The sequence below is a fragment of the Streptosporangium subroseum genome (genome assembly GCF_900188345.1).
Classification (GTDB): Bacteria; Actinomycetota; Actinomycetes; order Streptosporangiales; family Streptosporangiaceae; genus Streptosporangium; species Streptosporangium subroseum.
Window position 1 is genome coordinate 227,630 of record NZ_FZOD01000002.1, and the last position, 55,184, is coordinate 282,813.

Consider the following 55,184-nt stretch of genomic DNA (forward strand, 5'->3'; position numbering starts at 1 on the left):
CGTCCCTCATCCGCTTCGCTCCTTCGGTCCTCAGTCCAGTTCACCGGCGCCTCCTCGCGGGCTCAAGGCGTCGCTGCGCGCCGCGGCTCGGTGGCCGGCAACCGGTCTCTCATCCGCTCCGCCCTGCGCTGATGGCGACGCTGCGCGTCGCGGTTCGGACGCTCTTATCCGGCGATCTTCCCTCGTCACGCGTCCGCTCCGCTCCCGCGTTCCTCAGCCCAGTTCACCGGCGCCTCCTCGGGGTTGATCGCGTCGCTGCGCGGGCTCATCGGGGACCCTGGTTCCAGACCACCAGCGGGGGCGGTACGGCGGTCAGGATCTGCCTGATCACGTCCTCGGGCTCCACCCCGTCGGCCAGCGCGTCGAAGGTGAGCATGAGCCGGTGGGACATCACGTCCACGGCCACGTCACGCACGTCGTCGGGAAGCAGGTAGTCGCGGCCCCGCAGCAGGGCCAGGCCGCGTCCGGCGGCGACCAGGCCCAGCGTGGCGCGGGGGCTGACCCCGATCTCGATGTTCTCCTCCAGCTCGGCCAGGCCGTACTCGCCCGGGGCGCGGGTGGCCATCACCAGCCTGACGACGTAGTCGGCGACGAGCTGGTGTACGGAGACCTGGTCGGCCATCTTCTGCAGCTCCGCCAGCCGTACGGGATCGAGCACCTGCCTGGGCGTCGGGGGGGTCACGCTCATCCGGTGGAGGATCTCCAGCTCCTCGTGCGCGCTGGGGTGGACGATGCGGACCTTGAACAGGAACCGGTCGCGCTGGACCTCGGGGAGGGGGTAGACGCCCTCGGACTCGATCGGGTTCTGGGTGGCCAGCACGATGAACGGCTTGGGCAGCGGGTGGGTCTTCCCGGCCAGGGTGACCTGCCGTTCGGCCATGACCTCCAGGAGCGCGGACTGGACCTTGGCCGGGGCCCGGTTGATCTCGTCGGCGAGCAGGAAGTTGACGAACACCGGACCGAGCTCGATGTCGAAGGCCTCGCGGGAGGGGTGGTAGACGCGGGTTCCCACGATGTCGCTGGGGACGAGGTCGGGGGTGAACTGGATGCGGGCGAAGTCGCCGCCGACCACGGTGGCCAGGGTGGAGGCGGCCAGGGTCTTGGCGACGCCGGGCACACCCTCAAGCAGGCAGTGGCCCCGGGCGAGGAGTGCCACGAGCAACCGTTCCACCATGTGCTCTTGACCTACGATGACCCGCCGGACCTCGGCCAGGGCATCGCGCAACAGCGCGGTATCGATCTCGCTGGGCAGTTCTTCGGCGACGGTCATGTTGATATTCCACCAAATGAGATGCCGGGTCACACGGCAGGTCGGCTGCGTATTTCCTGACAGTACCCATGTGGGTTCTCTGTCAGTACCCCACACGGGCGCGATGTGATCGGCGGTGTGCTTTCATGGCAGACGTGGCCAGTCCGCTCCAGTACGACGACCCGCCCCACCTGGGGCCCTTCCTCATGCAGGCGCGTCTGCGGGTGGGGCCCGCGGGGCTGGTCTACCTCGGGCGGGGCGCCGACGGCCGGGCGGTCTCGGTCGCCGTGCTGACCAGGGGCGCCGCGCTCGACCCCGCCGCCCGCGACCGGTTCGTCACCGGGATCCGCGAGGCGCTGGCCAGCCGTTCCGGCGTGCGGGGGTGGATGGCCAGGGCGGCGCGGGGGCGCACCGCGGTGGCCGACGCGACTCCGCAGGTGCTGGCCATGGATGACGGAAGCGCGCCGTGGGTGGCCACGCCGTACGAGTCCGGCAGGGTGGGGGCGGAGTGGTTCCTCGAACCCGTGCTGGTGAGCGGCACCCTGATCGGGGAGGAGCACGGGCCGGATTTCGCGCCGTACTGGGTGAGTGATCGTTCGCCCGCGCTGCCTCCGCCGCCCAAGGGTGCGCCGCCGCCCACGGAGACCCAGCGGTCGGTGATCATCGCCTCGGTCGTGCTGACGGTTCTGCTGGTGTTGCTGACCGTGATGCTCTGGCTGCTGCTGCGCAGGGTCGAAGAGGTCGAGCCGCCGCCGAGGCCGTTGCCGGGGACGGTGTTCGTGCCGACCCCGCCGCCGGTCCCGACGACGACCGGGCCCGGGCGGCCCACTCCGGGCCCAGGCCGGACCGGGACCGGGACCCCCGGGCCCTCGGAGGGCGACGAGGACGAGGGCGAGCCCATTTAGGGTGACCCGCCGGCGGGTTCGGCCTTTCCTCTCATGAAGGTGTCCTCACCGGGTAGACGCGGTGTGTGAGCGAACTCCGACACAGTGACCCGGCGGAGCCGGGCATCCTGAGGCGGCGCAGGGGCAAGGGCTTCAGCTACCACCGTTCCGGCGGGGAGCAGGTCCGCGACCGCCGTACCCTCGCGAGGATCAGGGCGCTGGCGATCCCGCCCGCCTGGACCGACGTCTGGATCTGCCGGTTTCCGGACGGGCACATTCAGGCGGTCGGCACGGACACGGCGGGGCGGCGTCAGTATCGCTATCACGACGTCTGGCGCGTGGAGCAGGACCGGGTGAAGTTCGACCGGGTGCTGGAGGTGGCCGAGCGGCTGCCGGCTTTCCGGAAGCGGGTCGCCGAGGATCTGGGGCAGCGGGGGCTGACACGTGATCGGGTGCTGGCCGCCGCGGCGAGGATGCTCGACATCGGCTTCTTCCGGGTCGGAGGGGAGTCCTACGACTCCTTCGGGCTGGCCACGCTCCGGATGGAACACGTCACCTGTACGGCGGGGCGTGTCGTCTGCGGCTACCCGGCCAAGGGCGGCAAGTTCAGGGAGCTGGAGATCGTCGACGTGGACGTGTGCAAGGTGATCGCCGCCTTGCACAAGGCCGCGGACGAGGGGGAACTGCTGCGCTACAGGGACGGTTCCGGCTGGAGCGACGTGCGCAGCGACGACATCAACGCCTACCTGCGCGAGGCACTCGACGTCGAGGCGTCGGCCAAGGACTTCAGGACCTGGCATGCGACGGTGCTGGCCGCCGTGGGCCTGGCGGTCTCCTCGCGTGCCCGTTCCCGAACCGGCAGGAGGAAGGCGGTCAGCCGGGTGATCGGCGAGGTGGCCGGTTATCTGGGCAACACCCCGGCCGTCGCGCGGGCCTCCTACGTCGATCCGCGCGTCATCGAGGCCTACGAGAAAGGCCGGACCATCACGCGGGCGCTCGGCGGGCTGGGCGCCGACATCGGGTTCGGGCAGCCGGCCACGCATGGTGAGGCGGAGCGGGCGGTCATCTCCCTGCTGCGGCGTTCGTCGGCGACCTGATCTCGGGCGCGGGCGTGGGACCGCCGGGAGGGAGGGCCGCGGCCAAATCCCGGTGACCCCTTTCCGTTGCCCGGCACGCGGGGGTGGCGGTTGTTTCCGGGAATTTCCCGCTTGGGGAGATTCTTTGGCTTCCGCGCTATAAGTCGGATTTTTCCGGATATGGACCCGGCATGCCGACATGGTTTCGGCGCGCCGAAAGCGACCGCCGCAGGGAAGGAACGTCATCATGACGGACGTGTCGAGCATGGGGGCGCAGCCGGGCGACGAGCGCCCGGTGCTGACCAACCGGCAGGGGCGCCAACACCCTCGGGGCGATGGAGGATCACCCGCGGCCCCCGGGGCCGGTGGGAGATTCTCGGCGGCCGGGGTCATTGTTCGCGCCGTCGTTCGCGACACCCGGATTCGCGGGGATTCACGGCATCGGCAATGAGCGCCGTCCCCGTTAATGCGCCGCGGTTGGGGTGATCGGGCGACACCCAGGATCCCCTTTTCTCGTAAAACCCCAGGTCAAGGCCGTACGATTTTTCATCCGAAAAGGTATATATGGGATTATAGTGGGCACCCGATCAAGAAGCTGAGCTGCCAACCGTGAATCGCCGCCACTTCCACTTGGATCGCCATGTATGTCCAGAATAATGTGATTGCATTCGCCCACTGGTCCCGCCGTTCTTCGTGCCTTGGCGAGGATCCCGAACTCTTCTTCCCCGTCTCCTCCGAGGGGCCCGGCCAGGTGCAGTACGAGCGCGCCAAAGCCGTCTGCCGTCGCTGCCCCGTACGCGGGCGCTGCCTGGAGTACGCCCTGAGCACCCAGCAGATGTACGGCGTGTGGGGAGGTACCACCCCGGAGGAGCGCAGAGCGACCATGTCGCAGATGAGGCGTGGGGTCAGGTAGCGGAATCAGGTGACCACGGGATGCGGCTTCCGCGACGACGGCCGAGCTACGTCAGTCCAGGCAGAACTCGTTGCCCTCGGGGTCGGTCATCACGATGAAGCCGGCGCTCAGCGGGGGCTCCGGCTCGTCGCGGCGCACCCGCTTCGCTCCCAGCGCGACGAGCCGGTCGCACTCGGCCTCCAGCGCCGCCATCCGCTCCTCTCCCCGCAGTCCGGGAGCCGCACGGACGTCGAGGTGGACGCGGTTCTTGGCGACCTTGTCCTCCGGCACCCGCTGGAAGAACAGCCGGGGGCCGTGCCCTTCCGGATCCTCGATGGCCGATCTCGTGTTGCGCTGCTCCTCCGGTACGCCGACCCGCGCGAGGAAGTCGTCCCACGCGGCCAGCGGGTCGGCACCCTCGGGCAGGTCGACTCCGGGCGGGCCGGGGTGGACGTAGCCCAGGACGTCGCGCCAGAAGGACGACAGCGCCTTCGGGTCGTGGGCGTCGAAGGTGACCTGAATGTGGCGGCTCATCGGGTTGCTCCGTTCGTCGTGGATCTTGTGTGCAGGTAGAGGTCGCGCAGCAGGCAGACCTCGGACAGATGATGGATCAGCTCACGGTGGATGTGCAGCACCAGATCGGCCATGGACGCCTCGGGGTAGGGCTCCTTCGCGCCGACCGGGACCCGTAGCCCGGCCTCGCCGAGGTCGCGCACCCCGGCCAGCCAGACGTCGAGCTGGGTCTCGAGCTGGTCGAGCGCGGTGGCCGCGCTGCCGGCGTACTCCCAGGTCTCGTACGACGCCGCAGGGGCGCCGAAGTGCGCCGCGTTGCGCGCGGCGAGCACGCCGACGATGACGTGACCGAGCTGCCAGGCGATCGTGGTGAAGGCCGCGGGGACCGGCTCGGGGAAGGCGTAGTCCACCGTGAAGTCCCCGGCGCCGACCTGCACGGGCGCCGTCGAGCTGCCGCGCGGCCGTACGCTCCAGGCGTCCGGCACCGGCGACCAGAAGTATTCGTCGTCGGTGAGGCCGTCGAGCCGGGCTCGGAGCTGATGGTTCCAGTGAAATTCCCACTGCTCGCGCAGCGTCCGGTTCCAGTTGAGTTCGTCTGCGTCCATGGGGCCACCCTGGCACCCCTAGCGGACAGGATCGGTCCGCTATCTCTGGCAGGGTGGGCGACATGGATGTGGCAAGCGGTGAGGAGCGGGGGACGACGGAGCGGGTGCTCACCCTGCTCGGGCTGCTGCAGCAGCGCCGGGTCTGGACCGGGCCCGAGCTCGCCGACCGGCTCGGGGTCACGCCGCGCACGGTACGGCGTGACGTCGAACGGCTGCGCACGCTCGGCTATCCGGTGCATGCCGTCCAGGGCGTCGGCGGCGGCTACCAGCTCGGCCCGGGGCAGGATCTGCCGCCGCTGCTGCTCGACGACGAGGAGGCGATCGCCACCGCGGTCTCGCTGCTCGCCGGAGCGGGGGGTGCGGTCGCCGGCGCCGGCGACGCCGCCCTGCGGGCGCTGACCAAGCTCGACCGGGTGCTGCCCACCCGGCTGCGGCACGAGGTGCGCGCGCTCTCCGCCTCGGTGGAGTCCTTCGGCGGAGGCGGCCGTACGCCGGTCGACCCCAAGGTGCTCATGACGCTGGCCAGGGCCTGCCGCGACGAGGTGGAGGCCGGCTTCGCCTACCCGTCCGGGAGCGAGGTGCGAGGGCGGCGGGTCGAGCCCTACCGCCTGGTCGCCTCCGACCGGCGCTGGTACCTCCTCGCCTACGACCTCGATCGCGACGACTGGCGCAGCTTCCGCGTCGACCGGATGACCGACGTGTCCGCACGGACCAGGCGCTTTCGCCCGCGCGCGGCGCCCGACGCGGCGGCGTACGTGCAGGAGGGGGTGGCGAGCCGGGTCTACCCGCACCGGGCGCGCTTCCTCGTGCACGCGTCGGCCGACACGGTGCGCGCGCAGCTTCCGGCGTCGGCGGCCGTCGTGCGGCGGCGGGGGAGCGAGCTCTGCGAGGTGCTCAGCGGCGCCGGCAGCCTCGACTTCGTGCTCATGCACGTGCTCCTGCTGGGGCACGACTTCGAGGTGCTCGACCCTCCGGAGCTCGCAGGGCGCTGTCGCGCGCTGGCGGAGAGGCTGCTGTCGGCCGGTGCGGGGATCTCACCGGTGCCGGACGCGGAGGAGTCATGAGCCGTGACCACGCCGGCGCGCCGGGCACGAGCTCACGGCCCCCATGAGCCGCGACCGCGCCGGCACCCCGCGTACGAGCCCACGGCCGGACCCGCGTACGAGCCCCCGGCTGAACCCCGGGCCGGGGGCCCCGGGGTTCAGCCGGGATCCCGCTCCCCGTCGAGTTCGTCGACGAGGGTGAGGAACCGGGCGGCGTTGCGCTGGGAGGAGTCCTCGCAGCAGTTGTTGAAGAGCACGTGGACGACCTTGGCGTCCTCCGCGAGCCGGTGGACGGCGACCGCCCACCGTTTGAGCTCCGCCTCCGAGTACAGGTAGGCGAAGCGTTCCTCGATCTTCTTGCTGGTCCACCGGTCGGAGTGCCCGTGGAACCGTACCACGACGAGGTCGGAGGTGGCGGCCAGGATCGGCGGGATCGACGACGGATGCCCCTGCGGCATGTCGACGCAGACGTAGGCGATGTCGTTCGCGGCGAGGAACCCGAGGGTTTCCTCGCGGTTCTCCTCCTCCATCCAGGTGCGGTTGCGGAACTCGACGCTGATGCGCATCGGCCGGCAGCGCCGCGCGCACTCCAGGATGTAACGCCTGCGGCCCTCTCCGATCGGGAACCACGGCGGAAACTGGAAGAGCACGGCTCCCAGCTTTCCCGCCTCGTGCAGCGGCATGAGGGCGCTGAGGAACCGTTGCCAGACCTCCTCGACGATCTCCGGGTCCACGTCGTCGAGGTAGAGGTTCCGCTTCGACGTGCCGAGTTTTTCCCGCAGATCCTTGTAGAGGGACTCGGGCCGGGTGGGGTGGCCGGTCAGCAGGGAGAAGGCCTTGACGTCGAAGGTGAAGTCTGTCGGGGTGCGGTCCCGCCAGGCTTCCGCGGTGCGCTGCGCCGGAGGGTGGTAGTAGGTGGCGTCCACCTCCACGAGTGGAAACCGCGACGCGTAGTAGGCCAGGCGTTTCGCCGGGGTGGAGGCGTCGTCGGGATACCAGCCCGACTCCAGCAGCGACCTGTCCGTCCAGGAGGCCGTACCAACAAGGATCTTCCTCATACGAGGTTGCTTCCCGGTGACACGGCTTCTATCTTCACGGTCGCTTTCCGACCCCGCTCGCTATCTCACGGATCCGCGCGGGACCGCCGGTGTCGGGCGAGAGCGGCGGGGTCTCCATCCCCTCGGCGGTGCGCAGACCTTCGAACAGCTCTTTCATCGCGTCGAGGGAGGAGTGGCGCGGCTGCCAGCCCAGTTCGGTGTGGGCACGGCCGATATCCATGATCGGCATTCTGAGCACCAGGTCGACCAGGTCCGGTGACGCGGGGACCAGGCGCATGCGCCAGGCGGCGGCGACGGTGCTCCTGAGCGTCCAGCCGGAGACGGGCATCAGCCGGGTGTCGAGCAGATCGGCCAGCACGGATGGGGTGATCACCGGGTCGGCGGCGATGTTGAAGGCGCCCGACACCGGCCGGGTGAGCGCCAGCCGGTAGGCCTCGGCGACGTCGTCGGTGTGGACCGCCTGGAACTCGAGACCAGGGGTGTCGGGAACAAAGGGGATCATGCCCGGCCGTATCATCCGCTGGGGCACCAGCGGCCCTCCGAACAGCCGCCGCTGCCCGATCGCCGCCTCCCGCTTGAAGATGAAGCCCGGCCGCAGTCGCACCACCCTGGTGGCCGGGTGGTCCCGCTCGAACACGTCGAGCACACGCTCGACATAGGCCTTCTCCCGGCCGTAGGAGGCACCCGGCCAGCCGTGGGTGGGCCAGTCCTCGGTGACCGGCTGGTCCTTGGGCCCTGAGGAGTAGGCGCCCACCGAGGAGGCGTGGATCAGGACGGAGACCCGTGCCCGCGCCGCGGCCTCGAAGACCCGCGTGCTGCCGATGACATTGCCCCGCCAGGTCGTCACCGGGTTGCGAGTGGGCTGGAACAGCCACGCCAGATGGATGACCGCGTCGGCCCCGTCGAAGTACGGAGCCAGGTCCCCGGTGGCGACCTCCACGGCGTGCCAGGCGGTCTTCTCCGGATGCCAGTCCGGCAGCCTGCGGGCCAGGCCCACGACGGAGGTGACATGTGGGTCGGCCGCGAGGGCGGACACCACGCTCGTGCCCACGTTCCCGGTGGCACCGACGACTACTACGCGCATGTTTATCGGGTGCCCCTCGGGCGGTGGCCGAACCGTGGTCGGCCATGGCTTTGCCCTACGGTGGGACCGGGAAGGCCTGATGGGCCCACGTCGGCCAGGATCGGCCACCGGCCAGGTCCGGGCAGGTCCCCGGCCTCGACCAGGGTGGGCGGCGGTGAGGCCGGACAGGCTCCGACCTCGATTGGGGGCGGGCACCGGGCAGGCCCCCGACCTCGGCCGGAGCGGGCGGCAGGTCAGGCCGGGCAGTGCGTCCGCAGCCAGGCGATGCCGTGGTCGGCGACCTCCTCGATGTGCCCCTCCATGCTGTGATCGGCGCCATGGATGATCAGCAGACGCGACTCGGGGGAGAGGTATCTCATCCCGCAGGCCGCGTGCTCGGCGAGCAGGAGCTCCTCGCGGTCGTGCGGCGCGTCGCCGTACATCAGCAGGACGGGCAGTTTGACCGCGGAGAGGATCTCCCGCGTGTCGACGGTCGCGAAGTCGTCGAGACTCTGCTGGGTGAGCAGGTGGAAGGCGCGGGGGCCGGTGGCCGGGCTGCGCCCGCGGCCGCGGGTGCGGATGCCCGTCAGGACGTCGGCGGGCAGATGCTCGGACCAGTCGTAGTAGACCGGCGCGGTGCGCGCGCCGGTCAGGACCATCGCCGACACCCTCGGGTCGCGGGCGCGCAGGGAGACGGACCCGCCCTTGCTGTGGCCGTGCAGGGCGACGCGCTGGTAGCCCCAGGCCTCCACCTGGTCGAGTACGGCGCGCAGGTCGCCGGTCCTCCGCTCGTCGGTGATCGGCGCGTTGCCGCTGGCGCCGTTGCCGGAGAAGTCGAACCTGAGCGTGGAGTAGCCGGCCTCCACGTAACGGGCGGCGAGCCGGTCGAACCGGCCGAGCGCGTGCTTGTCGGACAGGAACCCGTGGGCGAACACGACGACCGCCTCGGGGTTGGCGCCTTCGCGGATCGCGGCCAGCCGTACTCCGTGGGCGCCGGTCAGCGCGACCTCCTGGACGTTCATCGCAGGCCGTGCGGGGCGGACGACTGCTCGCCGGTGACGGCCGCCGCGGCTGCCGGCTGGTCACGCCGGTCGAGCGCCTGGGCCCATTTCACGGCGACGGCCGCCACCTGGATCAGCTCGGTCCGCAGGGCGCCGGGATCGTCCTCGGCGAAGGCCTCGAGCACCTCTTCGAGCAGGATGTGCCGCCAGGTCAGCAGGCCCTCCCGCGCCGCCTCGGAGACATCCTTCTTGGCCTGGTCCGCGGCTTCCGTACGCTCTGGCCCGGTGCCGTCGGCAATATCCTGGATACCCCACATGGCGTCCTGGGCCGCCCGTTCGGCGGTGACGTCGGCGAGCACCTTCGCCAGCGAGCCGGGGACCCCGTAGTCACCGTTGGACACCATCAGAAGAGATCCTTCCCTCGATCGCACAAGCCTTACGCTAGCTCGAATGACCGGTGGATGGATCAAGGAACTCATATGACCGGCATCATCACGGTGACATGATTTTCCGGCTCGCGCGACCCCCGACACTCGGCCGGGGGCGTCGGACGGGTTGAGATACCAGACCGGATGGTTCGCCGAGCCCCATTGGAGGCCACCAGCGGTTGATCTCCTCTCCGACGTGGACGTCGGAGGTTCTTCCCGTCGCACCAGGCGCGGGGGTTCGCGCTTCACAGCCCGCCTGGGTCAGATCTAGGTCAGGTAGTCGCGCAGCGCCCGGGACCGCGACGGATGGCGCAGCTTGCCCATGGTCTTGGTCTCGATCTGCCGGATGCGCTCGCGGGTCACCCCGTAGACCTTGCCGATCTCGTCGAGCGTCTTGGGCTCGCCGTCGGCCAGGCCGAACCGCAGCGCCATCACCCCCGCCTCGCGCTCCGACAGGGCGTCCAGCACCGAGTGCAGCTGCTCCTGCAGCAGCATGAACGTCACCGCGTCATCGGGGGTGACGGCCTCGGAGTCCTCGATGAGGTCGCCGAACTCGCTGTCGCCCTCGGTGCCGAGCGGGGAGTGCAGGGAGATCGGCTCGCGACCGTACTTCTGGATCTCGGCGACCCTCTGCGGGGTCATCTCCAGCTCGGCGGCCAGCTCGTCCGGGGTGGGGTCGCGGCCGAGGTCGGCCAGCATCTGCCGCTGGACACGGGCCAGCTTGTTGATCACTTCGACCATGTGGACCGGGATGCGGATGGTCCGCGCCTGGTCGGCCATGGCCCGGGTGATCGCCTGCCGGATCCACCAGGTGGCGTAGGTGGAGAACTTGAAACCCTTGGTGTAGTCGAACTTCTCGACCGCGCGGATCAGGCCCAGGTTGCCCTCCTGGATCAGGTCCAAAAAGAGCATGCCGCGGCCGGTGTAGCGCTTGGCCAGCGAGACCACGAGGCGGAGGTTGGCCTCCAGCAGGTGGTTCTTGGCCCGGCGGCCGTCCTCGGCGATCCACTCCAGCTCGGCGCGGACGTCGACCGGAAGCGTCTCACCATCGGTGCCGAGCTGTTCGGTGGCGAACAGACCGGCCTCGATGCGCTTGGCGAGCTCGACCTCCTGATGGGCGGTGAGCAGCGGAACCTTGCCGATCTGCTTGAGGTAGTCCTTGACCGGGTCGGAGGTCGCCCCTACGGCGGCGGCCAGCTTTTCGGGGGCGTCGTCGTCCTCCCCGCCGGCGGCGAGGATCACATCATCGTTCTCAGTGGTCGTGGTCATCGCAGCGCTCACACCTTCCCGGGGCCCGAAGCGGGGTAGACCTGTGCCGATCACACGGTACGTCCCGCGCCGCTGTGCTGCGGCCACAAGCAATCCGGCAACGCTACCTCAAAGAAGCAGGCGAACAGCCGGATCGCCTTCCCCGGGCGCCCTGAAGCGGTCTGCGACATCCCCCGTACCGGGCGCCGAACAGCCTGCGCCATCCTACCCGGCGCTTTCGGGATTCGGAAAAAAAGTGTCATGATATTTGATCTGGCTATTGCCCGGCACCACCTCCGGTGCTTCTTCAGCGCCGGGGCGACGGCCAGGGGTTGGGGCGGCAGCCGTACAGGGACTTGGTCTGCTGGACCATGACGGGGGCCGGTTTGCCGGGCTCAGGGCAGCTCACGTGGCCGTGGCCGAGACCGTGGCCGACCTCGTGGTTGATGACGTACTCGCGGTAGGTGGCCACATCGCGTCCGTAGCCCTTCGCCCCCGCGTTCCAGCGCTCCGCGTTGACGACCGCCCGCTCCCCGTTCCAGCAGGACAGCTCGCCGAAGGTCACCAGCGGCCGGCACTGCCGGTTCGTCATCGTGGGGCTGGACAGCGACACCCGGATCTCCACCGGGCCGTGCGCCACCCGCTGGAATCGGAATCCCCAGCTACGCCGGTCATTGAGGATGCGGTGCACGTCGTCGGCGAACTCGTTCGCGTCGAACGGCAGCCCGCGTTCGACCTCCACCAGGTAACGGATCACCCGGCCCTTGCCCCCCTTGGGGGGCGACGCCTCACCGGGAACGACGGTGTAGCGGCCGTCGGCCGACTTCGGCACCTTCACCTTCAGCGGCTGCCGGCGCCCGTTGGCGAAGAGGGTCGGCTCGGGCTTCTTCGTGCCGGGCGCCGCAGTGGAGTTCGGGGGAGCGGTCGGTTCCGGCGGGGGAGTGGGCGTCACCGAGACCTCGGGCAGGGCGGCGACGGGCGGTGCGGGCTTGTCGGGAACCGGTTCAAAGTGACCGCTCAGTAACGCGCCGCCGCCGACCACGAGTGTGACCGAGATGCTGACGGCGAGAAGCCAAAAAAAAGACTTACGGTCGTAACTTTGTACGTTCCAGAGCATAGGCCGCAAACCTTACTACCCTGTCATTACCCAGTCACCATGGATGGTCAATTTAGGATAAAGATAGAGAAAACCAATCGTATGACAGCGCAGTGGTAGCACGTCACCGGCGGGCCTGCGGGCGGTGACGACACCTCACCGGGTCACCTCTTCGCGTGTGCTGTACGGGAAGGGACGGGTCCGCGTTCGGAGTCATGGCCCTTCACCGATCCCCTGCTCAGGGGTTTCCTCGCGGCCCTCGCGGTTCCGTGCTGAACAGCGACTGAGGGAGGCGTCATGACCACGGAGGAATTCGCGGACCGCCTGCTGAAATCCGCGCTGGGAACCATCGAGATCCTTTCGAGATGAACCGGCCCTGGTTCGAGCGCGCGCTCCCGGACACTCCGCGCCGCTACGCCGTCGAGGCCGGATTCCGCGAGGTCGAGGTGCTGCCCATCGCCGACTTCGGGTTCTGGCGCTTCTACCGGCCGCTGCGGTGAACGCCGATGGCGGCCGCGCGCCGCGGCCGCCATCGGGAGCAGATCCTGACGTCGTCCCCGCCGTGGCGGGGCGACGGACGCAGGTCCTACGCGTGGGGACAGGTGTCCAGGTAGTCGGAGATGGTGGTGCTGTTGGGGGGTGAGGGGCACAGGAACTGGTCGTAGCGGGTGTCGTTGTCGATGAAGCGCTTCAGCCACGAGATGCTGTACTTGGCGATCGTGGTGTTGGACGAGTTGGGCGCGAAGTGGCTGGCGCCGTTGAGCTCGAGGTAGGCCTTCTCCGACGATGCCGGGATGCTGTTGTAGAACGGCTTGGAGTGCGAGGACACCGGGGCGACCGAGTCGTTCTCGGCGCCGACGACCAGCGTCGGGACCCGTATGCCCGACCAGCTCTTCGTGGTGTGCCACCCGGTGAGCGGGATGGCCGCCTGCAGCGACGGCCGGCTGTTCGCCGCCGACAGCGTGCCGCCGCCTCCCATCGAGTGGCCCATCACGCCGAGCCGGGTGGCGTCGATCCGGCTGGCGGCCGAACTGTCCTCGACCAGGTAGTCCAGCGCCGCCAGCAGCTGGCGGCCCCGGCTGGCCGGCTGGTCGGAGGTCGTGTTGGTGTCGATGTTGAAGACGACGAAGCCGTGGGAGGCGACCCGCTCGGCCAGCCAGGCCATGCTGGACTTGGTGGCGGTGAATCCAGGGGCGATGGCGACCGCGCCGAACGTTCCCTGGGCCGTGCTGGTCGGGTAGTAGATCGTCCCTCCGCCGAAGCCGCTCACGAGGAGCGAGGAGACGTTGGTGCTGGAGGTCGCGAACGCGCCCCTGACGGCTTCGACGCTGGAGCTCGTGGGGGCCGGGCCGCGCTCGTAGGGGTTGGCGGCGGCCTGAACCACGGGAGTGGGGTTGGCGACGGCCTGCGCCGCGGGAGCGATGGCGCCGCTGCCACCGATCAGAGCCAGCATGAGGGTCAGCTTGGCTGCGGTCCTCGCACGGTGGGCCGGCCGGGAGGCGATCCTGCTGCGGCCGGACGTCGGGTGGTGCGAGCCGTGGGGGGTGATGTTCTCTGACTGCACGTCGTTGTACTCCCTGTTCGGAGGAGAGGAACCACATCGACAGCCGTCCGGGTCGCCGACCGGCCGATACGGGGGGTGTATGCGGTGGCCGGTGATTTCTCTGACTGTCGGCAGTCGTAATTGTTAGATCACCGGGTCATCGGCGCATCGGTGAAATCACCCGTTTCTCATCATTTGGACCGAAGCTCATGCCTCCGCCGATGCCCGCGCCTCCACGGAGGGGACGCGATCCACCTGCCCCGCACCGCGTCAGACGCTCCGCGAGACGGCGCGTGAGCGACATGGAGAGCCTCCGGCGCCTTAGAGGGGGTCAGGAGAGCAGCCGGACCAGCTCCACCCGGGAGCGGATGTCGAGCTTGGTGAAGATGTTTCTGAGGTGGTGCTCGACGGTGCGCGGGCTCAGGAAGAGCCGGGCCGCCACCTCGCGGTTGGTGGCGCCCTCGGCGACGATCCGGGCGATCTGGAACTGCTGCGCGGTCAGCTTCTCGGCGGCCTTGGGCCGGGGGGACCGTACGGCCTCGCCCGCCCCCCGGAGCTCGGTGCGCGTCTGCTCGACCCAGAGCCGCGCGCCGAACCGCTCGAACGTCTCCAGCGCGCTGTGCAGGTGCTCCCTGGCCGCCCCGGGCCGTCTGTTCCTGCGCAGCGCGCTGCCGAACAGCAGCTGGGTCCGGGCCGTCTCGAACTCGGAGAACCCCTGGTGGTGCAGGTCGAGCGCACTCCTGAAGAGATCCTCGGCGTCGTCCGGAGCGGCCAGGAGCGCGTGGCAGCGCGCCGCCAGCGCCAGGCGGTCGGGACTGCGAGTGCTTCCCACCCAGCGGTCGAGCACCCGCAGGGCTGCCTCGGCCTGCTTGCGGCCGCCCGTCCGCACGGCGGCCTCCACAAAATGAGGGGTCGCTATGACCCGCACCACGAGATGGCCGTTGGTCCCGTCGATCCTGGCCGTCGCCCGCAGCCGCTTCGCCGCGTCGGCGTGGCGTCCCGCGGCGAGGTCGAGGTGGGCCATCGCCCAGTTGCTCAGCGCTCCGGCGATGCCCAGGTCGTGGGCGCCCGCGAGCTCGATGGCGCTTCCGGCCCTGATCCTGCACGTCTCCTCGTCGCCTTCCACGGCCGCGGTCATCGCGAGCCAGGCGAGGTGCTGAGCGGCGCTGTTGAGCTGGCCCGACTCCTGGGCCAGCCGGAGCCCCTCGATCGCGTTGGCGGTGACCGAGCCGTAGCGGCCCATCCAGACCTCGGCCTGGATGACGAAGTCCAGCACCTGCGGCAACATGGAGACGGCGCCCTGGACGCGTGCGGTCTCCACGGCCCGGCTGGACAGCCTCAGTGCCTGGGCGTCGTCGCCGAGCAGCAGGCTGGCCGCGCCCGCCCATGCCAGCACCGACGGGCTGTGCACCGAGTCGGCGAGCTCCACGACCCGGCGCAGCGGATCGGCCGCCTCCCGGTGCCGGCCGCGGAAGGTCGCCGCCGTACCGGCCAGATACTCGAACATCAGCTGGGTGGCCGCGGGGTCGTCCGGGCGGCGCAGCGCGGCGGCCCGCTGGGCCGTGGCCAGGAACCGGTGGTTGTCCCCTGCCAGATAGCTGGCCTCGCTCGCCCGGATGAGCGCGCGGACGGCCTGCCCGCGATCGTGGCCGAGCAGCCACTCGGCCGCGGCCAGCAGCTCGTCCCTGGCGCTGCCGGTCTTGCCGCTGCGCAGCTCCAGGCTGCCGTGGATCAGCTCGGCCTGGCCCCGTACCTCCTCGGAGATCGTCAGGGAGTGCAGGCGGGTGAGCAGCGACCTGGCGCGCTGCGGCAGGCCGGCCTGCCAGGCCCGGTTGGCGGCGGCGGCCAGGCGCGCGGCCTTGACGTCGCCGTGAGCGGTGAGCTCGGCCGCCCGCTCGAAGGCCAGGAAGGGCGCGGGATGGCCGCCGTGGGAGCTCGCCGCCGCGGCGGCCGCGGCCAGCTCGTCGGCCAGCCGCTCGCCGGAGCCGTCCAGCGCCGCGGCCCGGTGCCAGGCCCGCCGGAGCCGCTGGTGGTCGTGTTCGAGGGCGCCGGCGAGCAGGCGGTGTGCCGCACGTCTGCGAGCGGGGGACGCGCCGGCGTAGACCACCGGCCTCATCGCCCGTTCGCGGAACTCGTAGCGGTCACCGGCGATGCGGACGATCACCCCGGCCCGCTCGGCCGGTTCGAGCACGCTCAGCGCGCACTCCGGCTCGGTGGCCCTGACCAGGGTGAGCATGTCCAGGTCCGGGTCGGCCGCCAGCAGCAGGAGCATGTGCGCGGTGTCGCCGGGCAGCAGGGCCAGCCGCCGGGCGTACGCGCGCCACAGCCGCCCGCCCTGCGGCAGCGTCTCCGGCGGGGCGGCGGCGCCGGTCAGCTGCTCCGGGCTCAGCGAGCCGATCAGCTCGGCGATGGCGAGGGGGTTGCCGCAGGCGATCTCCAGCAGCGGCGTCCGCAGGTCCTCGGTGAGCCCCGGCGGCGCCAGGTCGTCGGTCAGCCGGCGGCACGCCTCGTCGTTGAGATTTCTCAGCGAGAGTGCCGGTATGTCGCAGGGAGCGGCGTCGTCGTCGGCGGTGAACAGCAGCGCGATCGACTCCCCGGCCAGTCGCCGGGCCGTGAAGAAGAGCGACTCGCGGCTGGGCGCGTCGAGGTGGTGGACGTCGTCAACGCAGACCAGCACCGGCCGGCCGACGGCCACCAGGAGGTTGAGGACCGCGGCGGGCAACGCCAGCCCGCCGTCGGCCGCGCCCAGCTCGAGCGCCTCCGCGAGCACCGAGGCCTGTGCCGGGGGCAGCGCGGGCAGCCGGTCCATGACCGGCCGGAGCAGTCCGTGCAGTCCGGCGCACGGCAGGCGCGCCTCCCACTCGGTGCCGCGTGTCCTGAGCACGACGAAGTCGTCCGCGTGCTCCATCGCGAAGTCGAGCAGCGCGGTCTTGCCCGTTCCCGGAGCGCCGGAGAGGAGCGTCGCGCCGCCGTGTCCGGTGCGGGCGTCGTCGAGGAGACGTAGCAGTGCGTCCTGCTCCGCGTCACGGCCGTGCAGCGCCGGTGAGCGGGTGACGGGGGAGGCGGAGGGCATGCATTAGTGATACGCGGACATGTCGCGACTGAAAAGAGCAGATTACGGGCCTATCGGCGGCGGTTCCGTCGTCCCGCGCCGATGCCCGGCGGATCACCCGCGGACCGGTGATTTCACCGATGCGCGGCGCCGTCCTCCCGAGAGAGACTGTCCTGCCCGTGTGGGGCGCTGGGCCGGGGCCGGTCGCGGACGCTCGCCGCTTTACGGAGAGTGCCCATGGCCGGCCCCGCGTCCGGACGGCTCACACCCGCCGGCCGGTGATGGTCGCCCGGGGGCCTCGTCAATCGGGCGGGGCCGGCTTCCGCGCCTGTACCGGCGCGTCCTATGGGATGGTCGCCAGGGGCTCTGTCAATCGGGCAGGACCAGCTTTCGCGCCTGTAGCGGGTCGTCGGCGCCCAGAGCCACGCGGGCATTGTCACGGCACCGCGCCAGGGAGTGGGCGGCGAGGCTGTCTCGCACCGGGGCGATGCTCGGCGCGGACATCGACAGGCTGGTCACCCCGAGCCCCACCAGAACGGTGGCCAGGAGAGGATCGGCCGCCGCCTCGCCGCACACGCCGACGGGCTTGCCCGCCGCCTGCCCGGCAGCGGCGCAGTCCGCGATCAGCTGGAGCAGCGCCGCCTGCCAGGGGTCGAGCAGGTCGGCGAGCTCGCCGTGCTGGCGGTCGGAGGCGAAGGTGTACTGGCTGAGGTCGTTGGTGCCGATGCTCAGGAAGTCGAGCTCGTTCAGCAGGCGCCCGGCGCGCAGGGCGGCGGCCGGAACCTCCACCATCGCCCCGACGTGCGTGATCCCCCGGGCGCGGGCCCGGCCGGCGAAGTCCGCAGCCTCGCTCACCGTGGTCACCATGGGCGCCATGACCCACGGCTGGGCGCCGGCCGCGCGAGCCGCCTCGGCGATGGCGTCGAGCTGTGTGTCGAGCACCTCGGGCCGGACCCGGGACACTCGCAGCCCCCGTATGCCGAGGGCCGGATTGGGCTCCTCGGGCAGGCCGAGGAAGGGCAGCGGTTTGTCCGTTCCCGCGTCGAGGGTACGGATCACGACGTGTCCGCCCGGCGCGGCCCGGAAGACGGCCTCGTAGGCGGCGACCTGCTCCTCGTAGCCAGGTGCCTCCCTGCGGTCCAGGAAGAGGAACTCCGTCCGGAAGAGCCCGACCCCCTCCGCGTCCACGCCCGCAGGACCCTCGCCGGACGGTGATCCGGTCACGGCGGGCCCGAGGTCGTCGACGGAGCCGATGTTGAGCAGCAGCTTGACCGGGTGGTCGTCGGAGGTCCGGCCCGGGCCACGGCTCGTGGCGGAACGCCGGCGGTCGGCGGACGCCTGCCGCTGGATCTCCGCCGCGGCCTCCTCGCCGATCCCGGTCTCCACCTCGCCTCTGGCGCCGTCGACCGACACCCACGTCCCGTCGCCGACGCCGATCACTCCCCGGCAGGCGACCACGGCGGGCAGGCCGCGGGCGCGGGCGAGGATCGCGGTGTGGCTGGTCGGGCCGCCCTTCTCGGTGAGAAGGGCCAGGACGACGGAGGGGTCGAGGTTGACGGTGTCGGCGGGGGCGAGATCGTCGGCCACCAGGATGAACGGGTGCCCGGGATCGGGGACGCCCGGCATGGGAAGGCCCAGCACCACGGCGACCGCCCGGTTGCGGATGTCGTCGAGGTCGGCGGCGCGCTCGGCGAAGTAGCCGCCCGCCTCCAGCAGCGCCCGCCGATGATGGGCGCAGGCGGCGTCGATCGCGTGCGCGGCGTCCATCCCCGCCCCGATGTTCTCCTCGACGGACTCGTGCAGGCCGGGGTCGTCGGCGATGAAGGATTGCGCCTCCAGGATCTCCCTGGAAGTGGTGTCGGGTGCCTTCTCCGCCCGCGCCGCCAGCTCGGCGGCCGTCGCCCGCAGGGCGCTCAGCGCCTCGCTCAGCGCCGGCTCGGCGTCGACGGCCTGCGCGGGAGCCGGCAGCAGCGGCGGCCCGGCCATCCGGTAGACCCGCCCGGCGGCGCGGCCCGGGCTGACGCCCAGGCCGCGTAACGTCTCAGCCATCGACGGTTTCCTCGGCGTCCAGGTCGCGGGAGAGCAGCTCGGCGAGGGCGGCCAGCGCCTCGTCGGCGCCCGGCCCCTCCGCGTTGAGCGTGACCTCGGTGCCCCGCACGGCGCCCAGCGCCAGTACGGCGAGCATGCTGTTGGCCGGCACGGACTTGCCGTCCCCGACACGGATGCGGATCGGGATCCCCTGCTTGGCCGCGGCCTGCACGAAGATCTTCGCGGGCCGGGCGTGAAGGCCCGAGCTCGAGGCGATGACCACTGTCCTCTCCGGCATCTCCGGTTCTCCTTCTGAGAGTTCTGGCGAGCATGACGATTTTTCGAAAGGCACAGGGGATCTGTGAGTCTCCGCGGATCCTCCGGAGTCCGTGGGTCCCAGGAGCCCCTGAGGATTCCGTCTGTTCCAGATGTCCAGATGTCCAGATGCCCTGGTGCGTCCGGGGATCCCGGAGGTCCCGCCGGCCCTGCGACCGGCGGGAATCCTCGGGGCGTCTCCGCGAGCGGCTCAGGGTTCGACGGTGACCTTGATCGCCTCGCCCCTGCTGACGATGTCGAGCCCCTCCAGGACCTCCGAGAGCGGGATCCGGTGGGTGATCAGGTCGGAGACCGGGACCGCACCGTCGGCGATGAGCCGCAGGGCCTGGGCGTTGTGCGCCGGGCTCGACCCGTTGGCGCCGACGATGGTCAGCTCCCGGTAGTGGACCAGGTTGGAGTCGCAGTTGATGATCGGGTTGTCCTTGGGCAGACCGCCGAAGAAGCTGATCCGTCCCTGGCGAGCCGCCATCTGCAGCGCCTGCTCCTGGGCGGCGCCGGAGGCGGCGGCCGTGATGACCACGTCGGCGCCCCTGCCCTCGGTCAGCTTGAGGATCTGCTCGACGACGTCCTCACCGTGCACGGCGGCGTCCGGCCTGACCAGTCCGGCGGCCATCTCCAGCCGCTCGGCGTTGATGTCGACCAGGAAGACGCGTGCCGCGCCCCGCGAACGCGCCAGCCGCACGTGAAGGCAGCCGATCGGGCCCGAACCCATGATCACCACATCGTCGCCCTCGCCGACGCGCGCCAGCTCCTGACCGTTGAGCACGCACGCGAGAGGCTCGGCGACCGACGCCTCGGCGAAGCCGACCCCGTCGGGGATGCGGTTGAGCCCGTCCACCGCCAGGACCTTGGCCGGGACGACCATGTACTCGGCGAAACCGCCGTCGTAGTGGTATCCCATCGACTCCTGGTTCGGGCAGACGGTCATCCTGCCCCGCAGGCACTCGGCGCATTTCCCGCAGGGGATGGCCGCGATCACCTGCACCCGGTCGCCCGGCGCCCAGCCGTCGACGTCGACGGCCTCGACCACCTCACCGGCGATCTCGTGTCCCATGACACGGGGCGGCCTGATGTGATGGTGGCCGTGCTTGAGGATCTTGACGTCGGTGCCGCAGGTCGAGCAGTTGCGGACGCGGATCTTGACTTCACCCGGCCCGGCGATGGGTTCGGCCGCCTCCTCGACGCGGATGTCGCCGGGGGCGTGGAAACGGGCCACCTTCACTGTGATTCGTCCTCTTCGTTTATGTTGGATTGCAGCAGCCGGACCACCTCGGCGACCTCTGTCGCCTCGCGAAGGGCCTGCGCCTGGTCGGGTTCCATGAGGATTTCGGCGAGCTGGGCGAGCAGTGCCACGTGGCCGTTGCCCCGGGCGGCGATGCCGATGCACACCGTCACCCGGTCGCCGTCCCAGTCGACGCCGGCGGGGAAGCGCACGACGCTGATGGCGTCGTGCCGTACCGCCTCCTTGGCGGCCAGGGTGCCGTGCGGGATGGCGACGCCCTCGCCCACGTAAGTCGAGATCGAACGCTCGCGTTCGATCATGGTGTCGATGTAGGCCTCCTCCACCGCGCCGACGGCGAGCAGGGCCTCACCGCACTGCCGGATCGCGTCGTCGCGGCCGCCTGCCGAGGCGTTCAGCCGGATGGCACGCGGATCGAGAGGGAGCGGCGCCGTCTCAGGCATCGACGGTCCCGCCGTTTTTGATCGTGTTGACCAGCTTGGTCACCGCCGGATCCCCGATGAAGAGCTGGAAGGAGATCAGCACCTTGTCCGGGGCGGTCACCTTCGCACGGGCGGCCAGTCCGGCGTGGCAGACCACCACGTCGGCGTCGGCCGGGATCGAGTTGACCGGCGTGTGTTCCACCTGGATCTGCTGGCCCTTGAGCTGCTTGCGGAGCTGGCTGGCGAGCATCACGCTGCTGCCCATGCCCGCGTCGCAGGCCACGATGATCTTGTGAATGTCCTTGCTGTCGATGCTGGCCATGATCAGGCCTCCTTGACGACGGATGAGGTTTCCGGTTCGGTGCTGGTCTCGCCAGTCTCCTCGGTCTCGTCGTCGGCGCCCCGGCCGAAGCCCAGGAGCGCGGAGGCGACGGCGAAGGAGACGACCGTGGCGGCGAGGATGCCGGCGAGGACGCCGAACCAGCCGCCCTTGGGGGTCACCGCGATATAGGCGAAGATGCTGCCCGGCGACGGCGTGGCCACCAGTCCGGCGCCGGTCACGATGAAGACGAGGACACCCGCGGCACCGCCTGCGATCACGGCGAGGATCAGCCGGGGCTTCATGAGCACGTACGGGAAGTAGATCTCGTGGATGCCGCCGAGGAAGTGGATGATGATCGCGGCGGGGGTGCTGGGGCGCAGCAGGCGAGGTCCGAAGAACATGAAGGCCAGGAGCAGGCCCAGACCGGGGCCGGGGTTCGACTCCAGCATGAACAGGACCGACTTGCCCTGCTTCACGGCCTCGGCCACACCGAGTGGTCCGAGCACGCCGTGGTTGATGGCGTTGTTGAGGAACAGCACCTTGGCGGGCTCGATCAGGATCGAGGCCAGCGGCAGCAGGTTGTGGCCCACCAGCCAGGCGACCACGTCGCCGGCCCAGTCGGTGACGACCTCGACCACCGGGCCGATGGCCTTGAGTCCCACCAGCGCCATGCCGCCGCCGACGATGCCGGCGGTGAAGTTGTCCACCAGCATCTCGAAGCCGGCCCTGGTGCGGTCCTGGATGAAGCCGTCGACCAGCTTGAGGATGTAGGCCGCGAGCGGCCCGATGATCATCGCGCCGAGGAACATCGGGATGTCGGCCCCGACGACGACGCCCATGGTGGCCACGGCGCCGACCACGGCACCGCGCTGGCCGTGGACCATGCGCCCGCCGGTGTAGCCGATCAGGATGGGCAGCAGCGTTTTGATGATGGGGTCGACCAGCTTGGCGAAGTCCTCGTTGGGCAGCCAGCCGGTGGGGATGAAGAGAGCGGTGATCAGTCCCCAGGCGATGAACGCGCCGATGTTGGGCATGATCATTCCGGCGAGGTGACCGCCGAACCGCTGGATGGTCGCTCGTGCCCCGGTGCCTTGGACTGTGGGGGTGTATTCGGTCATGGATGCTGCTCCTTCCGGGGTGGCCGGCGCAGCGCCGGCCTGGGTGATGAAAGCGCCACTGTCAGCCCCCGGACCGCAGTGACAATGTTGGATCGGCCCTGGTCACACGGACGTGGTTGCGCCGGATGTCACCCGGCGAGGGCATTCGGCTGCCGGGCAGGCCTACTGCCGCGGTGGCCCAGGCCAGCGCCTCGACCAGCGCGGCCTCCCCCCGGGCCCCGGCGGCGAGGAACCCGGCGAGCATGGCGTCACCGGCTCCCACGGTGCTGCGGGGCTCGGCCACCGGGCCCTCGCCGTACCAGATCTGGTCGTCCTGGAGCAGGACGGCGCCGTCGGCGCCGAGACTGGCCAGTACGGTGCTCGCGCCCCGCGCCCGCAGGATCTCCGCGGCCTCGATCGCGTCGCCCAGCGACACGATGGTCAGGCCGGTCGCCTCGCTGAGCTCCTCCCTGTTCGGTTTGACCAGGGCGGGGGTCTCGGCCACCGCGGCCAGCAGGGCGGGCCCGCTGGTGTCGATCGCGACGTTGATCCCCGCGCCGCTGAAGCGGCGGCACAGGCCGGCGTAGACGTCCAGGGGGACCCCGGGCGGGAGGCTGCCCGAGGCGACCACCCAGTCCGCCGAGGTCGCGGCGCTGAGGACGGCCTCGGCGACGGTGTCGAGCTCTTCCGCGGACAGGGCGGTGCCGGGCTCGTTGATTTTGGTGACCGTGCCGTCGGGCTCGGCCAGGGTGACGTTGGACCGGGTGGGTCCGGCGACCGGGACGGTGATCATGTCGATGCCCTCCGCCTGGAGCAGGCTCACCAGCCGCCGCCCCTCGTCGCCGCCGAAGGGGACGACCGCACACGAGCGGACCTGGTTGGCCAGCAGCGCGCGGGAGACGTTCACACCCTTGCCGCCCGGGTCGAGATGGGCGGCCGCGGCGCGGATGACGGCGCCGCGGGTCAGCGATCCGATCTCTATCGTGCGGTCCAGGCTGGGGTTGAGGGTCAGCGTGACGATCATGCGCGCACCACCTCGGGCCCCGCCGCGGCGATCTCGGTCGCGAGCGCGGAGTCGAGGCCCGTGTCGGTGATCACCACGTCGATCTCCGCCACCGTGGCGAAGCGCGCCAGATAGGTGTTGGTGAACTTCGTGTGGTCGGCGAGCAGCACGCTGCGCTCCGCCGCGCCGATCATCGCCCGCTTGATCGCGGCCTCGGCCGGATCCGGCGTTGTCAGCCCCTTGTCCACCGAGCACCCGTTGGCGGCCATGAAGGCGACGTCGACGTGCAGGTCGGAGAGGGGCCGCAGGGCCCAGTCGTCGACCGTGGCCAGCGTCCGCCCGCGCACCCTCCCGCCCAGCATGATCACGTTCAGGTTGGCGCGCGCGGCCAGCACGGTCGCCAGGGGAGGGGAGTTCACGATGACGGTCAGCTCCCGGTCGATCGGCAGCGCCTGCGCCAGCCTGCCGGTCGTCGACCCGGCGTCGATGATGATCGCGCCGTCCTCCGGGAGCTCCGCGAGCGCGGCTTTGGCGATGCGCTCCTTCTCCGCCGTCAGCACCTCGTCGCGGGTGGCCAGTTCGGGCTCGAACCCCAGCCGCTCGACCGGGATCGCCCCGCCGTGCACGCGCCGCAACACCCCCAGGCGCTCCAGCGCGGTCAGGTCGCGGCGGATCGTCTCGGTGGTGACCTCGAACTCCTCCGCCAGCGTCGGCACATCCACTCGCCCGACGGACCGTGCGCGACGCAGGATCTCCTGTTGCCGCTCCTCGGCGTACATGCTGTTGATTCACCGCCGTTTCAGTGTTGTTTCATCTGTATTTACACCCGTATATGTTGGATCGTCAACGGTCCGGTCCCTATCCGTTCGGTCACGGCTGGATACCGGTATCCAGCCGTGACCTGGAAGGATCCGGAGCCGGAGAAACAACCGGAGAGCAAAAGGGGATACGAAGATCACCCCTTATCCCCTCGACGCCGGGCGACGGCTGCCCGATGATGGAGTGTTTCGACCGGAACGGCGGCGCTGCCGCACGTTCCGGGACACCGTGAGAACAGACGGGGGCGGCAAGGATGACTGCGACCACCATCGCGACACAGGGCCAGAACCTGGCCTTTCCCGATGGCTTCGTCTGGGGGGCCGCCACCGCCGCCTACCAGATCGAAGGAGCCGTGCACGAGGACGGCCGCGGCCCGTCGATCTGGGACACGTTCTCCCACGCGCCGGGCATGGTCGCCGACGGCCACACCGGTGACACGGCCTCCGACCACTATCACCGCTACAAGGACGACGTCCGCCTGATGCGCGAGCTCGGCCTGCGCGCCTACCGGTTCTCGGTCGCGTGGCCGCGCATCCAGCCGAGCGGCTCAGGCCCCGCCAACGCGGCCGGCCTGGACTTCTACGAGCGGCTCGTGGACGAACTGCTCGCGGCCGACGTCTCGCCGTACGTGACGCTCTACCACTGGGACCTTCCCCAGGTACTGGAGGACCTCGGCGGCTGGACCAACCGGGACACCGCCTACCGGTTCGCCGACTACGCGCACGCCGTGCACGAGCGGCTCGGCGACCGGGTCGGCACGTGGATGACCGTCAACGAACCCTGGGTGGCGGCCTTCCTCGGATACGGCATCGGCGTGCACGCCCCGGGCCGCGCCTCCCCGGAGGACGCCTTCCGGGCCTCCCACCACCTGCTGCTCGCCCACGGGCTGAGCGCCCGGGCGCTGCGCGAGGCGGGCGCCCGGGAGATCGCCCTCACGCTGAACCTCGCCCCCGTGGTGACACCCGGCCAGCTGAACGACCCCGAGCTCGTACTGTCCGCCGAGGACGCCGAGGCGGTGAACCGGGTCGACTGCCTGCTCAACCGGCAGTTCCTCGACCCCGCCCTGCGCGGGAGCTATCCCGACCCGGTGCTGGCGATCGTGGATCGCATCGCCGGTCTGGGCCACATCCACGACGGCGACCTCGACGCCATCAGCCAGCCGATCGACCTGCTCGGGATCAACTACTACACCCCCTGCGTCGTACAGTCCGGGCCGGGCGAACCGTCCAACCCCGTCTACCCCGGGACCGAGGACATCCTGTTCAGCGGCGCCTATGCCCCGACGACCGCCATGGGCTGGCCGATCGTCCCGACCGGCCTCTCCCAGCTGCTCGAACGGCTCACGCGGGACTACCCCGAGGTCGGCCTGCTCGTCACCGAGAACGGAGCCGCGTTCGACGACGTGGTGACGGGCGAGCGCGTGCACGACGCCGACAGGACCGCCTTCCTCGAAAGCCACCTGCGGGCCGCGCACGCCGCCATCGAAACCGGTACGGACCTCCGCGGATACCTCGTCTGGTCGCTGCTGGACAACTTCGAGTGGGCGGAGGGCTACCACCGGCGCTTCGGGATCGTGCACGTCGACTTCGACACCCAGCGACGACTGCCCAAGGACAGCGCGTTATGGTATCGCGACGTGATCGAGCAGAACGGCCTGCGGAGAGAACGCGCCAAGCGCCCCACCCTCGAGGCCGTCGCCGCCCGTGCCGGAGTGTCGAGGTCGACCGTCTCCCGAGTGATCAACGGAGAGGGCACCGTCAGCGACGAGTTCCGCGCCATCGTCATGAACGCCGTCAACGAGCTCGGCTACGTCCCCAACTCGGCGGCCCGCAGTCTGGTGACCCAGCGCACGGACTCTATCGCACTGATCATCTCCGACCCCGCCGCCAGGGCGTACGGCGACGACCCGCTGTTCTCGACGATGGTCCGGTCGGCGGGCCGCGCGCTGGAGGAAGCGGGCAAACACGTCACCCTCATGCTCACGGGCTCGGCCACAAGCCGGCTCCGGGTGGAGCAGTACGTCGCCGCCGGGCACGTGGACGGCGTCATCCTCGTCTCGGCGCACGGCGCCGACCCCCTGCCGGGCGCGCTGGCCCGGATGGGCGTCCCGGTCGTGTCGCTGGGCAGGTCCTCGGTCTCGGCGGCCCTGCCGTACGTCGACGTCGACAACGTGGGCGGGGCCACGGCGGCGGTCACGCACCTGCTCCACCGGGGGCGGCGGAGGATCGCCACGATCTGCGGACCCGTGGACATGGTCGCCGCGCAGGACCGGCTCACGGGATACCGGGAGGCCCTGCGCGGCACCGGGCACCGCTCGATCGTCGCCATCGGGGATCTCACCCGTGCGTCGGGCGCGGACGCGATGCGCCTGCTGCTGCGGGACGACCCGGCCCTGGACGCGGTCTTCGTGGCGGACGACCTGATGGCGATCGGCGCCCTGCACGCACTGCACGAGGCCGGGCGGCGCGTGCCGGAGGACGTCGCGGTCGTGGGCTTCGACGACCTCGAAGCGGTCTCCTACACCATGCCGCCGCTCACCACCGTGCGCACCCTCCGGGCGGACCAGGCGACGGCGGCGGTGCGCCTGCTCCTACGCCAGATCGCCGGCGGCCCCGCCTCCTCGACGATCCTCCCCACGGAGCTGATCATCCGGAAGTCCACCTAGCGCACCTCCGCACGGGGTCAGTGGAGAGTCGCGGCCACCACGGCGTCGGGCTCCGTGCCTGCCTGGATTACCACGTCCCCACCCGGAGCCCAGACCCCGGAGCCACCGGACGTCTCGCGATACTTCCCACTCGGTCCGGCGGTGGTGGACAGGACGACCCAGACGCCGTGGGTGGCGGCCCGGTCTCGCATGTGCCCGTCTCGCCGGGTCGCCGATTCCGGACCCGCTCCGTACAGGGTGCCGGCCACGTAGGCGTCGATGGTCAACGCTGCGGTGTCGGCCGCGTGCTGCGGCACCGCGGCGTCCGCGCAGATGGCCAGGCCCAGCCGCCAACCGTCGATCTCCAGAACCGTCGGCTTCTCGCCGGGGGTGAAACGGTGGACCTCCTCACCGTGGAGGTGCATCTTCCGATATACAACCGTCGCACCCTCGCCCGTGACGGCGAGCATCGCGATGTACTCACGCCCGTCGTCTTCCCGCACCGGAGCGCCCACCAGCGCGATCGCGCCGGCACTGCCGCACGCGGCCCTGATCGGATCCAACCGTGGGTCGTCCACGGCCACGGCGGGAGCCGCAAGATCGTAACCGGTCAGCGACAGCTCCGGGAAGACCACCAGACGCGCACCCGCACGCCGCACCACCTCGGCCTGGCGACCGGCGTTGAGGGCGACGTCCAGATCGGCACACGCGGGCTGGGCGACAGCGACCATCAAAGATCCACGCATGATGGCATCATTCCAGACGGCCGGCAGGCACCACCCTCGGAGTTCTCGGGAGATGCCCTGTCGCCACCGGTGACGCCACCGTCAGGAGTGGGCCAGAGGCCGCTTCTCTGTCGCCTGGCAGCTGCGCGATGCCACGCCCCGCGTACTGATCCATGCAGCTGCACGCGCCCAGAGCCCGCCCGGCATCTCGTCCGGGCCTGAACACGCATAGAGGGTACGGCTCACGCCTTAATGCAAGAGGTTCTCGTCGCCAAATTGGAACCCCGGCAACCACCTGGCAAAAGCAGTTCTAGCTGCACCGCCTTGGCGTGGGAGAAACACTTGCGCGTCACCGTGAGTTCGACGCCGAAACCGCTGTACGGCGCGTAACGCCGAGGCGCGAAAAAAAGGGGGAATAAGAGGCGGCTGTGGCGCCAAGTACCGGGTGACCGATGCGGCGCATCAGAGGAGAAAAGGGTAGTGGCGATCACAGGGCCTCCGGATATCAGAGGGGTGACCGACGGTGAGACGATCGGCGCGTCCCTCAGCGAGCCGGAGAGGTTCGCTGGGATCTTCCAGCGGCACTGGGACGAGATTTACCGTTACATCGCCCGGCGGTTAGGCCCCGAGATCGCCGAGGACGTCGGCGCGGAGACCTTCGCCGTCGCCTTCCGCGGGCGGCAACGTTACGACGAGACACGGGCGGATGCCCGGCCGTGGCTGTATGGCATCGCGACCAACCTCATCCGGCAGCACTGGCGGATGGAACGCCGCCGTCGCCGACTGCTCGCCCAGGCGGACACCGAATGGTTCAGCGAGCCGTTCGACCAGACCAGCGATGAACGGATGACCGCCCAGCGACTCGCTCCTCGGATCGCGTCGATACTGGCGCGGCTGTCGCCCGCCGAACGCGACCTGCTGCTCCTGATCGCCTGGGCGGATCTGACGTACGAGGAGGCCGCACAGGCGCTCGACGTGCCGGTGGGCACCATCGGGTCGCGACTGCACCGCATTCGCAAGAAGTTCCGCCGGGCGTTCGGCGACATCAATCCCATGCAGTAGTTCCCGGAGGTGGATACATGAATGACCAGCAGGACATCGCTCTCATCCGCCGGTTCCGGCCGGCAGACCCGCCGCACGATTCCGCGGTGAAGGCCCGGGCATGGACCCGCCTGCAGCGCGAGTTCGACTCCGCCCCGGCGTGGCGCCGTTCGCTGCGAGCGCGTATCGGCCGACGTTTGGCGATCACCGGCGTGGTAGCGGCAGGAGCCGCCCTGACGGTCGTCGCGGCGCATATCAGCGGCGTGCTCCCCGACGGCACGCCTCGATCCATCCCGAACGCGACCATCCCGAACGCGACCCTACAGACTCTGGAACTGGCGGCGGTCACCGTTGAGCACCAGACCGCGCCCTCCCGGCCCGGCCCTCATCAATGGGTCTACACCCAGACGCTGAACGCCTTCGCACTCCAGCCCGGCAATGTGGTCGGCCCGGAGGCGATGTTGAAGGGGAAAGTGAAAGTAGAGGAATGGTGGAAGTTCGACGGCAGGGAGATGGCAGAGTCCATCCAGAACGGGAAGCTCTACAGAAAGCGCATTCTGCGCCCAGGGGAGCGGCTCCGGCCCGGCCGCGTTGACCCGCGGTTCAACGGTGGCACCATCGGCGGTCCGGGAACCGTGAACCGTACTCCGAACAAGCTCTACACCTACACGGCCGGATTGCCCACCGACCCGAACGCCCTGCTCGCGCGCATCAGGAAGGACTATCGCGACAGGGGCCAGGACGTGACCACCTTCGGAGTGATCGCCATGATCTTCCGGGACAACCAACTCATCCCGCCCAAGACGAATGCCACGCTGTACCGGGCACTCGCGAAGATCCCCGGCGTGCGGGTGGTCGGGAACGCCACCGATTACGCCGGACGGCGTGGCATCGGGGTGGTCTTCGACCGCGGGAGCAGATCGGGCGGCCAGGTGATCGTCCTGAACCCTCAGACCTATCGCTACATGGGAGACGCCCACCGGGCGATTCTCGGCTTCGCCGTGGTCGACAAGCCGGGGCAGCGCCAGTGACGGTGACCCAACGGCACGGACGCCCCGTGCCGGCCTGGAATTCCTATAGCTAGAGCTAGTGGCGCGTCACCGGACCTTGCTGGGCTATTTGATCTCGGCGGGTGAGCAGGCCAGCCTGGTCCCGGAGTAGTTCTGGGAGGTGGTCGTGGCGCGTAAGCCTGAGGTGTTCGTCCGTGCGTTGACGATGGAAGAGGGACGGCGCCTGCAAAGGATCACCCGCTCAGCCAAGGATCCGGTGAAGCTGCGGCGGGTGATCGTGGTGCTGATGTCCGCGCAAGGACAGTCCGCTTCCGCCATCAAGGCGTTGATGCAGGTCAGTGACGACTACGTGCGCCAGGTGGTGCACGTGTTCAACGAGCGGGGGTTCGATGCCTTGGACCCAAAATGGAGCGGGGGTCGGATGATGTCCCGGACCACACCGGCGGCTGTGTCAACACTCGATCCAAGCGCGTGTTCATTATGTCCAAGTCCAGGGACAAGAAATTCATCGAGGTCATCGAACATATTGAGGAAGCGCTGAACTCTAGCAACTCTCAGACTTTTCCACCGCTTCGGCCGGGCCATAATTGGGGTAATGCACGTTATCCGCCCAGCAGGTTTCTCCCAGTAGGCGGGCAGAACAAGGCAATCCCCGGCAACTGGGGGCTCCTGGTGCCAACAACCCGGCAGGGAAGCCGCTGACCCGTGGCACAACCAAGACCGAGGCCGACGCTGAAGGCACAATCCCGACCTATGACTACAACAGAAGTTATTTCTCTAAGAGAGAAATGCATATGGATGTGGGGACGACAAGGGAAATGCACTGGCTTCTCCCGCCGTCCCTATCGGTCCCGCCGGCGACCGAGGCTGAATACGAGATTCGCGAGAAAGAGCGTGCTCGCCACGCCTGGACCATAAACTACTGCAAATACTATATGTCGGAAAAGTATCGTGCGTCGAACAGGGCAGATAAACTACCCAAGGGAATGGGTAACTCCTGCGACGAGCACCCGTTCGCGTCAACCCTCCAAGGAGCCGGTCATGCTCAAGGGAATTTTTCCTTGAAAGCTGTAAATGCCTGGCAAAACAGCCGGCACGGGACGGAGCTCGAAAAGTTCTATACACAATTTCGAGTAGGACGAGGCACTAAATTCTGGGTGCTCATCGAATCTTAAGATTCGCCAGATGCACCCGTCCTAGGACTCGGGCGAGGAGTGGCATTGCCAAACTTCTCGCCCGCTTTCCTCTCGCCGTCGTCGTACAGAATCTGGATATCTTCTATGAATGCCCTTCCTGCCGAAAATCAACAGAGTCTCCTACGTGAACATGGACTCCATGGCTTCTTTATGGCCCAATGGGTCAGCATCGAAGACATCGGCGAGGTGGCCCGGCGGCTGCACATCGAAGCGGAGACGACAGTCGTGTGCGACTTTCAGGCTGCCATGGAATTCTACGGTTATAAGTCCGGGGGGTCGCATCGGGCTTGGATTACCCGCCTTGCTCCCGGCTGGTCCCTAGTTCTTTATCTCAATGGATTGAGGTCATCTCCGGAGGCCCTCAGCCTAGGCGGCCAGCGCGTTTTCGATGTCTCATGCATCTACGGTATAGGAGAAATCGATGAACTCTCCTACATCCACGATGGTGTATGGGATGGAACCATCTACGATGAGGAAGAATATCGCATTTACTGGGAGGATCTGAGATATGACCTTAATTCACTAGAAGGGCAGCTAGAGGAGTATCTATGTGTCTTGGGAAGAGTCAGTGGGCGGTTTCTCGACCGCGACTGGTTTTCATCGCAGGGGCTGCTGGGCATCATTCCCGAATAAATGCGCATGTCTCATTTGCGAGCAAAGGATGTGTCGATCCCGTTGTGAGGGATGTGAGGCTCTCTGGCCTTGATAGCCCGTGTCACACCGAACTGTTCAGGCGACGCAGCCGTGGCGTGAATCGATCTTGTGGATTTCGGAGGCAACCTGGCCGTAATGCCAGGTCAGAGTAAGCGTTGGTAGGGATCAACAGCGGTCTTGAAAATCGCTAGTGGCGCGTCACGCAATCTTGGTGGGGTAACTGGTCCATGAGCGGATTGGGGAACTGGCCGTGAAGCTGACCTTGGGCTGGGCGTGCCGGTTGTGCCAGCGGACATAAGCGGCGATGGCGGCGTTCTGCTCGAGGTGGCTGCGGTGGTCGGTGCCGTTGAGGGCGAAGTAGCGCAGCACGGCGAATTCGGACTCGATCCAGTTCAGCCAGGAGGCGTAGGTCGGCAGGAACACCAGCTCGACGTCGTTGGCAGCGGCCCAGGCTTTGACCTGGGGATGCTTGTGCGGCGAGTAGTTGTCCACGATCAAGTAGAGGGTGCCGCCGGGCCAGCGGGCCCGCAGGGACTTAACAAACGACAGAAACTCACGCCAGCGCTTGCGCTCACGGATCCGGTAGTAGATCTTCCCGGTGGCCAGGTCCAGGGCGCCGAGCAGCTGCATGACCCCGCCGTAGCGGTTGTAGGTGGCCCGCAGGCGGCGGGGGTTCTTGCCCAGCCGCCAGGCCTTGCCCTTGCGGGGCCGCAGGTTCAAGGGGCCGAACTCATCCACGCACACCACCCGCCCGTCCTTGGGCGGGGCGTCATAAAGGGCCAAGATGCGCTGCATCTTGGCGACGAAGTCGGTGTCATTACTGCTCTTCCATGTCGTGGTGCTCTGCCATGACACCTTGCCGGCCTTGAGGATCCGCGCCAGGTGCTGGCGGCTGATCGAGGTCACCAGCCGTAGCTCGACCAGGTGGGCGGCGAGCTTGGACAGGCTCCAGGTGGAAAAGGCGGTGATGCCCCACTCGGCGGGGGTCGTCCGGGCGATCAGGCAGATGCGCTCGCGCAGCCATTCACTGATCCTGCGCGGACATCAGCACCACGATCGCCCGCCGCAGCTTCACCGGATCCTTGGCTGAGCGGATGATCCTTTGCAGGCACCGTCCCTCTTCCATCGTCAACGCACGGACGAACACCTCAGGCTTACGCGCCACGACCACCTCCCAGAACTACTCCGGGACCAGGCTGGCCTGCTCACCCGCCGAGATCAAATAGCCCAGCAAGGTCCGGTGACGCGCCACTAGCTACGGCCAGGGCAAGCGTTCGTTGAAGCTTGGTGGAACGGCCTGATCACCACTCCGGACGGGTCGTGTGATCCCTGGAGTTCGATGGTGAGGAACTCAAGGCGACGTCGCCGGCCTTGAGTTGTCCGGCCATCGCCGCGAGTTCCAGACCGCAGCCGAGCCGCTTGCGCTCGTGGACGACCAGGGTGACTGCGACGAGGGAGGATCAAAGCTAGCGGGCGGGACCACACCGTGCCCGCGCCGGCGACGCGGTTACGCAGAGAACCATCCCCGCAGGCGCGGGGCCGACGATTGAAAACGGCCCCACGGCCGACATCAAGCCGAACCATCCCCGCAGGCGCCTGCGGGGATGGTCTGGACATCAAGGCTTCACAGACGACTACGAGAAATCGGCCCCCCGCGGGGATGGTCCCCGCTCGCTGTACGGCGCGGCCGGGTTCGGTAGCTGGCTCCGTGCCCGCGGGGATGGTCTCTTTGAGATCCTCGTGCCACCGGTTCGGAGCTATCCGGTGACTTCCACGCGTTCTGCTTGTATTTCTATGAGGCGGCGATCACCGTGGTTGAGGGCAATGAGCTCATTATCCGGCTCTGGCGCTTTGGCCGCCCGGTGGGAGACCTTCCGGCGTAAGTAATCGTAGAGCTCGACGGGAAGCGTGGCCTTTCTACAGGCGCGGGTAATCGATAGCGATCGGATGGAGTCCGGCGGTTACCGCGGGATCAACGCCGCCACCAGTCGTCGAGTGGGGTGACCGGTACGGTCCGCTTGTGCCGGGTCGCGAGGTAGATCGACTCCACCTTCGCCGCCAGGTCCTGCGGGACGTCGAGACCTTCCAGGTAGTCGTCGATCTGGGCGTACGTCAGGCCGAGTGCCACCTCGTCGGGCAGTGCGGGCCGGTCGTCCTCGAGGTCGGCGGTCGGCACCTTCTCCCAGACGCTCGGCGGTGCGCCCAGCTCCTGCAGCAGGGCGGCGCCCTGGCGCTTGGTCAGTCCGGTCAGCGGGGTGATGTCGACACCGCCGTCGCCGTACTTGGTGAAGAAGCCGGTCACGGCCTCGGCCGCGTGGTCGGTGCCCACGACGAGCATGCTCAGCTGCCCGGCGATCGAGAACTGGATCACCATGCGTTCGCGGGCCTTGATGTTGCCGCGCACGAAGTCTCGTAGTTTGGGCTCATCGCCCAGCAGTTCCCGCACACCGAGCGCTGTCTCGGCGGCGACGGCGTCCGCGCCCGGCTTGACGTTCACCGCGATCGACCGGTCGGGCTGGATGAACCCCAGCGCGATCTGCGCGTCGTGCTCGTCGGCCTGCACGCCGTAGGGCAGCCGCACCGCGACGAAGGTGGCCTCGTGTCCCTCGGCGCGCAGCTCCTCGCTGGCGAGCTGGCACAACCTGCCGGTCAGCGTGCTGTCCTGGCCGCCACTGACCCCGAGCACGTAGCCCTTGGCCGGGGTAGACCGCAGGTAGTCCTTGAGAAAGTCGACCCGCTGCCGGATTTCGATTTTGGGGACGATGGTCGGCTTGACGCCCAGCTCAGCGAGGATCTGCTCCCGTAGGTTTGCCATCCAGGTACTGTACTGGCCGAGATCGAACCGCGAGAAGGCGGCTTCGAGCGGAGCCCGTGGAGCGCCCTCCGGCGACAGGGGAGGGCGTCCCATCGAGCTGGGCCGACGGCTCACAGAGGCGTCTATCTGGTGATGGACCAGCCGTGGATGCGCTTCAGGGCGAGGGCGACCTCGACGAACCGCTCGCCGTCCAGGATCGAGCCTTCGCGCCGGATGTCGTCCTCGTCAAGGGTGAAGACCCGGTCCAGACGCAGGTAGGAGACGCGGTTCTCCTTGTCCCAGCGGCCGAGGCCGATCTCCAGCCACTCGTCCGGGTCGTCGTCGTCACCGCGGCTGGACAGCATCATCGCGAGCAGCTGGCGTCCGTGGCGGCCGACGACCAGCAGCGGCCGGTCCTTGCCCCGATTCGGGTCCTCCTCGTAGGGGACCCAGGCCCAGACGATCTCGCCGGGGTCGGCGAGCCCGTCGAGATCGGGGGAGTAGCTGAGGGTTGCCGCCCGGTCTACGCGGTAGACCTCCCGGACTGCACCGCGGGCCGGCCTGGGATCTTCGCCATGATCATTCACGGGGACAGCCTATGGGAGACCGCACATTTCGACCAAAGTCCGATGCTTCAACCGGTCGTGTATTTCGACCGAGAGGTGGCCGTGCGCTTTAACGCGGTTCACCCGGCCCTGTGCTTCAACCAACGGTGCGCTTCGGCCGGCCCTGCGCTTCAACCAACAACGCGGTTCACCCGGCCCTGTGCTTCAACCAACGGTGCGCTTCGGCCGGCCCTGTGCTTCGGTCGGCCGGGCGCTTCGGCCGGGGAGGGTCGCCGCCGGAGAGGGCAAAGGCCTGGCTCAGGTCTGAGCCAGGCCTGATCGATTCTCCCTCAGCCGCCGCTCTTGCGGCGGAAGGAACGCTTGCCCCCAACCGGGCCATGGGCACCGTGGATCTTTGAGGAGTTCTTCCCCTTGCCCCCGGCGCCCGCCTCCGTCTGGGCGAGCTTCTTACGCTCCAGGGCCTCGCGGAACTTGCGCTTCAGCTCATCCTCGGAACTTTCGGGTTCCGGTGTGACCTCAGACATACGGACCTCCTGATCTGGACGGGCAGTCCAACCCCGGCCAACCGGAACATCCTCTCATGCCCTAAATAGAGATCCGGTTTGGTCAGTGCATGCCCGGGGCCATCATCGGCGGCGGGCCGGCGAGGTGGCCGACGGCCCTGCCACGGCGATCACCTCGCGCGATGCCGTCGTGGTCTGACGCCCGTCACCGGAGCCGGCCCGGGCGGCACCGGCGATGATCGCTCTCCGAGGGCGCGCACGGCCGCCGGGCAGGGTGCTGGGCAAGCCACTGAAGCTCGGTCCCGGTACGCTGGTCTCGCTGCTGAAGCGTCTTGAGATGATCGGGTATATCGGGCGGTGGCGCGACGGCCGGGGCGAGCGCGTCCCGGTGGTCTCGCGCTCAGTCCGGAGGGCCGAAAGCCGCGGCCGGGCGGAGAGAACTCCGCCGGCGACCGTCAAAAGCCGTCGTCAAAAGCCTGGGGATGGACCCGGTGGAGCAGTGGGAGCTCCGCCGGTCGCCGATCCGGGTGATCACCGCGGCGAACGATGCGAATTGCTGATCCACACGGAGAGGACAGGAAGCTCATGGCTGGTAGTCACGGAGGAAGCCCCAAGTCTTGGCTTGCGGTGATCATCATTCTGGTGGGGTTCGCCGTCGGGGGCGTGGCCCTGTGCGTCGGCCCCAACTGGATGGTGTTCTGGGCGGGAGCGGTGATCATCGCGATCGGCGGTGTGGTCGCCCTCGTGGTCGACATCTTCTCCGATGTGATCGTGGACGCGCCCCGGGTGCCGATGGACCACGCCAACCGCGGCAACTGAGCGGCGGCGGGCGGCTGGTCAGGTGCCCCGCAGAGCTTCCTCGACCGAGGGGGAAATCTCGAAGGCGGGGCGCAGGCCGGTGATGGTGAGGATCCGCTCCAGGGTGCCGTGAACGCCGACGAGGGACAGATGGATGTCCAGGGCCTGGCTCCGCTGGAGGCTCAGGATGAGCTCCCCGACGCCGGTGGAGTCACAGAAGGTGAGTCCGGTGACGTCGATGACCACGGAGGACGCTCCGGACTCCCAGGCCTTGGCCATCTCGCTGCGGAAGACGGGGGCGTACTGGTAGTCGAGCTCTCCGCAGGCCTGGACGACGAACGCCGTGCCGTGCAGGCTCGATGAGGCCGTGAAAAAGGGCATGCTTCGCTCCTGAGGCCCGCGGGTGGCAGGGCGGGCCCCTATTTCCTACCAGTTCCGCGGTCGTTATGACGTACTGGAGCTCAAGTGAACCGGTAGAGCAGCTCGGGGCGCCCCAGCCCGCCGTACTGCGGAATCCTGCGGGCGGCCCCGATCTCCGTCAGGTATTCCAGGTAGCGGCGGGCGGTCACCCGGGAGACGCCGATCGCCGTGCCCGCGGTCTGCGCGGATAGGCCGTCGGGAGATCTGCGCAGTTCGGCCAGGATGGCGTCGAGGGTGGCCGGGGTCATTCCCTTCGGCAGCGAGTTGTGCGCCGGGCCCCACAGGGAGCCGAGGGCGCGATCCACCTCGGTCTGGCCGCTGGCCTCGCCCGAGCCGTCCACGGACGACCTGAACTCCGCGTAGCGCATGAGTTTCTCGCTCAGCGAGGCGAACGTGAACGGCTTGAGCAGATACTGCGCCACCCCGACCGACACCGCGGATCTGATCACCGACAGGTCGCGCGCGGAGGTGACCGCGATGACGTCGGACAGGACGCCCGCGGCCCGCAGCGCCCGGCACACCTCCAGGCCGTGCATGTCGGGCAGGTAGAGATCGAGCAGGATCAGGTCGACCGGGTGCCGCCGCAGGAAGCGCAGCGCCTCTCCGCCGGACCTGGCCACCCCCGCCACCCGGAAACCGGGCACCCGCTCCACAAAAAGTCGGTTCGCCTCGGCGGTGATCTCCTCGTCCTCGACGACCAGCACCGAGATCATGAGACGACCTCTCCACGCGGAAACGACCCATGCGGCAGCGATTCAGGTGACAGCGATTCAGGTGACAGCGACCCGTGTGGCAGCGGCAGCCGTACGGTGAACACCGCGCCCGGCCCGTTGCCCACGTCGATCGCGCCGCCCAGGCGGTTCACGGCCTGCCCGACCATGGCCAGTCCGAGACCGCGGCCGTCTCCCTTGGTGGTCCAGCCCCGCCGGAACGCCTCGCCCGCCGTGACGGGGTCGAGCCCCGGGCCGCTGTCGGCGACGCTGATCAGGAAGGTCGTCTCGTCGGCCCGCAGGCTCACCTCCACCCGTGCGGGCGGGACGCCCGCCATGGCCGCGTCCACCGCGTTGTCTATCAGGTTGCCGAGGATCGTCACCAGGTCCCGGTCGTCCAGGCCGATGTCGTCGAGCTCGGTGTCCGGGCTGATCACCAGTTCCACGCCGCGCTCTCCGGCCTCGGCGCTCTTGCCCAGCAGCAGTGCGGCGAGCACGGGTTCGCGTACGGCCCCCATCACCCGGTCGGTGAGCTGCTGTGCCGCCTTGATCTCCGAGGTCGCGAACGCCATCGCCTGTTCGGTGCGCCCCAGCTCGACGAGGGTGATGACGGTGTGCAGCCGGTTGGCCGACTCGTGGGCGGCGGCCCGCAGGGAGTCGGCGAAGCCTCGTTCGGCGTTGAGTTCCCCGGTCAGGGACTGCAGCTCGGTGTGGTCGCGCAGGGTGACCGCGATTCCGAGGGAGCGGCTGCCGGAGCTGACCATGGCGACGTTCACCACGAGTGTCCGCTCGCCTGTCATGTGGATCTCGTCGGTCCGGGTCCTCCCGCTCACCAGCAGGTCGGCGAGGGAGGCGGGCAGGCCCAGTTCGGTGACGTGCACCCCGCTCACGTCGCCGTGCAGGCCGAGGAGCTCCCGGGCGCCGTCGTTGCACAGCGTGACCCTGCCCGCGTCGTCGACGAGCAGCAGTCCTTCTCGTACGGCGTGCAGGATCGCATCGTGGTATTCGTACATCCGGCTGAGCTCCGCGGGGCCCATTCCGTGGGTCTGGCGGCGCAGCCGGGTCCCGACCAGGTAGGTGCCCGCCCCGCCGGCGGCCAGGCCGAGCAGGCCGATGAGCACAACGCCGGCGATCTGCCCGCGGGTCCTCATGCTGATCTTGTCGATCGTGATGCCCGCGCTGACCAGGCCTTTCACCGTGCCGTGGGCATCGCGTACCGGTGTGACGGCGCGGACCGAGGCGCCGAGGGTGCCCGTGTAGGTCTCGGTGAAGGTCTCACCCTTCAGCGCGCGGGTGGTGTTGCCGAGGAAATGGCCGCCGATCTGGGTCGGGTTGGGATGGGTGTAGCGGATACCGGTGGGGCTCATGATCGTGATGAAGTCGACCCCGGTCTCCCGCCGGACCCGCTCGGCGTACGGCTGCAGGACGGAGGAGTCGCCGAGGCCCGCCAGGACCGAAGGGGACTCGGCCACGCTGATGGCCACGGCCTCGGCCTTGCTGTTGGCCTCCTCGGCGAGCAGGTCTCCGGCTTGGGAGAAGGCCAGCAGCGCGCTCCCCGCCACGGTGACCCCGACCACGACGGTCTGCAGCACGAGCATCTGCCTGGCCAGACTCCAGCGGTGTATCCGTCTCGGCAGCTCTCTCACATCCACAACCAAAATGTACGCAATAGTGACTTGGGTCACAGGGTGAAGTCATAGTCGCTCGGCCAGAGTTTTTATCTAGACCCGGAAGACCGAGTGTCTCTTATGTCCCGAGATCGTACTCATTATCTCTATATAGCCGTAATTGTCGCAGTGATCGCGGGGATCGCGGTCGGGCTCGCCGCCCCCGAGGTCGGTCAGGACCTGAAACCGCTGGGCACCGCCTTCGTCGCGCTGATCAAGATGATGATCAGTCCCATCATCTTCTGCACCATCGTGCTCGGCGTCGGATCGGTCACCAAGGCCGCCAAGGTCGGCAAGGTGGGCGGCCTGGCGCTCGGCTACTTCCTCATCATGTCGACCGTCGCGCTGGCCATCGGCCTGATCGTGGGCAACCTGGTCGATCCCGGCCAGGGCCTCCAGCTCACCGACGAGCTCCGCAAGGCCGCCGAGGCCGAGGCCGTCAAGGGCGGCGAGAGCGACACGGTGACGTTCCTGCTGGGGATCATCCCCACCACGCTGGTGTCGGCGTTCACCGAGGGGCAGGTGCTGCAGACGCTGCTCGTCGCGCTGCTCACCGGATTCGCCCTGCTGGCCATGGGGGAGCGGGCCACGCCCATCCTGAACGGCATCGGGCACATTCAGCGGCTCGTCTTCCGAATCCTCTCCATGATCATGTGGGCCGCCCCGGTCGGCGCCTTCGGCGCGATGGCCGCCGTCGTCGGCGCCACCGGCATGGACGCGCTCAAGAGTCTCGGCGTCATCATGCTCGCCTTCTACGTGACCTGCGTGCTCTTCGTGTTCGGCATCCTCGGGCCGATGCTCTGGGCGGTCGCCAGGGTCAGCCTGGTCTCGCTGCTGCGCTACCTCGCCAGGGAGTTCCTGCTGATCCTGTCGACCTCGTCCTCGGAGTCGGCCCTGCCCCGTCTGATCGCCAAGATGGAGCACCTCGGCGTGAGCCGTCCCGTCGTCGGCATCACCGTGCCGACCGGTTACTCCTTCAATCTGGACGGCACCGCCATCTATCTGACGATGGCCACCCTGTTCGTCGCGAGCGCCACCGGCGCCCCGCTCGCCTTCGGCGAGCAGATCTCCCTGCTGGTCTTCATGATGATCGCGTCGAAGGGCGCAGCCGGGGTCACCGGCGCGGGCCTGGCCACCCTCGCAGGCGGCCTGCAGTCGCACCGCCCCGACCTCGTCGACGGCGTCGGCCTCATCGTCGGCATCGACCGCTTCATGTCCGAGGCGCGGGCGCTGACCAACTTCGCGGGCAACGCGGTCGCCACCGTCCTGGTCGGCACCTGGACAGGTGAGTTCGACAAGGAACGCGCGGCCGAGGTGCTGTCGGGGCGGATCCCGTTCGACGAGACCACCCTCCTGGACGACGACAACGACCCCCCGCCGCCCCCGCCCGCCGAGCGGTCCGACGACCCGGCGCTGTCACCGGCGTAGCCGTCACCGTCCGAACAGCCCGTGAATCCGAGCCCGCACCTCCCTCAAGAAAGGTGCGGGCTCGGATTCACGGCTTTTCCGGCCCAGGCGGGGAACAACCCTGCGGGCCTTGGCCTCTTGCCGTTGCGCCGGTTCATCGGTCCCTGAGAGCCCACCATGCGCATGCTCGAATCGGTGAGATCGCGCCGACGGCGTTCCAACCGCCGGCTGCGAGTCCAAACACCTCCAGCGTGCCGCGTGGCTTTCGGGGCTGCGGCATAACGGCTGGATTAGCATGGCATCGATCACATCTCATGATCAATCTGTGATGTGAGGCGATCTCCCCCCTCATGCTGTGAAAGCCGAGGTCGAGGAGAGACCCATGTCCCGCAGACATGTTGTTACCACGGGATGCGTCCTAGCGATCACCGCGCTGGCCCTGACGCCCGTCCAGGTCGCAGCCCGGTCCCGACCGGCGGACGCGTCGATGGCCCGGCCCGCCTGGAAACCACCGCCGGGCATGATCGAGGCGCTCCAGCGTGACCTGAGCCTCAGCAAGGAGCAGGCCCAGGCCCGTCTGATCAACGAGGCCCGCCTGGCACCGGTCGAGGCGAAGCTCCGCAGCCTGCTGGGTGACCGCTTCGCCGGCTCCTGGTTCGCGGGAACCATCGCGCAGAACCTCGTGGTCGCCACCACCGACTCCTCCGACATTCCCCAGATCACGGCCGCGGGCGCACGGGCCGAGGTCGTCACCCGATCCCTGGCGGACCTCGTCGGGATCAAAAAACATATCGACGGCACCCTTCCCACCCGCCGGCAGGCGGGAACCGTGCGCTACGTCGACGTGAGGACCAACAAGGTCGTCGTCCTCTCCAAGGAGGTCGCTCAGGCCACGAACGTCCTGGAAAGTTCCGGTGTGGATCCGGTCGCGGTGAAGGTGGAGGCGTCCGAAGAGACTCCCCAGCTCCTCGACGACATCGTCGGCGGCATCCCCTACTACATCGGTACCTCGGAGCGCTGCTCTATCGGCTTCTCGGTGACCCACGGATCCCAGAACGGTTTTGTCAGCGCCGGTCACTGCGGGAAGAAGGGCGAGACCACAAGCAGCACCAGTTGGAGCCCCCAGGGCGTCTTCGAGGGGTCGACCTTCCCGGGCAGCGACTACTCCTGGGTCGCCGTGAACGCCAACTGGACGCCCAAGCCGGAGGTGAGCAACGGCAGCGGCACCGTGAGCGTCGTCGGCTCCAGAGCCGCCATCGAGGGCGCCTCGGTCTGCCGGTCGGGCTCCACCACCGGCTGGCACTGCGGCACGATCCAGCAGCGCGACACCAGCATCACCTACCCCCAGGGCACCGTCTACGAACTGGTCCGCACCAACGTCTGCGCCGAACCCGGCGACTCCGGTGGCTCCTTCATCTCGGTGGACCAGGCCCAGGGCGTCACCTCCGGCGGCTCCGGCAACTGCACCAAGGGCGGCGTCACCTACTTTCAGCCGGTCAACGAGATCCTCACGGTCTACGGTCTGAGCCTGGTGACCACCACCGGCACCACCCCGCCGAGCACCACCCCACCGGGCACCACCCCACCGGGCACCACCCCACCGGGCACCACCCCACCGGGCACCACCCCGCCAGGCACGACCCCCCCGAGTACGGGCGCCTGCACCGGCCTGCCGAAGAACGTCACCGGCACCCTGAACAATGGACAGATCGTCTACCAGCCGAGCAACCGGAACTATCGGACGACCGTCGCCGGTCTGCACTCCGGCTGCCTGGACGCCAGGGAGGGGGTCGACTTCGACCTCTTCCTCGAGAGATGGAACGGCCGGAGCTGGAACACGGTCGCCGTCTCCGACAGCCCGAACCCCGACGAGAGGATCGACTACACCGGCGCGGCCGGCTACTACCGTTACCGCGTGGTCTCCGCGAGCGGCTCGGGTCCCTACACCCTGAAATACAAGACACCGTAGGAGGAACGCCCTCGTTCAAGAGCGTTCCGGGTCAACGGTGTGAACGCTCCCGGCTCCCCGCCCAACCACGGTGCACGCCTTCCGGCCTGGATCGGCGCTTCTCGCCGATCCAGGCCACGGTCTCCTCCGTCCACCCCACCGTCGCCCTCGCCGCCATGGCGGTCGAACTGCGCCAAACTTGACGGTGACCGGACGGATGCCTGCCGAGGAGACCGCACCATGCCCTTTGTCGTCGATCTGACCCGTGGAACCGTCGAACGGGAGGATCGCTCCGCTGAGGCGGGTCACTTCGGTGGATCCATTCTCGGGTTGCGGCTGCTCGCCGAACGCACGCCCGCCGGTCTGGATCCGTACGATCCGCGGGCGCTCGTTTATGTCGCGGCCGGCGTGCTGGGGGGCGTACGGGGACCGGGGCTGGCCAAGTCGGTGTTCCTGGCCAAGTCGCCGCTGACCGGGGTGGCCGGGGAGACGCACGCGCTCGGCCCGTTCGCGGCGGGCCTTCGCGGTGCGGGCGCCGAGGCTCTGGCGATCACCGGCAGGGCGGAGACGCTCTCCTACCTCCTGGTCACCGGCGGCCACGTCTCGATTCACGCCGCGGAAGAACTGCGGGGGCTGGGCACCGCCGCCACGACCGACGCCCTGCGCGCACGCCACGGCCAGGACGCGCACGTCGCGGCCATCGGGCCGGCGGGGGAGAGCCTGGTCCGCTACGCGAGTGTGGTGACCGACTACGCCTTCGCCGCCGCGAGATACGGCGTGGGCGCGGTCTTCGGCTCCAAGAACCTCAAAGCGATCGTGTGCGTGGGAGACGCCCCGGCCTCCGTCGCCGATCCGGACGCGCTGGCCGGCCTGGCCGCCTTCTACCGGGAGGCGATCCCCGGTAATCAGCTCGCCGCGCTCCAGCACAGCGAGCCCGGGTTCGCCGGGTGGGTGGGGGAGACCCCGCAGCCCGGCTACCTGGCCGTGCGAAACTTCTCAACCTCGGGGGCGAACGATCTGCGCCCCATCGCCCCGCACGCCTACGACGGGCGGGCGGTGGCGACCGAGGGCGGGTGTCCCGGCTGCCCCAATGACTGCCTCAAGGTGTACGCCCCGCAGGAAGCGCCCGAGCGGAGGTCCGGCGGGCTGGGCCAGGAGGCGGTCCTGTCGCTCGGCTGGAACCTGGGGATCGACGATCTCGACACGGTGCTCGGCGCCAACGCGCTCTGCCACGACCTCGGCCTCGACCCGGTCTCCCTCGGCGGGACGCTCGCCTTCGCGATGGAGTGCGCCTCCCGCGGCTTGCTGCCCGCGGGACCCGCATTCGGCGACACCGGCGCGCTCGACGGCCTGATCCGGGAGGTCGCGGCGCGGGACGGAGCCCTCGGCGACCTGCTCGCGGAGGGATCGGCCCGCGCCGCCCGCCGGATCGGACCCGGGGCGGAGCCGTACGCGATGACCGTCAAGGGCGCCGAGGTGCCGTGTTTCGACCCGAGGGCGCAGCCGGGGATCGGGCTCGGCTACGCCGCGGCTCCGAACGGCCCGCGCTACGACGCGCTGGAGCACGACCTCGACTTCGATCCCGAGCTCGGCCTGCCGTACTCCTTCCCCGAGGCGGCGCGGATCGGCGTCGAACCCGCCGAGGCGGTCACGCTGGACTCCGGGCGGGGGCGCCGCAGTGCTCGCCTGCTGCGGCTGTGGAGCGCCCTGGACGCGCTCAACCTCTGCGTCTTCGCCAGCTCTCCCACCAGGCCGCTGACGATCGACCACCTGACGTCGCTGGTCACCGCCGTCTCCGGGGCGAAGTTCACCGTGGAGGATCTGCTCGACGCCGGTCAGCGACGGCTCGACCTGATGCGCGCCTACGCGTCCCGGGAGGGAGGCGGGCCGGACGAGCTGCCCGGCCGCTTCCATGACGAGGCGGTCACCGCGGGGCCGTACGCGGGCGCGGTGCTGTCGCGCGACTCCTTCGCGCGGGAGCGTGACGCCTTCTACGAGGAGCTGGGCTGGAGCGACTCCGCCGCCGTCTGACCTTTTCCTCTCCCGCTCGACGAGATCACGGCCGGGGTCGACGCGGGCGGATCCGCCTGCTGCTTCCTCGACCCCGCCGAGGTCACCCCGGGACTCGTCCGGCCGCCGGTCCCGGGGGAATCGCATGGGCGTGACCTCGGCGTTGACACCCCCGGGGAGGCGTCCTAGCTTGTGCAAGATCAAACGATTGAACCGATAATCAACACCGAGGAGGGGTGGATGTCCGTCATCGACTCCCACCAGCATTTCTGGAACCTGGAGACGGGTTCCTACCCCTGGCTGACGGCGGAGCTGGAGCCGATCTTCCGTACCTTCGCCCCGGAGGAGCTCATCCCGCAGCTCGCCGCGGCGGGGGTGGACCGGACCGTGCTGGTCCAGGCGGCGGACTCCTACGCCGACACCGACGCCATGCTGGCGCAGGCCGACGCGTACGACTTCATCGCCGCCGTGGTGGGCTGGGTTCCGCTGGACCGGCCGGACGAGGCGGCCGAAGCGCTGGAGCGGTACGGCAGGCACCCGAAGTTCGCCGGGGTCCGGCACCTCATCCACGACGACCCCGACCCCGACTGGGTGATCCGGGACTCGGTCGTCGAGGGCCTCGGCCTCCTCGCCGCGGCGGGGCTGCCCTTCGACGTGGTCGCGGTGCTGCCCAGGCACCTGGAGCACGTGGCGTTCCTCGCCGAACGGGTGCCGGGCCTGCGGCTGGTCATCGACCATCTGGCCAAGCCGCCGATCGCGGAGAAGGGCTGGGAGCCGTGGGCGTCGCTGATCGCCCGCGCCGCCGAGCACCCCAACGTCTACGCCAAGGTCTCCGGTCTCAACACCGCCGCCGACGCCGAGAGCTGGACCGCCGAGGACCTCCGGCCCTACGTCGAGCACGCGGTCGAGGTGTTCGGCCCCGAGCGGCTGATGTTCGGCGGCGACTGGCCGGTGTCCCTGCTCGCGGGCGACTACGCGAAGGTGTGGAAGGAGACGGGCATGCTCCTGTCGGGCCTCGACGAGGCCGCCAGGAACGCCGTCCTCGGAGGCACCGCCGCCCGCTTCTACGGGATCGAGAGCTGATCGTCCTTGACCCGCTCGCCGCGGCCCTGACCATCCCCCGGAGCACCGGCCGTCGATCGCGATCGGCAGGACGGGAGCCGTCGTCGACGTCGTCCACCGGCCCGCCTACCGTGCGGCCGGGCCGGAGGTGGCCGGCCGCACGGCAGGCAGTCCGCGGCCACGTCGTACGGAGGCGGAGGTTCGGCAGAGGAGGACGCTCGCCCCTCAGGCCGACCTGCGCAGGAAGTTCAGGCTCCTGGCCAGGGGGAGAAGGTCGACGCCGAGGTGGCGCAGGATCGACACGGAGGCGTTCGAGCCGTCGGCCAGCAGGCCCCTCAGCAGGTCCTCGTCCGTCACCCGGCTCCCGGAGCCGCGCCAGTTCATGGCGACCTCGACGACCTTTCTCGCCCTGCCCGTGAGGGGGAGGTCGCCGACCGGGCCGACGAGCACCACGTTCAGCGGGCGGACGCGGGAGCGGCGCAGCCGCCACGCCAGCGGGTCGTCCCGCCGGACCGGGATCCGGCGGCGGATCTCGTCCAGGTCGATGCCGAGGGTGGCCAGCAGTTCGCGATCACCCGCCCGGCGTTCTCCGATCTCCGTGCGGACCGCCTCGGGGGTGACCGTGAAGCCCGCCACCGGCCAGGATTCGGCCAGGGCGAGCAGGAACAGGTCCTCGTCGAGCGTGGTGCGGCCCTCGTCGAGGGCCAGAAGACCGGCACGGACCGTGGTCCGCCGGGCCTCCGGGGTGAATCTGGCGAACATCGTCATCTCCCGCCGTCGACGATCCGGTGTGCGTGCTTCCTGTGTGCCGTCTGCCGTTTCACGCCGAGTGCCGCGGCGATGGTCTCCCACGACGACCCCTGGAGCCGGGCGCTGGTGACGTGCACCGCCTCGAGCTCCTCGAGGAGCCGGCGCAGCGCGGCCACGGCGGTCAGCGCGGCCACGGGGTCCTTGCCGTCGACGGCCTCGGCGAGTTCGGTTACCGATCCCATGGTGTCAGCATATGCTGACACTTCATTTTTGTCAGCATATGCTGACAAAAATGTTCGGTGATCGAGGGCCGGGCGACGGGCGGTCTCCATGCGCGTTCACCGGCGAGACGATAACGTTCGGGGAGTGGACAGGATCTTCACGCTCAGAGAGGCGAGGGCGCTCATGCCCGCCCTGCTGGAGCGGACCGACGAGTTCGTGAGCATGCGCGGAAAGCTGGCCGAGCTTGCCCACGACCTCCGTGAGGACGGTGTGTCGGAGTCCGGCGGGCTGCCGGAGGCGAAGGCGTTCGAGGCGCGCCTGGACGAGATCCTCGGCTGGTTCGAGGCGGAGGGCATCGAGGTCAAGGGCATCGCGCCCCTGCTGGTGGACTTCCCCTCGATGCTCGACGGGGTCTCGGTCCGACTGTGCTGGCTCGAAGGGGACCGCGACCTGGCCTGGTATCACCGCGACGAGCTCGGATTCGCCGGCCGCAGGCCCCTTCGCTGAGCGTGGACGTTACTCGATCACGAGGTTGACGGGGATGTTGCCCCGGGTGGCGTTGGAGTAGGGGCAGACCTGGTGGGCGGCCTCGACCAGGGCGGTGCCCTGCTCGCCGTGCAGCTCGTCGGGCAGCTCGACGCGCAGCGCCACGGTCAGCCCGAAGGTCCCGTCCCCCCGCACGAGACCCACCTCGGCGGTCACCGAGGCCTCGGAGGCGTCGAGCTTCATCTGCTTGGCGACCAGCTGCAGCGCGCTGGCGAAACAGGCGGCGTAGCCCGCCGCGAACAACTGCTCGGGGTTGGTGCCCTCGCCCGATCCGCCCATCTCCTTCGGTGAGGCGAGTGTCACGTCGAGACGGTTGTCGGAGGACACCGCCCGTCCGTCGCGGCCGGAGGCGGTGGCGATGGCGGTGTAGAGCGCGCTCATGGGTTCTCCTTCTAGGTTTTCAGCAATTTCATTGTGCACGACCTAATTGCCCACAGTCAATTTTGGTATGCTTCCCCCGTGAAAATGTTGCTGGAGAATCAGCTCTGCTTCGATCTGCACGCCGCGTCGCGGGCGATGGACGGTGTCTACCGGGGGGCGCTGCGCGAGCTCGGCCTGACCTATCCGCAGTATCTGGCGATGATGGTGCTCTGGGAGCGTCAGCCGGTGACGGTCAAGGAGCTCGGGGAGGCTCTGCGACTCGACTCCGGGACGCTGTCGCCGCTGCTCAAGAGGCTGCAGGCGGCGGGGTTGGTAAGCAGGGAGCGCAGCGCCACCGACGAGCGTTCCGTGCTGGTACGGCTCACGCCGGAGGGTTCGGAGCTGAGGCAGCGGGCCCGCGAGGTTCCTCGCAAGATCTTCGAGGCCACCGGCCTCGATGCCGCCGAGGGCAGGGAGCTGCAGCTCACCCTGCGCCGCCTCACCGCCTCCCTCGACGGCGCGTCCCGATGATCACGGCCGACGACGTGCGCCGCGTGGCCATGGCGCTGCCCCGGACGGAGGAGAAGATCGTCAGGGACCGGGTGACGTTCCGGGTGGGGAGGATCGTCTACATCGGGATCTCGCCGGACGAGACCTCGATGGGCTTCGCCTTTCCCAAGGAGGAACGGCCCGCCCTGATCGCGGCCGAGCCCGAGAAGTTTCACATGCCCCGGCCCTCCGACGAGCGGTACAACTGGGTGCGGGTGTGGCTGGGCGCGATCGACGAGACCGAGATGCGCGAGCTCGTCGAGGACGCCTGGAGGATGGTCGTGCCCAAGCGCCTGCATTCGCTCCCAGGCCGGCACGCTACCCCTTGAGGTTCCTACAGGTCCATATGGGCGCGGTGGGATGCGCCCCGAGCCGGACAGAAGGGAAGGGCGCCCGGTTGTGGCCACCCCTGGCAGGATGCCCTCATGTGCACCCAGGCAGAGGTAAGGGCGTCTTTCTTGGCGTTGGAGAAGGCGATCGCTGGGCTGGAGAACGACGTCAAGGGGCCGGCCGCCGACGTTAAGGCGATGCGGTCGGATGAATAATCGGCACCCGCAATCTCAGGCCCCACGAGTGCCTGGCTCGTCCGACGGCTCACGTAGGCGGGCGACAACGCTGTCCTGTTCGTGCACGCGCCGATGTCTCGGCTGCACGGTCACCGGATGGGAGATGCGCATTCAGCCCTGGGCCGACGTGGAATCGCGCGCACGGTTCAGCGTGGCCAGGGCTTCTTCGGACGGGCTGCCCGGTTCGGGGGCCAGAACCAGAAGCTGCTGGCCGGGGGACCCGCTGACGTGGAAAGCGTCCCATCTCAGGCTCACCCGGCCGATGCGCGGGTGACACAATTCCTTGATCTCGTTGCGTCTGATCCGGACATCGTGGCGGCTCCACAAACGACGGAACTCCGCGCTGTGCGACGACAGCTCCTCAACCAGGCTGGTCAGGATCGGGTGCTCGTCATCGGCTCTCATCGCGGCGCGCAGAAAGGCCGTCTTGTAGGAGGCGGCCTTCTCCCAGTCCGCGTAAAGCTCCGGTGCCCCCTCGCTCAGAAAGATCATGCGCAGGCAGTTGTCTTTGCAGTCCAGATCCTCGAAAAGGGCGTCAACCAGCGGATTGGCGGCCAACACGTCGAGACAGTGACTGATCACGAATACCGGGGTGTCGGTCCACCCCCTCAAAAAGCGGGCCATGGCGGGATTGATCTGTTCTCTCTCGGTGATCACCGCGGGTGGCCGGGTGTGCGGGCGGGCAAGCTCGTAGAGGTATCTCGACGCGTCGGCGTCAAGCTGCAACGCCCGAGCGAGCGCCATCAGCACATGGTCGGACGGGTTCAGCTCGCGGCCCTGTTCCAGACGGGTGTAGTAGTCCGTGCTGATACCAGCCAGGAACGCGACCTCGTCACGGCGCAATCCCGGCGTGCGGCGGCGACCGTAAACCGGTAGATCGACTTCCTTGATGGTCACCAGTTCACGCCGAGCGCGCAAGTACTCGCCAAGGCGATTATCGATGTCCATCATGACATTTTATTTCGTAATTTTCACTGACCATGCCGGGCCTGAATGATTGAGCCGTAATTATTGCCAGGTCATATCAAGTAGTCCCCCGGATCGGGCAAAGACATGCAAGATCCACGGTGAATCATGTATTTCAGCCGGACCCACGGCGGGGAACCCCGCCCTTTATCTCTATCGCGGCCGGTGGAGAGAGGCATGGGTCAGTGGGATCGGCCATTAGACGACAGGCGATGACGGGCGGCACGGTGCGCGGCGGTAACACTCCGTCATGCCTGAACCCCAGGTGCGAGCAGCCCACAGCACGCTCGGCTTCCGCTGGACGAGACAGACCGAGCGGGTGGTAAGCATGCCGAGGCTGCCCGCCGTTCGGCGCACCTGCCGTCGGCTCAGCGGACATCCGTGCGTCATCGTGGCACCTCTTCTCCGCACAGGCCGAGGTAGCGAGCGATGTGACCTGCGTCATAGGTGCCGGGCCCCCATGTTAGCCACGCAGCTGGGCTGTAGCTTCTCGCCAGGGGCGGCGGAATCATTTCGGGGCGTTACTCCACGCTCGGATCAGATCACGATGGGTGATGCAAAGCCCCTCGGCTGAGGCGTCTCAGAGAGTGACAGCGTAAATCGCTGGCGACGACCTCAGACCTGTCAGAACCCCTCATCCCCCTCGAAGTTCCTCTCGAAAAGGATGGCGATGAACCTGCACAACAACTGGTCGATACTCTTATGGCGGCCGGCCACCCTGCTCACGTGGATGGTGGTGGCCGAAGGCCCCGCACACGTGTTGACCAACAGATCAGTGACCGGCATGTGGGATGGACTTCCACCCCACGAGGCGTCGGCCTCCACGAAGTTTCCTTGCAAAAGCATCGATGACAACGAATACCCACGAGGAGGAGGTGACCATCTCTCAAAGGCCGGGCCGCCGCCTTCCCCGTCCTCGGCGACAAACTCCTCCGACCGACTCCGTCTCAGTTCCTCATGGGAAACCCACAATCCCGCCGGAGGGCCGCCGACCGGCTCGATAGTCCGCAAGAGCGGCCTCCGGCATCACCTGCGTCTGCTGCATCCGAACCGTGCGCGCCAGCCGGCTCGCATGAAACCACCGGTTTGGCACCAGTGCAGGCCGCACTCGATCCGAGGCCAGATCACCGTGCTGGCGGGTGTCATGGTCGCCCTCACCCTTGTCACCGCTGGGGCGGGGATGTATTCGATGACCCAGCCCGGCACCACCCGTTCGCGAAACGGCCTTCATCAGGCCGCCCTGGTGACCGACGACGTCCACCCGGGACCGGCAGCCGGCCACTCGGGGCCACGTGTCCGCGACGTCCGCCTGGCCGGGATCACGGCACCGGGCCTCGCGGATTTCGGACGGCCTGACCCCCTCCAGCTGATCATGGCGCTTGAGTGCGCCGGGCTGATCGCCTTAGCCATGTGGGTCACCTGGAAGACGACCGGCAAACTACTGCGCCCCGTGGAGGTCGTCAGCGCCGAACTCGCCATGGTCGACCTCAGCGCCTTACCCGCTCGCACCTCCGAACCGCGAAACGCACGAGAGATCACCCGCCTGTGTCACTCGATCAACAACCTTCTCGAACGCCTGCATGAGACCAAGCAGGAAATCGAGGAGATCGGGGACCGCCGCCGGCAGAGCGTCTCTGACCTCGCCCACGAGCTGCGCAATCCCATCGCAGGATTGCGGGTACAGCTGGAAGAGGCGCAAAAGGATCCCGGCCGGGTCCAGCTGCCCGAATTGCTCAGCACGACCTTGAACCAGGTCAATCGGCTTCAAGCGATCATCGATGACATCCTGTTCCTGGCTCGCATGAAGACCTGTCCACCCACCGAGCGGCAGCAACTCGATCTCGCGGTGCTCGTCCAGATTGAGATCGCTCAACGGTCCGATCGCCACAGAGTAGGGCTTCAGCTCACACACGGCACCACCGTCACCGCCGTGCCGTCCCAGATCCGCCGGCTGCTTGCCAACCTGTTGGACAATGCCCAGAGACACTCCAGGCATTTCGTGTGCGTCGAGGTGTGCGCCACCCATGCCATCGTCGAGCTCGCGGTCAGCGACGACGGACCGGGAATAGCCGAGGCCGACCGAGAACGGGTGTTCCACCGTTTCACCCGGCTGGACGACGCCCGCCGGCTCGACCACAACGGCACCGGCCTCGGCCTGGCCATCGCCCGCGACATCGCCCACGCACATCACGGCACCCTCAGCGCCGAAGAGAGCACCACCGGCGGATCACGTTTCATCCTTCGGCTTCCCCACGTCCGACCAGGTGAAATGGGGTCTTTATGAGGCTGAAGCATTCTTCGCTCAGACGCCGCGTGACGCTGTACACCGGCATGGCGGTGGGTGCGCTCTGCATCGTGTTCGCCACCGTCTTGTTGTTCGTCTTGAACGAGATGGCTACCCAGAACCTCACCGCAGAGGTCACCGCCCTGGGTGAGATAACGGCGTACAACGTCGGCCGGGGCGTGTTCGTCAATCCGCTTCCGCCTGTCTCAAAGAATTTGATCCACCCCGTGCAGGTCGTCGATCCGCACGGAAGGGTTGTGGCGGCAACCAGAGATTTGCAGCACAGGCCTGTCATGGCGCATTTCACGTCCAAGACATCGCACCAAGGGGCAAGCGAAGTCGTCTGCCATTCGGTCTTCCCAACCGGCAGTTGCCACATCGTCGTCGCGCACCAGGTGTATCGCGACGGCGACTGGACCATCTACAGCGCCGCACCGACGCTGCCGTTCTACGTCTACCCGAGCGTGATAGCCATTTTGACCGCGGGAGCGGTCATCTTCACGATTGCGATGGCCTACGGGGCGCGGCGCACCGTGACGACATCTCTCAAGCCGGTGGACACCATCCGGGCTCAACTGGATCACATCAAGAGCCACAACCTGGGCTGCCGGGTGCCGGTCTCCGGGGCCAAGGACGAGATTCACCGGCTGGCCTGCAGCGTCAACCAGACGCTGGACCGGCTGGAGGACACGCTGGGACAGCAACGGCGATTCTGCGCCGACGCCTCTCACGAACTGCGCACTCCAATCGCCGCCATCCGCGTCCAGATGGAGGACGCCTTCCTGGCGCCGAAGGAGGTCGATACAGCCCAACTGTGCAACGCCGTACTTCCGAGCGTCGAGCGGCTCCAGTCGATCACATCTGACCTGCTGACGCTCACACGACTGGACGCCGGCACACCGTGCGAGCGACACCCGGTGGATCTGGAAGAGCTCGTCGCCACGGAGCTGAGTGGTCACCAGATCAACAAGAAGGTCGTCCAAAACCTGACCCCCGGCGTCACGGTGATGGGGCATCGATCACTCCTGGGCCGATTGATCGGCAATCTGGTCCAGAACGCTCAGCGATACGCCTCATCCACGGTGACAATCACCGTAGAGCGAGAGGAAGGCGACCCAGAATACCCGGAGGGCGTCGCGCGGCTCGAGGTCCTCGACGACGGCGCCGGAATCGTCGCCGACCAGCGAGAAGCGGTGTTCCAGCGGTTCACCCGCCTGGACACCGCCCGGAGCAGGGACGCCGGAGGCGTCGGCCTCGGCCTGCCCATCGCCCGGCAGATCGCCGAGAACCACGGCGGCGCGCTGACCGTCCAGGACAGCGATCAAGGCGCGCGCTTCGTCGTCCGCCTCCCGCTGTACTCGTAGGCCGTTTCGTGTCCGGCGGTCAAGCACGGCCTTGACCAATCGCGCGGGCTCGGAGGGGACACGCCTACCCTCGGCAGCTTCTGGATCTGGGGGCCGTCGGACGAGCCAGGCACTTGTCGGGCCTGGATGCCGACTGCGCCGGCTGGAAGCGTTGAGTTGAGTCGGCCGATGAGCGCCATCCGAAACGGCGCAGGTCACACTTGACATGACGTTTCAAGCAGGCGAGCCGGCCGTACATCAGTGGAGCCCGAGCCGTCCGACCGTGCTTGAGGAACTGGCCGCGAACTGAACGCCATTTTGTGGGCGGTCACCGGTGGACCGCCCACGGCGGGTCATCTTCGACAACCCGACCGTGATCCGGCTTGCCCGCGAGTACGGTGCCACACCGGCCCAGATCGCCTTGTCCTGGCTCGCCGGGCTCTCCGAGAACGTGCTGCTGATCCCCGGTACGGCGTCGCTTCAGCATCTGCGGGAAAACGTCACCGTCGAACGCATCGAACTCGACGATGACGCCATGGGCCAACTCGATGCAGCCTTCTCTTGAGTCGTCCGTGGCCTACCGCGTCACGTCCACGGTTCCAGCTCCCCTTCGCAAACAGGCCGACCGGCATGAAGCCCCGCGGCGGCATCCGTCGTTCATCGTGATGTCATGTCCTGGGTGCCGACCACGGAGAGCAGCCGGAGCGCGTTGTGGGAGAGGCTGCCGCGTTCGGCGGTGAAGCAGACGAGGTACTGGTCGCGCATGGGGACGGCCAGAGTGTCGCAGTTGAGCTGCAGCGTGCCGACCACAGGGTGCTGCATGATCTTGTGGTGATGGGAGCCGCTCTCGACGTGGTGGTCGTCCCACATCTCGGCGAACTCGGCGCTGTGCTTGTGCAGCGTGTTGACCATGGTGCGGATCTGTGGGTCGGTGGGGTAGCGGCCCGCGGCGACGCGGAGCTGGCCGACCGCAAGCCGGCCGAACTCCTCGGCGCCGGTCATGCCGTAGTGCCGGGCGTCGGGGTCGGGGTGGAGGAAGTGGCGGTAGATGAGGTTGCGGCGGGCCGGTGGCACGGCGGAGAAGTCCTCGAACAGCGCGGCGGCGAGCGGGTTCCAGGCGATGACGTCGTAGCGGGCGTTGACCACGAACGCCGCGATGTCGGTCATGTGCTCCAGCAGGTTCAGCACCGTCGCCGGCACGTCCGAGCGTGGTCCGGTCGGCGACTCCGGGGCGACGCCGGCGAGTTCGAAGAGGTGGACGCGTTCGTTCGTGCTGAGGCGCAGGGCGCGGGCCAGCTCGCTCAGGATCCGCCGGGAGGGGCGGGATCCGCGGGCCTGTTCCAGGCGTGCGTAGTACTCGACGGAGATGTGCGCGAGCCCGGCGACCTCTTCGCGGCGCAGCCCGGGTGTGCGCCGTGCGGTGCCGGCCGGCAGGCCGACGTCCTGGGGTTGCAGCCGCTCCCGCATGGTGCGCAGGAATTCGGCCAGGTCGTTGTGGTCCATATATGCCAGTATCGTCCTTGTCGCGAACGTTGCCAGGCACAGACTGTGCGTGGATGACCCAGAGGTCAGCAGCTAGACGTGACCGAAGTCGATCCGCAGCACGCCTCGGGGTCGCCGGCGTACCGGCAAGTCCGAGGCGTCCGCGGCTTAGCCGACACGTCACGGATGGATCTGTGAGCCGAAGCCGAGGTCGAGGCGGATCGACTCCAGGATGACGAGAGTGCTGCTGGCGGTGAACACGTCCGCTGCGGCCAGCACTCCGGTGTACTTCGCGACGACCGGTGCGGCGGCGTAGTCGGTCACCGCGTCCAGGTACGTCTTCACCGCGGCCCAGGCGTTCGCGCCGTACTTGGCGAAGTACGGCGTCGGGTCGACCGTGGCGAGGGCGGTGCGCGCACTCTCGGCGATGTCCGTGACGTACTGCTGGTGCAAGATCACGTCCTTGCGGTTGCCGAGCCGGCCCAGGTGCCCGGCGATGTAGTGCTTCCACGGGTAAGACAGGGCGGTGGCCGGAGCGGCCATGAAGCCGGGGATGTCCTCGCTGAGGTTGAGGTTGTAGATGGGCACCCAGCCGGGCAGCGCGACGTCGACGAGCATCAGCGTGTCGTGGTCGGGCAGGTGGATGTAGATGTTGTCCGGGCTGTGGTTGGTGCCGTGCCAGGCCAGCTTGATGCGTTGCCCGCCGACGCGCAGCATGTAGTCGTCCTTGAAGGTGACGTCTGGGGCGGGCCGGGCCGGGTCGTTGTCGCGCAGCAGCAGCCGCCTGGTCTCGGCGTGGCCAATCCGCACGACGTTGCGGCCGAAGAGCGAGGACGCGCCCAAGTGGTCGGCGTGGTGATGCGAGTAGACCAGGTGCGTCACCTTGTTGGAAACGCCGTTGGCAGCGGCGATCTGGTCGATGGCCCGCTGCAGGTTGTGCCCG

The 55,184-nt window shown here is 68.7% G+C and carries 55 protein-coding genes and 1 pseudogene (1 of these 56 cut by a window edge); 22 read left to right on the forward strand and 34 right to left on the reverse strand.

The annotated features are described in order from the left end of the window. Positions 1-265: 265 nt before the first annotated feature. Entirely contained in the window at positions 266-1,270 is a 1,005-nt protein-coding gene (locus CHC08_RS03005) for an AAA family ATPase (RefSeq protein WP_089205587.1), read from the reverse strand. 125 nt (positions 1,271-1,395) lie between these two features. Here CHC08_RS03005 and CHC08_RS03010 point away from each other — a divergent pair, with 125 nt between their 5' ends. The 3 genes from CHC08_RS03010 (at position 1,396) to CHC08_RS03020 (ending at position 4,122) form a co-directional block, all read left to right on the forward strand. Next, complete coding sequence (locus CHC08_RS03010; RefSeq protein ID WP_089205588.1) at positions 1,396-2,154, forward strand: hypothetical protein; 759 nt, start codon at positions 1,396-1,398, stop codon at positions 2,152-2,154. Positions 2,155-2,219: 65 nt separating this feature from the next. Next, positions 2,220-3,230: a DNA topoisomerase IB gene (locus CHC08_RS03015; RefSeq protein ID WP_089205589.1), complete on the forward strand. Its 1,011-nt coding sequence runs from the start codon at positions 2,220-2,222 to the stop codon at positions 3,228-3,230. Positions 3,231-3,849: 619 nt separating this feature from the next. Then, a complete protein-coding gene (locus tag CHC08_RS03020) occupies positions 3,850-4,122 on the forward strand; it encodes a WhiB family transcriptional regulator (RefSeq protein WP_089205590.1) in 273 nt (90 codons plus the stop codon). Between the two features lie 51 nt (positions 4,123-4,173). Here the strand turns inward: CHC08_RS03020 and CHC08_RS03025 are convergent, their stop codons facing one another. Together CHC08_RS03025 and CHC08_RS03030 are read right to left on the reverse strand one after the other, a co-directional pair. Further along, the gene (locus CHC08_RS03025) at positions 4,174-4,635 is read right to left on the reverse strand and encodes a VOC family protein (RefSeq protein ID WP_089205591.1); all 462 of its coding nucleotides are present in this window, start codon (positions 4,633-4,635) and stop codon (positions 4,174-4,176) included. Continuing rightward, complete coding sequence (locus tag CHC08_RS03030) at positions 4,632-5,219, reverse strand: DinB family protein (protein ID WP_089205592.1); 588 nt, start codon at positions 5,217-5,219, stop codon at positions 4,632-4,634. Before CHC08_RS03030 ends, CHC08_RS03025 begins: the two co-directional genes overlap by 4 nt. Positions 5,220-5,281: 62 nt before the next feature. On the opposite strand from CHC08_RS03030, the gene CHC08_RS03035 reads away from it, so the two are divergent. Beyond that, positions 5,282-6,283, forward strand: a complete 1,002-nt coding sequence (locus CHC08_RS03035; protein ID WP_089205593.1) for a helix-turn-helix transcriptional regulator — start codon at positions 5,282-5,284, stop codon at positions 6,281-6,283. Between the two features lie 137 nt (positions 6,284-6,420). Here CHC08_RS03035 and CHC08_RS03040 read toward each other — a convergent pair whose 3' ends face one another. The 6 genes and pseudogenes from CHC08_RS03040 to CHC08_RS03065 form a co-directional block, all read right to left on the reverse strand. Next, entirely contained in the window at positions 6,421-7,320 is a 900-nt protein-coding gene (locus CHC08_RS03040; RefSeq protein ID WP_089205594.1) for a DUF72 domain-containing protein, read from the reverse strand. A 34-nt stretch (positions 7,321-7,354) separates the two neighbouring features. Further along, a complete protein-coding gene (locus tag CHC08_RS03045; RefSeq protein ID WP_089205595.1) occupies positions 7,355-8,404 on the reverse strand; it encodes an NAD-dependent epimerase/dehydratase family protein in 1,050 nt (349 codons plus the stop codon). Between the two features lie 233 nt (positions 8,405-8,637). Further along, positions 8,638-9,405, reverse strand: coding sequence for an alpha/beta hydrolase (locus tag CHC08_RS03050; RefSeq protein ID WP_089205596.1), 768 nt, complete (start codon positions 9,403-9,405; stop codon positions 8,638-8,640). After that, positions 9,402-9,788: a hypothetical protein gene (locus tag CHC08_RS03055; protein ID WP_179281855.1), complete on the reverse strand. Its 387-nt coding sequence runs from the start codon at positions 9,786-9,788 to the stop codon at positions 9,402-9,404. Before CHC08_RS03055 ends, CHC08_RS03050 begins: the two co-directional genes overlap by 4 nt. A 291-nt stretch (positions 9,789-10,079) precedes the next feature. Further along, a pseudogene (locus tag CHC08_RS03060) lies at positions 10,080-11,099 on the reverse strand (RNA polymerase sigma factor); the annotation flags it as partial. Positions 11,100-11,367: 268 nt separating this feature from the next. Continuing rightward, positions 11,368-12,177, reverse strand: coding sequence for a DUF3152 domain-containing protein (locus CHC08_RS03065; protein WP_089205597.1), 810 nt, complete (start codon positions 12,175-12,177; stop codon positions 11,368-11,370). 344 nt (positions 12,178-12,521) lie between these two features. Here CHC08_RS03065 and CHC08_RS52290 point away from each other — a divergent pair, with 344 nt between their 5' ends. Then, complete coding sequence (locus CHC08_RS52290) at positions 12,522-12,656, forward strand: hypothetical protein (RefSeq protein ID WP_275937144.1); 135 nt, start codon at positions 12,522-12,524, stop codon at positions 12,654-12,656. 86 nt (positions 12,657-12,742) lie between these two features. Here CHC08_RS52290 and bdeA read toward each other — a convergent pair whose 3' ends face one another. From bdeA to CHC08_RS03115, 10 genes are all read right to left on the reverse strand, one after another. Further along, positions 12,743-13,609, reverse strand: a complete 867-nt coding sequence (gene bdeA / locus CHC08_RS03070) for a bis(hydroxyethyl) terephthalate hydrolase (RefSeq protein WP_143653101.1) — start codon at positions 13,607-13,609, stop codon at positions 12,743-12,745. Positions 13,610-14,030: 421 nt separating this feature from the next. After that, positions 14,031-16,772 (reverse strand): helix-turn-helix transcriptional regulator, encoded by a 2,742-nt coding sequence (locus CHC08_RS03075; protein ID WP_089205599.1) that lies wholly within the window; start codon positions 16,770-16,772, stop codon positions 14,031-14,033. Positions 16,773-17,120: 348 nt separating this feature from the next. Beyond that, the gene (ptsP, locus tag CHC08_RS03080; RefSeq protein ID WP_089205600.1) at positions 17,121-18,800 is read right to left on the reverse strand and encodes a phosphoenolpyruvate--protein phosphotransferase; all 1,680 of its coding nucleotides are present in this window, start codon (positions 18,798-18,800) and stop codon (positions 17,121-17,123) included. After that, positions 18,793-19,077, reverse strand: coding sequence for an HPr family phosphocarrier protein (locus CHC08_RS03085; RefSeq protein WP_089205601.1), 285 nt, complete (start codon positions 19,075-19,077; stop codon positions 18,793-18,795). The genes ptsP and CHC08_RS03085 overlap by 8 nt, the downstream gene beginning before the upstream one ends. Positions 19,078-19,305: 228 nt before the next feature. Further along, positions 19,306-20,337 carry a zinc-dependent dehydrogenase gene (locus CHC08_RS03090; protein WP_089205602.1) on the reverse strand — a complete coding sequence of 344 codons (1,032 nt, stop codon included), beginning with the start codon at positions 20,335-20,337 and terminating at the stop codon, positions 19,306-19,308. Then, the gene (locus CHC08_RS03095; RefSeq protein WP_089205603.1) at positions 20,334-20,798 is read right to left on the reverse strand and encodes a PTS mannitol transporter subunit IIA; all 465 of its coding nucleotides are present in this window, start codon (positions 20,796-20,798) and stop codon (positions 20,334-20,336) included. Before CHC08_RS03095 ends, CHC08_RS03090 begins: the two co-directional genes overlap by 4 nt. Then, positions 20,791-21,099, reverse strand: coding sequence for a PTS sugar transporter subunit IIBC family protein (locus CHC08_RS03100; protein ID WP_089205604.1), 309 nt, complete (start codon positions 21,097-21,099; stop codon positions 20,791-20,793). Before CHC08_RS03100 ends, CHC08_RS03095 begins: the two co-directional genes overlap by 8 nt. 2 nt (positions 21,100-21,101) lie before the next feature. After that, on the reverse strand, positions 21,102-22,217 hold the full coding sequence (mtlA, locus tag CHC08_RS03105; RefSeq protein ID WP_089205605.1) for a mannitol-specific PTS transporter subunit IIC: 1,116 nt from the start codon (positions 22,215-22,217) through the stop codon (positions 21,102-21,104). Positions 22,218-22,278: 61 nt separating this feature from the next. Then, a complete protein-coding gene (gene pfkB, locus CHC08_RS03110) occupies positions 22,279-23,220 on the reverse strand; it encodes a 1-phosphofructokinase (RefSeq protein WP_089205606.1) in 942 nt (313 codons plus the stop codon). After that, positions 23,217-23,978: a DeoR/GlpR family DNA-binding transcription regulator gene (locus tag CHC08_RS03115; protein WP_089205607.1), complete on the reverse strand. Its 762-nt coding sequence runs from the start codon at positions 23,976-23,978 to the stop codon at positions 23,217-23,219. The genes pfkB and CHC08_RS03115 overlap by 4 nt, the downstream gene beginning before the upstream one ends. A gap of 293 nt (positions 23,979-24,271) precedes the next feature. On the opposite strand from CHC08_RS03115, the gene CHC08_RS52735 reads away from it, so the two are divergent. Next, on the forward strand, positions 24,272-26,683 hold the full coding sequence (locus tag CHC08_RS52735) for a GH1 family beta-glucosidase (RefSeq protein WP_089205608.1): 2,412 nt from the start codon (positions 24,272-24,274) through the stop codon (positions 26,681-26,683). A 17-nt stretch (positions 26,684-26,700) separates the two neighbouring features. Here CHC08_RS52735 and CHC08_RS03125 read toward each other — a convergent pair whose 3' ends face one another. Further along, the gene (locus CHC08_RS03125) at positions 26,701-27,408 is read right to left on the reverse strand and encodes a carbon-nitrogen hydrolase family protein (RefSeq protein WP_089205609.1); all 708 of its coding nucleotides are present in this window, start codon (positions 27,406-27,408) and stop codon (positions 26,701-26,703) included. A gap of 459 nt (positions 27,409-27,867) precedes the next feature. Here CHC08_RS03125 and CHC08_RS03130 point away from each other — a divergent pair, with 459 nt between their 5' ends. The 5 genes from CHC08_RS03130 (at position 27,868) to CHC08_RS03150 (ending at position 31,267) form a co-directional block, all read left to right on the forward strand. Further along, a complete protein-coding gene (locus CHC08_RS03130) occupies positions 27,868-28,449 on the forward strand; it encodes an RNA polymerase sigma factor (RefSeq protein WP_245878088.1) in 582 nt (193 codons plus the stop codon). A gap of 17 nt (positions 28,450-28,466) precedes the next feature. Beyond that, positions 28,467-29,459, forward strand: a complete 993-nt coding sequence (locus tag CHC08_RS03135) for a CU044_5270 family protein (protein ID WP_089205611.1) — start codon at positions 28,467-28,469, stop codon at positions 29,457-29,459. Between the two features lie 145 nt (positions 29,460-29,604). After that, a complete protein-coding gene (locus CHC08_RS03140) occupies positions 29,605-29,979 on the forward strand; it encodes a helix-turn-helix domain-containing protein (RefSeq protein ID WP_245878089.1) in 375 nt (124 codons plus the stop codon). 394 nt (positions 29,980-30,373) lie between these two features. Next, complete coding sequence (locus tag CHC08_RS52865; protein WP_420823552.1) at positions 30,374-30,613, forward strand: NucA/NucB deoxyribonuclease domain-containing protein; 240 nt, start codon at positions 30,374-30,376, stop codon at positions 30,611-30,613. Between the two features lie 105 nt (positions 30,614-30,718). Further along, positions 30,719-31,267, forward strand: a complete 549-nt coding sequence (locus CHC08_RS03150; protein ID WP_143653091.1) for a hypothetical protein — start codon at positions 30,719-30,721, stop codon at positions 31,265-31,267. Positions 31,268-31,486: 219 nt separating this feature from the next. Here the strand turns inward: CHC08_RS03150 and CHC08_RS03155 are convergent, their stop codons facing one another. From CHC08_RS03155 to CHC08_RS03175, 5 genes are all read right to left on the reverse strand, one after another. Continuing rightward, complete coding sequence (locus tag CHC08_RS03155; protein ID WP_338055658.1) at positions 31,487-32,320, reverse strand: IS630 family transposase; 834 nt, start codon at positions 32,318-32,320, stop codon at positions 31,487-31,489. Beyond that, entirely contained in the window at positions 32,313-32,453 is a 141-nt protein-coding gene (locus CHC08_RS50525) for a hypothetical protein (RefSeq protein ID WP_218825097.1), read from the reverse strand. Before CHC08_RS50525 ends, CHC08_RS03155 begins: the two co-directional genes overlap by 8 nt. Before the next feature lie 807 nt (positions 32,454-33,260). Beyond that, complete coding sequence (gene nadE, locus CHC08_RS03165) at positions 33,261-34,103, reverse strand: ammonia-dependent NAD(+) synthetase (RefSeq protein WP_089205728.1); 843 nt, start codon at positions 34,101-34,103, stop codon at positions 33,261-33,263. A 122-nt stretch (positions 34,104-34,225) separates the two neighbouring features. Further along, positions 34,226-34,669: a type II toxin-antitoxin system PemK/MazF family toxin gene (locus CHC08_RS03170; RefSeq protein ID WP_089205614.1), complete on the reverse strand. Its 444-nt coding sequence runs from the start codon at positions 34,667-34,669 to the stop codon at positions 34,226-34,228. 308 nt (positions 34,670-34,977) lie between these two features. Then, positions 34,978-35,172 (reverse strand): DUF5302 domain-containing protein, encoded by a 195-nt coding sequence (locus CHC08_RS03175; protein ID WP_089205615.1) that lies wholly within the window; start codon positions 35,170-35,172, stop codon positions 34,978-34,980. Between the two features lie 564 nt (positions 35,173-35,736). Here CHC08_RS03175 and CHC08_RS03180 point away from each other — a divergent pair. Continuing rightward, positions 35,737-35,970, forward strand: a complete 234-nt coding sequence (locus CHC08_RS03180) for an HGxxPAAW family protein (protein WP_089205616.1) — start codon at positions 35,737-35,739, stop codon at positions 35,968-35,970. Positions 35,971-35,988: 18 nt separating this feature from the next. On the opposite strand, the gene CHC08_RS03185 is transcribed toward CHC08_RS03180, so the two are convergent. From CHC08_RS03185 to CHC08_RS03195, 3 genes are all read right to left on the reverse strand, one after another. Beyond that, positions 35,989-36,330 (reverse strand): STAS domain-containing protein, encoded by a 342-nt coding sequence (locus CHC08_RS03185; RefSeq protein WP_089205617.1) that lies wholly within the window; start codon positions 36,328-36,330, stop codon positions 35,989-35,991. Positions 36,331-36,410: 80 nt separating this feature from the next. Next, a complete protein-coding gene (locus CHC08_RS03190) occupies positions 36,411-37,082 on the reverse strand; it encodes a response regulator (protein ID WP_089205618.1) in 672 nt (223 codons plus the stop codon). Next, positions 37,079-38,731 carry a sensor histidine kinase gene (locus CHC08_RS03195; protein WP_245878091.1) on the reverse strand — a complete coding sequence of 551 codons (1,653 nt, stop codon included), beginning with the start codon at positions 38,729-38,731 and terminating at the stop codon, positions 37,079-37,081. Before CHC08_RS03195 ends, CHC08_RS03190 begins: the two co-directional genes overlap by 4 nt. A 96-nt stretch (positions 38,732-38,827) precedes the next feature. Between CHC08_RS03195 and CHC08_RS03200 the strand changes: the two genes are divergently transcribed. From CHC08_RS03200 to CHC08_RS03215, 4 genes are all read left to right on the forward strand, one after another. Then, positions 38,828-40,174 (forward strand): cation:dicarboxylate symporter family transporter, encoded by a 1,347-nt coding sequence (locus CHC08_RS03200; protein ID WP_089205620.1) that lies wholly within the window; start codon positions 38,828-38,830, stop codon positions 40,172-40,174. 361 nt (positions 40,175-40,535) lie between these two features. Further along, positions 40,536-42,122 (forward strand): S1 family peptidase, encoded by a 1,587-nt coding sequence (locus tag CHC08_RS03205; RefSeq protein WP_089205621.1) that lies wholly within the window; start codon positions 40,536-40,538, stop codon positions 42,120-42,122. Between the two features lie 219 nt (positions 42,123-42,341). Beyond that, positions 42,342-44,132 carry an aldehyde ferredoxin oxidoreductase C-terminal domain-containing protein gene (locus CHC08_RS03210; protein WP_089205622.1) on the forward strand — a complete coding sequence of 597 codons (1,791 nt, stop codon included), beginning with the start codon at positions 42,342-42,344 and terminating at the stop codon, positions 44,130-44,132. Between the two features lie 219 nt (positions 44,133-44,351). Further along, positions 44,352-45,194: an amidohydrolase family protein gene (locus CHC08_RS03215; protein WP_089205623.1), complete on the forward strand. Its 843-nt coding sequence runs from the start codon at positions 44,352-44,354 to the stop codon at positions 45,192-45,194. Between the two features lie 204 nt (positions 45,195-45,398). Here CHC08_RS03215 and CHC08_RS03220 read toward each other — a convergent pair whose 3' ends face one another. Continuing rightward, the gene (locus CHC08_RS03220; protein WP_143653092.1) at positions 45,399-45,935 is read right to left on the reverse strand and encodes a Clp protease N-terminal domain-containing protein; all 537 of its coding nucleotides are present in this window, start codon (positions 45,933-45,935) and stop codon (positions 45,399-45,401) included. A gap of 2 nt (positions 45,936-45,937) precedes the next feature. Beyond that, positions 45,938-46,165, reverse strand: coding sequence for a helix-turn-helix domain-containing protein (locus CHC08_RS03225; protein WP_089205625.1), 228 nt, complete (start codon positions 46,163-46,165; stop codon positions 45,938-45,940). A 124-nt stretch (positions 46,166-46,289) separates the two neighbouring features. Between CHC08_RS03225 and CHC08_RS03230 the strand changes: the two genes are divergently transcribed. Continuing rightward, complete coding sequence (locus CHC08_RS03230; RefSeq protein WP_089205626.1) at positions 46,290-46,652, forward strand: DUF2203 domain-containing protein; 363 nt, start codon at positions 46,290-46,292, stop codon at positions 46,650-46,652. 9 nt (positions 46,653-46,661) lie between these two features. Here CHC08_RS03230 and CHC08_RS03235 read toward each other — a convergent pair whose 3' ends face one another. Then, positions 46,662-47,072 (reverse strand): organic hydroperoxide resistance protein, encoded by a 411-nt coding sequence (locus tag CHC08_RS03235; protein ID WP_089205627.1) that lies wholly within the window; start codon positions 47,070-47,072, stop codon positions 46,662-46,664. A gap of 84 nt (positions 47,073-47,156) precedes the next feature. Between CHC08_RS03235 and CHC08_RS03240 the strand changes: the two genes are divergently transcribed. Both CHC08_RS03240 and CHC08_RS03245 read left to right on the forward strand, forming a co-directional pair. After that, on the forward strand, positions 47,157-47,582 hold the full coding sequence (locus tag CHC08_RS03240) for a MarR family winged helix-turn-helix transcriptional regulator (RefSeq protein WP_089205628.1): 426 nt from the start codon (positions 47,157-47,159) through the stop codon (positions 47,580-47,582). After that, positions 47,579-47,929: an MmcQ/YjbR family DNA-binding protein gene (locus tag CHC08_RS03245; RefSeq protein WP_089205629.1), complete on the forward strand. Its 351-nt coding sequence runs from the start codon at positions 47,579-47,581 to the stop codon at positions 47,927-47,929. The genes CHC08_RS03240 and CHC08_RS03245 overlap by 4 nt, the downstream gene beginning before the upstream one ends. A gap of 348 nt (positions 47,930-48,277) precedes the next feature. Here CHC08_RS03245 and CHC08_RS03250 read toward each other — a convergent pair whose 3' ends face one another. Further along, positions 48,278-49,117, reverse strand: coding sequence for a helix-turn-helix domain-containing protein (locus CHC08_RS03250; RefSeq protein WP_218825099.1), 840 nt, complete (start codon positions 49,115-49,117; stop codon positions 48,278-48,280). A gap of 685 nt (positions 49,118-49,802) precedes the next feature. On the opposite strand from CHC08_RS03250, the gene CHC08_RS03255 reads away from it, so the two are divergent. The 3 genes from CHC08_RS03255 (at position 49,803) to CHC08_RS03265 (ending at position 53,324) form a co-directional block, all read left to right on the forward strand. Beyond that, a complete protein-coding gene (locus tag CHC08_RS03255) occupies positions 49,803-51,416 on the forward strand; it encodes a sensor histidine kinase (RefSeq protein WP_179281857.1) in 1,614 nt (537 codons plus the stop codon). A gap of 29 nt (positions 51,417-51,445) precedes the next feature. Then, positions 51,446-52,780: a HAMP domain-containing sensor histidine kinase gene (locus CHC08_RS03260; protein ID WP_179281858.1), complete on the forward strand. Its 1,335-nt coding sequence runs from the start codon at positions 51,446-51,448 to the stop codon at positions 52,778-52,780. 313 nt (positions 52,781-53,093) lie between these two features. Further along, positions 53,094-53,324, forward strand: a complete 231-nt coding sequence (locus CHC08_RS03265) for an aldo/keto reductase (RefSeq protein WP_089205632.1) — start codon at positions 53,094-53,096, stop codon at positions 53,322-53,324. Positions 53,325-53,416: 92 nt separating this feature from the next. On the opposite strand, the gene CHC08_RS03270 is transcribed toward CHC08_RS03265, so the two are convergent. Next, positions 53,417-54,262: a helix-turn-helix transcriptional regulator gene (locus tag CHC08_RS03270; RefSeq protein WP_089205633.1), complete on the reverse strand. Its 846-nt coding sequence runs from the start codon at positions 54,260-54,262 to the stop codon at positions 53,417-53,419. A gap of 159 nt (positions 54,263-54,421) precedes the next feature. Then, positions 54,422-55,184, reverse strand: partial view of an MBL fold metallo-hydrolase gene (locus tag CHC08_RS03275; protein ID WP_218825100.1) — the 3' portion only. 302 nt of this gene lie beyond the right edge of the window; 763 of the gene's 1,065 nt are visible here — the last part of the coding sequence; its start codon lies off the right edge, out of view; it ends in the stop codon at positions 54,422-54,424.

Bases quoted from the DNA above. Each gene is read 5' to 3' on its own strand.
- CHC08_RS03205 (WP_089205621.1), top strand. From the start codon at position 40,536: ATGTCCCGCAGACATGTTGTTACCACGGGATGCGTCCTAGCGATCACC.
- CHC08_RS03255 (WP_179281857.1), top strand. From the start codon at position 49,803: ATGAACCTGCACAACAACTGGTCGATACTCTTATGGCGGCCGGCCACC.
- CHC08_RS03095 (WP_089205603.1), bottom strand. From the start codon at position 20,798: ATGCCTGAGACGGCGCCGCTCCCTCTCGATCCGCGTGCCATCCGGCTG.
- CHC08_RS03185 (WP_089205617.1), bottom strand. From the start codon at position 36,330: ATGCCCTTTTTCACGGCCTCATCGAGCCTGCACGGCACGGCGTTCGTC.
- CHC08_RS03270 (WP_089205633.1), bottom strand. From the start codon at position 54,262: ATGGACCACAACGACCTGGCCGAATTCCTGCGCACCATGCGGGAGCGG.
- CHC08_RS03045 (WP_089205595.1), bottom strand. From the start codon at position 8,404: ATGCGCGTAGTAGTCGTCGGTGCCACCGGGAACGTGGGCACGAGCGTG.
- CHC08_RS52735 (WP_089205608.1), top strand. From the start codon at position 24,272: ATGACTGCGACCACCATCGCGACACAGGGCCAGAACCTGGCCTTTCCC.
- CHC08_RS03085 (WP_089205601.1), bottom strand. From the start codon at position 19,077: ATGCCGGAGAGGACAGTGGTCATCGCCTCGAGCTCGGGCCTTCACGCC.
- ptsP (WP_089205600.1), bottom strand. From the start codon at position 18,800: ATGGCTGAGACGTTACGCGGCCTGGGCGTCAGCCCGGGCCGCGCCGCC.
- nadE (WP_089205728.1), bottom strand. From the start codon at position 34,103: ATGGCAAACCTACGGGAGCAGATCCTCGCTGAGCTGGGCGTCAAGCCG.
- CHC08_RS03180 (WP_089205616.1), top strand. From the start codon at position 35,737: ATGGCTGGTAGTCACGGAGGAAGCCCCAAGTCTTGGCTTGCGGTGATC.
- CHC08_RS03025 (WP_089205591.1), bottom strand. From the start codon at position 4,635: ATGAGCCGCCACATTCAGGTCACCTTCGACGCCCACGACCCGAAGGCG.
- CHC08_RS03075 (WP_089205599.1), bottom strand. From the start codon at position 16,772: ATGCCCTCCGCCTCCCCCGTCACCCGCTCACCGGCGCTGCACGGCCGT.
- CHC08_RS03020 (WP_089205590.1), top strand. From the start codon at position 3,850: ATGTATGTCCAGAATAATGTGATTGCATTCGCCCACTGGTCCCGCCGT.
- CHC08_RS03210 (WP_089205622.1), top strand. From the start codon at position 42,342: ATGCCCTTTGTCGTCGATCTGACCCGTGGAACCGTCGAACGGGAGGAT.
- CHC08_RS03010 (WP_089205588.1), top strand. From the start codon at position 1,396: ATGGCAGACGTGGCCAGTCCGCTCCAGTACGACGACCCGCCCCACCTG.
- CHC08_RS03050 (WP_089205596.1), bottom strand. From the start codon at position 9,405: ATGAACGTCCAGGAGGTCGCGCTGACCGGCGCCCACGGAGTACGGCTG.
- CHC08_RS03190 (WP_089205618.1), bottom strand. From the start codon at position 37,082: ATGATCTCGGTGCTGGTCGTCGAGGACGAGGAGATCACCGCCGAGGCG.
- CHC08_RS03200 (WP_089205620.1), top strand. From the start codon at position 38,828: ATGTCCCGAGATCGTACTCATTATCTCTATATAGCCGTAATTGTCGCA.
- bdeA (WP_143653101.1), bottom strand. From the start codon at position 13,609: ATGCTGGCTCTGATCGGTGGCAGCGGCGCCATCGCTCCCGCGGCGCAG.
- CHC08_RS03150 (WP_143653091.1), top strand. From the start codon at position 30,719: ATGAATGCCCTTCCTGCCGAAAATCAACAGAGTCTCCTACGTGAACAT.
- CHC08_RS03125 (WP_089205609.1), bottom strand. From the start codon at position 27,408: ATGCGTGGATCTTTGATGGTCGCTGTCGCCCAGCCCGCGTGTGCCGAT.
- CHC08_RS03035 (WP_089205593.1), top strand. From the start codon at position 5,282: ATGGATGTGGCAAGCGGTGAGGAGCGGGGGACGACGGAGCGGGTGCTC.
- CHC08_RS03030 (WP_089205592.1), bottom strand. From the start codon at position 5,219: ATGGACGCAGACGAACTCAACTGGAACCGGACGCTGCGCGAGCAGTGG.
- CHC08_RS03240 (WP_089205628.1), top strand. From the start codon at position 47,157: ATGTTGCTGGAGAATCAGCTCTGCTTCGATCTGCACGCCGCGTCGCGG.
- pfkB (WP_089205606.1), bottom strand. From the start codon at position 23,220: ATGATCGTCACGCTGACCCTCAACCCCAGCCTGGACCGCACGATAGAG.
- CHC08_RS03250 (WP_218825099.1), bottom strand. From the start codon at position 49,117: ATGATGGACATCGATAATCGCCTTGGCGAGTACTTGCGCGCTCGGCGT.
- CHC08_RS03100 (WP_089205604.1), bottom strand. From the start codon at position 21,099: ATGGCCAGCATCGACAGCAAGGACATTCACAAGATCATCGTGGCCTGC.
- CHC08_RS03220 (WP_143653092.1), bottom strand. From the start codon at position 45,935: ATGTTCGCCAGATTCACCCCGGAGGCCCGGCGGACCACGGTCCGTGCC.
- CHC08_RS03115 (WP_089205607.1), bottom strand. From the start codon at position 23,978: ATGTACGCCGAGGAGCGGCAACAGGAGATCCTGCGTCGCGCACGGTCC.
- CHC08_RS03065 (WP_089205597.1), bottom strand. From the start codon at position 12,177: ATGCTCTGGAACGTACAAAGTTACGACCGTAAGTCTTTTTTTTGGCTT.
- mtlA (WP_089205605.1), bottom strand. From the start codon at position 22,217: ATGACCGAATACACCCCCACAGTCCAAGGCACCGGGGCACGAGCGACC.
- CHC08_RS52865 (WP_420823552.1), top strand. From the start codon at position 30,374: ATGTCGGAAAAGTATCGTGCGTCGAACAGGGCAGATAAACTACCCAAG.
- CHC08_RS52290 (WP_275937144.1), top strand. From the start codon at position 12,522: ATGAACCGGCCCTGGTTCGAGCGCGCGCTCCCGGACACTCCGCGCCGC.
- CHC08_RS03235 (WP_089205627.1), bottom strand. From the start codon at position 47,072: ATGAGCGCGCTCTACACCGCCATCGCCACCGCCTCCGGCCGCGACGGA.
- CHC08_RS03215 (WP_089205623.1), top strand. From the start codon at position 44,352: ATGTCCGTCATCGACTCCCACCAGCATTTCTGGAACCTGGAGACGGGT.
- CHC08_RS03225 (WP_089205625.1), bottom strand. From the start codon at position 46,165: ATGGGATCGGTAACCGAACTCGCCGAGGCCGTCGACGGCAAGGACCCC.
- CHC08_RS03135 (WP_089205611.1), top strand. From the start codon at position 28,467: ATGAATGACCAGCAGGACATCGCTCTCATCCGCCGGTTCCGGCCGGCA.
- CHC08_RS03175 (WP_089205615.1), bottom strand. From the start codon at position 35,172: ATGTCTGAGGTCACACCGGAACCCGAAAGTTCCGAGGATGAGCTGAAG.
- CHC08_RS03040 (WP_089205594.1), bottom strand. From the start codon at position 7,320: ATGAGGAAGATCCTTGTTGGTACGGCCTCCTGGACGGACAGGTCGCTG.
- CHC08_RS03055 (WP_179281855.1), bottom strand. From the start codon at position 9,788: ATGGTGTCCAACGGTGACTACGGGGTCCCCGGCTCGCTGGCGAAGGTG.
- CHC08_RS03245 (WP_089205629.1), top strand. From the start codon at position 47,579: ATGATCACGGCCGACGACGTGCGCCGCGTGGCCATGGCGCTGCCCCGG.
- CHC08_RS03005 (WP_089205587.1), bottom strand. From the start codon at position 1,270: ATGACCGTCGCCGAAGAACTGCCCAGCGAGATCGATACCGCGCTGTTG.